Source organism: Actinomadura sp. RB99, assembly GCF_014706005.1.
In the GTDB taxonomy this organism is placed as follows: Bacteria; Actinomycetota; Actinomycetes; order Streptosporangiales; family Streptosporangiaceae; genus Spirillospora.
In genome coordinates, this window is record NZ_JABMCA010000018.1 from 1 (window position 1) to 55396 (window position 55396).

At 73.1% G+C, this 55396-nt stretch carries 58 protein-coding genes (1 of these 58 cut by a window edge); 33 read left to right on the top strand and 25 right to left on the bottom strand.

Annotated features, from left to right (window positions below; all coding sequences use genetic code 11):
• Positions 1-109: 109 nt before the first annotated feature.
• Positions 110-1060: a DUF1177 domain-containing protein gene (locus amrb99_RS18220; protein WP_190857267.1), complete on the bottom strand. Its 951-nt coding sequence runs from the start codon at positions 1058-1060 to the stop codon at positions 110-112.
• Between the two features lie 104 nt (positions 1061-1164).
• Here amrb99_RS18220 and amrb99_RS18225 point away from each other — a divergent pair, with 104 nt between their 5' ends.
• From amrb99_RS18225 to amrb99_RS18240, 4 genes are all read left to right on the top strand, one after another.
• Positions 1165-1962, top strand: coding sequence for an IclR family transcriptional regulator (locus tag amrb99_RS18225; RefSeq protein WP_190857269.1), 798 nt, complete (start codon positions 1165-1167; stop codon positions 1960-1962).
• Between the two features lie 11 nt (positions 1963-1973).
• Positions 1974-2681, top strand: a complete 708-nt coding sequence (pepE, locus tag amrb99_RS18230; RefSeq protein ID WP_190857271.1) for a dipeptidase PepE — start codon at positions 1974-1976, stop codon at positions 2679-2681.
• A gap of 63 nt (positions 2682-2744) precedes the next feature.
• On the top strand, positions 2745-3020 hold the full coding sequence (locus amrb99_RS18235) for a hypothetical protein (RefSeq protein ID WP_190857273.1): 276 nt from the start codon (positions 2745-2747) through the stop codon (positions 3018-3020).
• 46 nt (positions 3021-3066) lie between these two features.
• A complete protein-coding gene (locus amrb99_RS18240; protein WP_190857275.1) occupies positions 3067-4050 on the top strand; it encodes an ornithine cyclodeaminase family protein in 984 nt (327 codons plus the stop codon).
• 30 nt (positions 4051-4080) lie between these two features.
• Here the strand turns inward: amrb99_RS18240 and amrb99_RS18245 are convergent, their stop codons facing one another.
• Positions 4081-4803: a DUF1707 domain-containing protein gene (locus amrb99_RS18245; protein ID WP_190857277.1), complete on the bottom strand. Its 723-nt coding sequence runs from the start codon at positions 4801-4803 to the stop codon at positions 4081-4083.
• Positions 4804-4991: 188 nt separating this feature from the next.
• Here amrb99_RS18245 and amrb99_RS18250 point away from each other — a divergent pair, with 188 nt between their 5' ends.
• Positions 4992-6617 (top strand): acyl-CoA dehydrogenase family protein, encoded by a 1626-nt coding sequence (locus tag amrb99_RS18250; RefSeq protein WP_347256733.1) that lies wholly within the window; start codon positions 4992-4994, stop codon positions 6615-6617.
• Between the two features lie 165 nt (positions 6618-6782).
• Here amrb99_RS18250 and amrb99_RS18255 read toward each other — a convergent pair whose 3' ends face one another.
• Entirely contained in the window at positions 6783-8654 is a 1872-nt protein-coding gene (locus amrb99_RS18255) for a hypothetical protein (protein ID WP_190857281.1), read from the bottom strand.
• A 479-nt stretch (positions 8655-9133) separates the two neighbouring features.
• Between amrb99_RS18255 and amrb99_RS18260 the strand changes: the two genes are divergently transcribed.
• Positions 9134-9442, top strand: a complete 309-nt coding sequence (locus tag amrb99_RS18260; protein ID WP_190857283.1) for a hypothetical protein — start codon at positions 9134-9136, stop codon at positions 9440-9442.
• A 181-nt stretch (positions 9443-9623) separates the two neighbouring features.
• Complete coding sequence (locus amrb99_RS52475; protein WP_277819958.1) at positions 9624-9752, top strand: hypothetical protein; 129 nt, start codon at positions 9624-9626, stop codon at positions 9750-9752.
• On the opposite strand, the gene amrb99_RS18265 is transcribed toward amrb99_RS52475, so the two are convergent.
• Positions 9747-11132, bottom strand: coding sequence for a pyridoxal-dependent decarboxylase (locus tag amrb99_RS18265; RefSeq protein WP_190857285.1), 1386 nt, complete (start codon positions 11130-11132; stop codon positions 9747-9749). The two genes, amrb99_RS52475 and amrb99_RS18265, sit on opposite strands and share 6 nt — an antisense overlap.
• Before the next feature lie 85 nt (positions 11133-11217).
• Between amrb99_RS18265 and amrb99_RS18270 the strand changes: the two genes are divergently transcribed.
• Positions 11218-12600 (top strand): PLP-dependent aminotransferase family protein, encoded by a 1383-nt coding sequence (locus amrb99_RS18270; RefSeq protein WP_206699996.1) that lies wholly within the window; start codon positions 11218-11220, stop codon positions 12598-12600.
• A 15-nt stretch (positions 12601-12615) separates the two neighbouring features.
• On the opposite strand, the gene amrb99_RS18275 is transcribed toward amrb99_RS18270, so the two are convergent.
• Positions 12616-13236, bottom strand: a complete 621-nt coding sequence (locus amrb99_RS18275; RefSeq protein ID WP_190857288.1) for a LysE family transporter — start codon at positions 13234-13236, stop codon at positions 12616-12618.
• Positions 13237-13381: 145 nt separating this feature from the next.
• On the opposite strand from amrb99_RS18275, the gene amrb99_RS18280 reads away from it, so the two are divergent.
• Together amrb99_RS18280 and amrb99_RS18285 are read left to right on the top strand one after the other, a co-directional pair.
• Complete coding sequence (locus tag amrb99_RS18280; RefSeq protein ID WP_190857290.1) at positions 13382-13882, top strand: GNAT family N-acetyltransferase; 501 nt, start codon at positions 13382-13384, stop codon at positions 13880-13882.
• Complete coding sequence (locus amrb99_RS18285) at positions 13870-14439, top strand: helix-turn-helix domain-containing protein (RefSeq protein ID WP_206699997.1); 570 nt, start codon at positions 13870-13872, stop codon at positions 14437-14439. The genes amrb99_RS18280 and amrb99_RS18285 overlap by 13 nt, the downstream gene beginning before the upstream one ends.
• Before the next feature lie 152 nt (positions 14440-14591).
• Here the strand turns inward: amrb99_RS18285 and amrb99_RS18290 are convergent, their stop codons facing one another.
• Positions 14592-15536, bottom strand: coding sequence for an SDR family oxidoreductase (locus amrb99_RS18290; protein WP_190857292.1), 945 nt, complete (start codon positions 15534-15536; stop codon positions 14592-14594).
• 134 nt (positions 15537-15670) lie between these two features.
• Here amrb99_RS18290 and amrb99_RS18295 point away from each other — a divergent pair, with 134 nt between their 5' ends.
• Positions 15671-16516: a helix-turn-helix domain-containing protein gene (locus tag amrb99_RS18295; RefSeq protein WP_190857566.1), complete on the top strand. Its 846-nt coding sequence runs from the start codon at positions 15671-15673 to the stop codon at positions 16514-16516.
• A gap of 282 nt (positions 16517-16798) precedes the next feature.
• On the opposite strand, the gene amrb99_RS18300 is transcribed toward amrb99_RS18295, so the two are convergent.
• Positions 16799-17557: a DeoR/GlpR family DNA-binding transcription regulator gene (locus tag amrb99_RS18300; RefSeq protein ID WP_190857295.1), complete on the bottom strand. Its 759-nt coding sequence runs from the start codon at positions 17555-17557 to the stop codon at positions 16799-16801.
• Positions 17558-17630: 73 nt separating this feature from the next.
• On the opposite strand from amrb99_RS18300, the gene amrb99_RS18305 reads away from it, so the two are divergent.
• On the top strand, positions 17631-18845 hold the full coding sequence (locus amrb99_RS18305) for an MFS transporter (RefSeq protein ID WP_190857297.1): 1215 nt from the start codon (positions 17631-17633) through the stop codon (positions 18843-18845).
• Here the strand turns inward: amrb99_RS18305 and amrb99_RS18310 are convergent.
• From amrb99_RS18310 to amrb99_RS18320, 3 genes are all read right to left on the bottom strand, one after another.
• Positions 18842-19732 carry a hypothetical protein gene (locus amrb99_RS18310; RefSeq protein ID WP_190857300.1) on the bottom strand — a complete coding sequence of 297 codons (891 nt, stop codon included), beginning with the start codon at positions 19730-19732 and terminating at the stop codon, positions 18842-18844. The genes amrb99_RS18305 and amrb99_RS18310 overlap by 4 nt on opposite strands.
• A gap of 171 nt (positions 19733-19903) precedes the next feature.
• Positions 19904-20866: a CU044_5270 family protein gene (locus amrb99_RS18315; RefSeq protein ID WP_190857302.1), complete on the bottom strand. Its 963-nt coding sequence runs from the start codon at positions 20864-20866 to the stop codon at positions 19904-19906.
• Positions 20859-21551, bottom strand: coding sequence for an RNA polymerase sigma factor (locus amrb99_RS18320; protein ID WP_190857305.1), 693 nt, complete (start codon positions 21549-21551; stop codon positions 20859-20861). The genes amrb99_RS18315 and amrb99_RS18320 overlap by 8 nt, the downstream gene beginning before the upstream one ends.
• 143 nt (positions 21552-21694) lie before the next feature.
• Between amrb99_RS18320 and amrb99_RS18325 the strand changes: the two genes are divergently transcribed.
• A complete protein-coding gene (locus tag amrb99_RS18325) occupies positions 21695-22390 on the top strand; it encodes a phosphatase PAP2 family protein (protein WP_190857307.1) in 696 nt (231 codons plus the stop codon).
• On the opposite strand, the gene amrb99_RS18330 is transcribed toward amrb99_RS18325, so the two are convergent.
• Entirely contained in the window at positions 22344-23624 is a 1281-nt protein-coding gene (locus amrb99_RS18330; RefSeq protein ID WP_190857309.1) for an ArsB/NhaD family transporter, read from the bottom strand. The two genes, amrb99_RS18325 and amrb99_RS18330, sit on opposite strands and share 47 nt — an antisense overlap.
• Before the next feature lie 181 nt (positions 23625-23805).
• Here amrb99_RS18330 and amrb99_RS53195 point away from each other — a divergent pair, with 181 nt between their 5' ends.
• Positions 23806-24267, top strand: a complete 462-nt coding sequence (locus amrb99_RS53195) for a CBS domain-containing protein (protein WP_190857311.1) — start codon at positions 23806-23808, stop codon at positions 24265-24267.
• A 61-nt stretch (positions 24268-24328) separates the two neighbouring features.
• On the opposite strand, the gene tatA is transcribed toward amrb99_RS53195, so the two are convergent.
• Together tatA and amrb99_RS18345 are read right to left on the bottom strand one after the other, a co-directional pair.
• A complete protein-coding gene (tatA, locus tag amrb99_RS18340) occupies positions 24329-24682 on the bottom strand; it encodes a Sec-independent protein translocase subunit TatA (protein WP_241755666.1) in 354 nt (117 codons plus the stop codon).
• Between the two features lie 304 nt (positions 24683-24986).
• On the bottom strand, positions 24987-25310 hold the full coding sequence (locus tag amrb99_RS18345) for an Lsr2 family protein (protein WP_190857313.1): 324 nt from the start codon (positions 25308-25310) through the stop codon (positions 24987-24989).
• Between the two features lie 325 nt (positions 25311-25635).
• On the opposite strand from amrb99_RS18345, the gene amrb99_RS18350 reads away from it, so the two are divergent.
• The 4 genes from amrb99_RS18350 (at position 25636) to glgX (ending at position 30867) form a co-directional block, all read left to right on the top strand.
• Complete coding sequence (locus tag amrb99_RS18350; RefSeq protein WP_190857315.1) at positions 25636-27384, top strand: CocE/NonD family hydrolase; 1749 nt, start codon at positions 25636-25638, stop codon at positions 27382-27384.
• A 75-nt stretch (positions 27385-27459) separates the two neighbouring features.
• Positions 27460-28023: a DUF4262 domain-containing protein gene (locus tag amrb99_RS18355; RefSeq protein ID WP_190857317.1), complete on the top strand. Its 564-nt coding sequence runs from the start codon at positions 27460-27462 to the stop codon at positions 28021-28023.
• Between the two features lie 115 nt (positions 28024-28138).
• Positions 28139-28669 (top strand): GNAT family N-acetyltransferase, encoded by a 531-nt coding sequence (locus tag amrb99_RS18360; protein WP_190857319.1) that lies wholly within the window; start codon positions 28139-28141, stop codon positions 28667-28669.
• A gap of 107 nt (positions 28670-28776) precedes the next feature.
• Entirely contained in the window at positions 28777-30867 is a 2091-nt protein-coding gene (glgX, locus tag amrb99_RS18365) for a glycogen debranching protein GlgX (protein WP_190857321.1), read from the top strand.
• A 65-nt stretch (positions 30868-30932) separates the two neighbouring features.
• Here the strand turns inward: glgX and amrb99_RS18370 are convergent, their stop codons facing one another.
• The gene (locus amrb99_RS18370) at positions 30933-31334 is read right to left on the bottom strand and encodes a hypothetical protein (RefSeq protein ID WP_190857323.1); all 402 of its coding nucleotides are present in this window, start codon (positions 31332-31334) and stop codon (positions 30933-30935) included.
• 154 nt (positions 31335-31488) lie between these two features.
• Here amrb99_RS18370 and amrb99_RS18375 point away from each other — a divergent pair, with 154 nt between their 5' ends.
• Positions 31489-32211, top strand: a complete 723-nt coding sequence (locus amrb99_RS18375) for a pyrimidine reductase family protein (RefSeq protein WP_190857329.1) — start codon at positions 31489-31491, stop codon at positions 32209-32211.
• Here the strand turns inward: amrb99_RS18375 and amrb99_RS18380 are convergent.
• Complete coding sequence (locus amrb99_RS18380; protein ID WP_190857331.1) at positions 32193-32894, bottom strand: dihydrofolate reductase family protein; 702 nt, start codon at positions 32892-32894, stop codon at positions 32193-32195. The genes amrb99_RS18375 and amrb99_RS18380 overlap by 19 nt on opposite strands.
• A gap of 64 nt (positions 32895-32958) precedes the next feature.
• Between amrb99_RS18380 and amrb99_RS18385 the strand changes: the two genes are divergently transcribed.
• Together amrb99_RS18385 and amrb99_RS18395 are read left to right on the top strand one after the other, a co-directional pair.
• Positions 32959-34050, top strand: coding sequence for an ATP-dependent DNA ligase (locus amrb99_RS18385; protein WP_190857334.1), 1092 nt, complete (start codon positions 32959-32961; stop codon positions 34048-34050).
• A gap of 1713 nt (positions 34051-35763) precedes the next feature.
• The gene (locus amrb99_RS18395; protein ID WP_190857336.1) at positions 35764-38163 is read left to right on the top strand and encodes a helicase; all 2400 of its coding nucleotides are present in this window, start codon (positions 35764-35766) and stop codon (positions 38161-38163) included.
• On the opposite strand, the gene amrb99_RS18400 is transcribed toward amrb99_RS18395, so the two are convergent.
• Positions 38138-38833 (bottom strand): FCD domain-containing protein, encoded by a 696-nt coding sequence (locus tag amrb99_RS18400; RefSeq protein ID WP_190857338.1) that lies wholly within the window; start codon positions 38831-38833, stop codon positions 38138-38140. The genes amrb99_RS18395 and amrb99_RS18400 overlap by 26 nt on opposite strands.
• Positions 38834-39138: 305 nt before the next feature.
• Here amrb99_RS18400 and leuA point away from each other — a divergent pair, with 305 nt between their 5' ends.
• Positions 39139-40824 carry a 2-isopropylmalate synthase gene (gene leuA, locus amrb99_RS18405; RefSeq protein WP_190857571.1) on the top strand — a complete coding sequence of 562 codons (1686 nt, stop codon included), beginning with the start codon at positions 39139-39141 and terminating at the stop codon, positions 40822-40824.
• On the opposite strand, the gene amrb99_RS53200 is transcribed toward leuA, so the two are convergent.
• Positions 40821-41213 carry a DUF4236 domain-containing protein gene (locus amrb99_RS53200; protein ID WP_347256734.1) on the bottom strand — a complete coding sequence of 131 codons (393 nt, stop codon included), beginning with the start codon at positions 41211-41213 and terminating at the stop codon, positions 40821-40823. The two genes, leuA and amrb99_RS53200, sit on opposite strands and share 4 nt — an antisense overlap.
• A 21-nt stretch (positions 41214-41234) precedes the next feature.
• Here amrb99_RS53200 and amrb99_RS18415 point away from each other — a divergent pair, with 21 nt between their 5' ends.
• Positions 41235-43208, top strand: a complete 1974-nt coding sequence (locus tag amrb99_RS18415) for a Xaa-Pro dipeptidyl-peptidase (RefSeq protein WP_241755667.1) — start codon at positions 41235-41237, stop codon at positions 43206-43208.
• An 82-nt stretch (positions 43209-43290) separates the two neighbouring features.
• On the opposite strand, the gene amrb99_RS18420 is transcribed toward amrb99_RS18415, so the two are convergent.
• Positions 43291-45216, bottom strand: a complete 1926-nt coding sequence (locus tag amrb99_RS18420) for a histidine kinase (protein WP_190857342.1) — start codon at positions 45214-45216, stop codon at positions 43291-43293.
• A 44-nt stretch (positions 45217-45260) separates the two neighbouring features.
• A complete protein-coding gene (locus amrb99_RS18425; protein WP_190857344.1) occupies positions 45261-46025 on the bottom strand; it encodes an MBL fold metallo-hydrolase in 765 nt (254 codons plus the stop codon).
• A 304-nt stretch (positions 46026-46329) separates the two neighbouring features.
• Between amrb99_RS18425 and amrb99_RS18430 the strand changes: the two genes are divergently transcribed.
• The 8 genes from amrb99_RS18430 (at position 46330) to amrb99_RS18465 (ending at position 50941) form a co-directional block, all read left to right on the top strand.
• On the top strand, positions 46330-46482 hold the full coding sequence (locus tag amrb99_RS18430; RefSeq protein WP_190857346.1) for a hypothetical protein: 153 nt from the start codon (positions 46330-46332) through the stop codon (positions 46480-46482).
• Complete coding sequence (locus tag amrb99_RS18435; protein ID WP_190857348.1) at positions 46482-46817, top strand: hypothetical protein; 336 nt, start codon at positions 46482-46484, stop codon at positions 46815-46817. Before amrb99_RS18430 ends, amrb99_RS18435 begins: the two co-directional genes overlap by 1 nt.
• On the top strand, positions 46814-47146 hold the full coding sequence (locus amrb99_RS18440; protein ID WP_190857350.1) for a hypothetical protein: 333 nt from the start codon (positions 46814-46816) through the stop codon (positions 47144-47146). Before amrb99_RS18435 ends, amrb99_RS18440 begins: the two co-directional genes overlap by 4 nt.
• Positions 47143-48003, top strand: a complete 861-nt coding sequence (locus amrb99_RS18445; protein WP_190857352.1) for a DUF2637 domain-containing protein — start codon at positions 47143-47145, stop codon at positions 48001-48003. Before amrb99_RS18440 ends, amrb99_RS18445 begins: the two co-directional genes overlap by 4 nt.
• Before the next feature lie 145 nt (positions 48004-48148).
• Positions 48149-48334 carry a hypothetical protein gene (locus amrb99_RS18450; protein WP_190857355.1) on the top strand — a complete coding sequence of 62 codons (186 nt, stop codon included), beginning with the start codon at positions 48149-48151 and terminating at the stop codon, positions 48332-48334.
• Positions 48331-48618 (top strand): hypothetical protein, encoded by a 288-nt coding sequence (locus tag amrb99_RS18455; RefSeq protein ID WP_190857357.1) that lies wholly within the window; start codon positions 48331-48333, stop codon positions 48616-48618. The genes amrb99_RS18450 and amrb99_RS18455 overlap by 4 nt, the downstream gene beginning before the upstream one ends.
• A complete protein-coding gene (locus amrb99_RS18460; protein ID WP_190857359.1) occupies positions 48615-48974 on the top strand; it encodes a hypothetical protein in 360 nt (119 codons plus the stop codon). The genes amrb99_RS18455 and amrb99_RS18460 overlap by 4 nt, the downstream gene beginning before the upstream one ends.
• Before the next feature lie 2 nt (positions 48975-48976).
• Positions 48977-50941: a hypothetical protein gene (locus amrb99_RS18465; RefSeq protein WP_190857361.1), complete on the top strand. Its 1965-nt coding sequence runs from the start codon at positions 48977-48979 to the stop codon at positions 50939-50941.
• A 201-nt stretch (positions 50942-51142) separates the two neighbouring features.
• Here amrb99_RS18465 and amrb99_RS18470 read toward each other — a convergent pair whose 3' ends face one another.
• Positions 51143-51634, bottom strand: a complete 492-nt coding sequence (locus tag amrb99_RS18470; protein ID WP_190857364.1) for an NUDIX domain-containing protein — start codon at positions 51632-51634, stop codon at positions 51143-51145.
• Positions 51631-52365 carry a helix-turn-helix domain-containing protein gene (locus amrb99_RS18475; protein WP_206699999.1) on the bottom strand — a complete coding sequence of 245 codons (735 nt, stop codon included), beginning with the start codon at positions 52363-52365 and terminating at the stop codon, positions 51631-51633. The genes amrb99_RS18470 and amrb99_RS18475 overlap by 4 nt, the downstream gene beginning before the upstream one ends.
• Before the next feature lie 114 nt (positions 52366-52479).
• On the opposite strand from amrb99_RS18475, the gene amrb99_RS18480 reads away from it, so the two are divergent.
• Positions 52480-52698: a hypothetical protein gene (locus amrb99_RS18480; protein ID WP_190857366.1), complete on the top strand. Its 219-nt coding sequence runs from the start codon at positions 52480-52482 to the stop codon at positions 52696-52698.
• A gap of 74 nt (positions 52699-52772) precedes the next feature.
• On the top strand, positions 52773-52955 hold the full coding sequence (locus amrb99_RS18485; RefSeq protein WP_190857369.1) for a hypothetical protein: 183 nt from the start codon (positions 52773-52775) through the stop codon (positions 52953-52955).
• 674 nt (positions 52956-53629) lie between these two features.
• Here amrb99_RS18485 and amrb99_RS18490 read toward each other — a convergent pair.
• From amrb99_RS18490 to amrb99_RS18505, 4 genes are all read right to left on the bottom strand, one after another.
• Positions 53630-54013: a terminase gene (locus amrb99_RS18490; RefSeq protein WP_190857371.1), complete on the bottom strand. Its 384-nt coding sequence runs from the start codon at positions 54011-54013 to the stop codon at positions 53630-53632.
• Between the two features lie 537 nt (positions 54014-54550).
• Positions 54551-54751, bottom strand: a complete 201-nt coding sequence (locus tag amrb99_RS18495; protein ID WP_190857373.1) for a hypothetical protein — start codon at positions 54749-54751, stop codon at positions 54551-54553.
• Positions 54748-55200, bottom strand: coding sequence for an AAA family ATPase (locus tag amrb99_RS18500; RefSeq protein ID WP_190857376.1), 453 nt, complete (start codon positions 55198-55200; stop codon positions 54748-54750). Before amrb99_RS18500 ends, amrb99_RS18495 begins: the two co-directional genes overlap by 4 nt.
• Positions 55201-55347: 147 nt before the next feature.
• On the bottom strand, positions 55348-55396 hold the end of the coding sequence (locus tag amrb99_RS18505; RefSeq protein ID WP_190857379.1) for a hypothetical protein. It continues 692 nt past the right edge of the window; only the last 49 of its 741 coding nucleotides appear in the window; its start codon lies beyond the right edge, outside the window; the stop codon is at positions 55348-55350.

The window sequence follows — 55396 nt, forward strand, 5'->3', positions numbered from 1 at the left end:
CCGTACTGGCCCTGGCCCGCCGACGAGTGAACGTTCTGTGGGCACTTCTGCGTGACGGACGGTGCTATCAGCTCACACCACCGGTCACCGCTGCGGCTTGACAACAGCATTAGGAAGCGTCTCCCGCCCCGAGGGTCTGCAGGTGGGCCAGCGAGCCGTAGCGGGCGACGAGCGCCTCGTACTCGGCCTGGTCGTGGAAGGTCAGCGCGCCCGCCCCGAAGCCCTTGGCGGCCTCGACGGCGAAGCGCGCGGCGGCGGCGATGTCGGTCTCGTGGCTGGCGCCGGTGGCGCAGCCCGGAACCGGCGCCGCCGCGGTGATGGCGAGGCCGACGACCGGCGCCCGCGTGGCGGTGGCTGGCTGCAGGATCGAGTTCAGGTGGTGGACGCCGTTGCCGTAGGGCGTGATGTCCTGGGTGGTGACGGGGAACGTCACGGCGGGCTCGCCGGTCACGACCGCGAGCAGTCCCGCGAGCTGCTCGCTGACGCGTAGCACGTAGCCCTGCCTGACCGTCGGCGACAGCGCCAGCCCGCGGTGGTTGATGAACGTGTTGCCCTTGGTCGTGTCGATGGACAGCACGGCGTCCATGTCCGGGGTGATCTCGTGCTCGTTCATCGTCGCGATGTCGACCGGGGAGTCCATGAACGGCACCGGGTCGTGCGGCTGGGTGGGGGCGTCCGGGCAGACGTGGGTGGCGATGACCACGTCGCCGTCCAGCACGTCGCCGCGCGAGCGCATCTCCAGCAGCTTGGCCGCCGCGGCGAGCGCCGCCGCCGCGCCGTCGCCGTCGGAGGTGAAGCCGAGGATCTCGGGGCGGGCGCCGATCCCGCCCAGCCGGCCGACGATCCCGAGGGTGGGCGCGTCGCCGCCGCGGGCGCGGCCGCGGCGGCCGGGGACGCGCACGCGCACGAAGTCGGTGGAGCCCTTGTCGCCGTGAACGGTGACGACCTCGGCCCCGGAGCCCTCCGGCCCGGCCGCCCGGTCGAGGAGCTCGGCGACGGACTTGCCGCTCGCCGCGGGATCGTCGAGCCGGTCGATCACGTCGAGTACGTGCTTGAGCATGGACACTACCTCTGCCAACGGGTGAAGAGCGGGGTGTATGCCCAGGTTGCAGCGCTATTATCGAAATAAGCAACTTTGTCCCGCTATTTGCAACGGAGGCCACGGTGCCCGGATGGGGTTTCGGTGCCGACCGCAGCACGCCCAAGGGGCTGCTGCAGACCGCGGACCGGGCGCTGCTCGTCCTGCTCGGATTCGACCGCAACCGCGGGGACTGGGGGGTGACCGAGGTCGCCGAGGAGTTCGGCTGGGACAAGTCCGCCGCGCAGCGCATCCTCGCGACCCTCGCCCACCGCGGGTTCCTCGTCGCCGACCCCGACACCCGCCGCTACCGCGTCGGCCCCGCGGCCCTGCACCTCGGCCGCAGCTGGGAGCGGTCGGGCTCGCTGCGGATGCTCGTCACGCCCGTCCTCACCGACCTCAGCATGCGCACCGGCGACACCGCGCTGCTGTCGGTCCCCGACGGCTTCCACATCCGCTGCGTCGCGGCCGTGGACGGCGCGGCCGGGCCGCTGCGCTACTACCCCCTGGTCGACGAGCTGTACCCGGCGCACGCGGGCGCCACCGCCCAGGCCTACTACGCCTTCGTCCCCGAGGACGAGCGGCTGAGGCTGTTCCGCGACCGGCCGATGGCCCGGTTCACCGAGCGGACGCTCACCGACGTCGGCGAGCTGGAGGCCCGCTTCCGGCAGGTGCGCGAGCGCGGATACGCCTTCACCGCCGGCGAGTACGACGCGCACGTCGCGACGCTCGCCGTCCCCGTGCGGCTGCACGGCGAGCCCTTCGGAAGCCTCAGCCTCGGCGGGCACGAGGACCGCTTCGCCGCCCCGCTCGACCGGCTGCCCGCGCTCCAGCGCGCCGCCGAGCAGGTCGAACGCCTCCTCACCGGATCCCGGCGCTCCTGAAAGGACCCCTTGTGGAACTGCTCCTGCTGTCCAACTCCACCGCCCATGGCCGCTCCTACCTGGAGCACGCCATGGAGGCGGTGACCGCGTTCCTCCCGGCGGGCGGGACGCTCGCGTTCGTCCCGTACGCGCTGGCCGACCACGACGGGTACACCGACACGGTCCGCAAGGCGCTCGAACCCAGGGGCGTCACCGTGCGGGGCGTGCACACCACCGGCGACCTCGACGGCGCGGACGCGGTCTTCGTCGGCGGCGGCAACTCCTTCCGCCTGCTGCGGGACCTGTACTGGACCGGCCTGCGCGACGCGCTGCGCGAGGCCGTCCCCGGCGGGCTCCCCTACATGGGGGCGAGCGCGGGCACGAACATGGCCTGCCCGACGCTGCGCACCACCAACGACATGCCGATCGTGCAGCCGCCGAGCTTCGCGGCCCTCGGCTTCGTCCCCTTCCAGATCAACCCGCACTACCTGGACCCGCAGCCCGGCAGCACCCACATGAGCGAGACCCGCGAGCAGCGCCTCACCGAGTTCCTGGAGTGCAACGACGTGCCGGTGCTGGGGCTGCGGGAGGGCACCTGGCTGCGGGTGTCGGACGGGACGGCCACGCTGGGCGGGAAGCTGGACGCCCGGCTGTTCCGGCGGGGCGAGGAGCCCCGCGAGCTGCCCGCCGGCTCGGACGCGTCCTGGCTGCTGTCGGCCCCGGCGGCGTTCGACGCCTGACCCGGCCGCGCGGGCGTCCGCCGCGTCACGTTCGGCGCGCCCGGCTCCGGGTATGCGGCCCGCATGGACGAGCGTGAGGATTCCGGACACGAGCCCGAGACGACGCACGACCGCGACTTCGCGCCGGTGAACCAGGGGTCGGACGCCCGCGGCCGCACCGTTCCCGGCGCCTCCGTCCCGGCGCGCGTGCCGGGCGAGGACCCCGCGGAGCGGGACGCCCGCCGGGAGGACGAGATCAGCGGCACCGGCACGCCCGGCGTGGGCACCGGCCACCCCGACGCGCTGCCGGCCGACGAGGAGGGCGTCCGCGAGGCCGAGCGCGGCGACGACTCCCGCTGACCCGCGGCGACGGCGTTCTGTCCGAGGCGGCCGCTAGGGTCCCGCCGTGCTCGTTCTCTCCCGGCGGGACGTCGAGGAACTGCTCGACGTCGACGCGCTCATCGACTCCCTCGCCCCCGCGATGGCCGACCTCAGCGCCGGCCGCGCGCACGTCCCCGAACGGACCGCCGCGGCCGTCCCGGAGCGGGACGCGCTCCTGCTCGACATGCCGGGCCACGCGCCGTCGGCGGGCGCGCTGGCCAGCAAGCTCGTGTCGGTGTTCCCCGGGAACGCCGGGACGGGGCTGCCCGTGCGGCAGGCGGTGATCGTCGCGTTCGACCCGGCCACCGGGGAGCCCGCCGCGCTGCTCGACGGCACCCACATCACCGCGGTCCGGACCGCCGCGTGCGCGGCGCTGTCCGCGCGGCTGCTGGCCCGCGACGACGCCTCGGTGGTCGCGGTGCTCGGCACCGGCGTCCAGGCGCGGGCGCACGCGATCGCGGTCCCGCGCGTCCGGGACGTCCGGGAGGTCCGCATCGCCGGGCGCGACCACGCCAAGGCCGCGGCGCTCGCGGAGGAGCTGTCGGGCGCCGTGGACGCCGACGTGCGCGCCGTCGCGGGCTACGCGGAGGCCGTCGCGGGCGCCGGGATCGTCAGCGCGGCCACCTACGCGGTGGAGCCGGTCGTCCGGCGGGAGTGGCTGGCGCCGGGGACGCACGTCACCTCGATCGGCTACAACCCGCGCGGCCGGGAGGTCGACGACGCGACGATCGCCGACGCCGCGCTGTTCGTGGAGTCCCGCGCGGCGGCCCTGGCGGCCGTCCCGCCGAACCTCGACCTCGCCGAGCCGCTGGAGCGCGGCGTCATCACGCCCGCGCACGTCCGGGCCGAGCTGGGCGAGGTGGTCGAGGGCACCCGCCCGGGCCGCGCGTCGGAGGAGGAGATCACGCTGTACAAGTCGGTCGGCGTGGTCGTCCAGGACCTCGCCGCCACCGCGCTGGTGCTGCGGGAGGCGCGGCGGCGCGGCGCCGGGACGGAGGTGCGCCTCTGAGCGGACGCCCGGGGTGCGCGGCGTCGCCGGTCAGGCGTCGGGGCGGCGGTCGCGCCACCACGACGCGACGGCCCGGCGGATCGGCGCGTGGTGCTCGTCGTCCACGATCTTCACATCGCCCATGAAGGCGTTCGCGGTGACCCGGACGATGGGGATGCGCTCCCCCGGGCAGGGCTCGCGCACCTGGACGCGGCGGTCGCCGAGGAAGGCGTGGCCCATCAGCTCGACCGCCACCCCGTCCGGCACGATGATCTTCACGTCGCCCATCACGGCGGTGGCCGAGATGTGCACCTCGCCGGTCGGGACCTGCGCGCCGCGCAGGTCCAGCTCGACGTCGCCCATCACCGACACCGCCTCCAGCGGGCCGTCGATGCGCCCGACGATGCGCTCCTTGCAGTCCCCCATGACGGCGCTGAACCGCCGCTTCACCTGCGGCGGCGCCGGGTTCGCGCCGGGCGCGCCCATGCCGGGCAGGTCGGCGGTGATGTGCTCCAGGTCGGCGCGGGTGACGGCCGCGTAGGCGGCCTCGGTCCGCTCGGTCAGCTCCTCGAAGGTCAGCCGCCCCTCCACCGAGGCGACCCGCAGCCGCTCGACCACGGCCTCGCGCTCGGCGTCGGAGGCCCGGACCGCCCCGTGAACGGGGGTCGTCCCGGCGGGATCCTCCCCCGGCCCCGCGGGGTGGAGGTCCTCCCGCCGCCGCCGCGGGCGGCTCGGGCACGGCGGCCGCCCCTGCTGCGGACTGGACTGACTCATGGTTCCGAAGTTATGCCCCCGCGCCGCATGGACAATCCGCCGCGCGGACGAGATCGCCCCACCACCTGAGGAGGATGCCCCGGCAGGCGGGGCGGAGGCATGATCGTCCGACCGGCCGAACGCGGTTCTGTATCCTGCGTCTGGGGACGTCCCCCGCGAACCGGCCTCCGCAGCACAGGAGCAGCGCAGTGACCCACGAGGTGTTCAACCAGGTTCCCCCGCTCGCCGGCCACGACCTCGCCGACGACCCCGCCCTGCTGGACGGGCTGGAGCGCGAGGGCGCCGGCTGGGCCGCCCCGGAGGTGCACGAGCTGGGCCTCCTGGCGGGCACCGAGCGCGCCCAGGACTGGGGCCGCCTCGCCAACGAGAACCCGCCCGTCCTGCGCACCCACGACCGCTACGGGCACCGCGTCGACGAGGTGGAGTTCCACCCGGCGTGGCACGAGCTGATGACCGTCGCGGTGACCCATGGCCTGCACGGCTCCGCCTGGGCGGACCCGCGCGAGGGCGCGCACGTCGCCCGCGCCGCCAAGTTCTACACCTGGCGGGTGGACGCCGGGCACGGCTGCCCGATCTCGATGACGTACGCCGCCGTCCCCGCCCTGCGCCAGGCCCCGGAACTGGCCGCGCGATACGAGCCGCTGCTCGCCAAGCCCGAGTACGACTTCGGCCTGCGCGCCCCGCTCACCAAGAACGCGCTGCTCGCGGGCATGTCGATGACGGAGAAGCAGGGCGGCTCGGACGTCCGCGCCAACACCACGCGGGCGACGCCCCAGCCGGACGGGACGTACCGGCTCGTCGGCCACAAGTGGTTCACCAGCGCCCCGATGTGCGACGTGTTCCTCACCCTGGCCCAGGCGCCGGAGGGCCTGACCTGCTTCCTCGTCCCCCGCGTCCTGCCCGACGGCGCGCTCAACCCGCTGCGGCTGATGCGGCTGAAGGACAAGCTCGGCAACAAGTCGAACGCCTCGTCCGAGGTCGAGTACGAGAACGCGGTCGCGTGGCGGGTCGGCGACGAGGGGCGCGGCGTCCGGACCATCATCGAGATGGTCAACATGACCCGGCTGGACTGCGTGATCGGCGCGGCCGCCGGCATGCGGCAGGGCGTCACGACCGCGGTGCACCACGCCGCGCACCGCAAGGCGTTCGGCGCGTACCTCATCGACCAGCCGCTGATGCGCAACGTCCTCGCCGACCTCGCGGTCGAGTCGGAGGCCGCCACGGTCCTGATGACGCGGCTCGCCGGCGCGACGGACCGCTCGGTGCGCGGCGACGCGTCCGAGGCGGCGTTCAAGCGGCTCGGCCTGGCGGTCAGCAAGTACTGGGTCTGCAAGCGGTGGCCGGCGCACGCCGCCGAGTCCCTCGAATGCCTCGGCGGCAACGGCTACGTCGAGGAGTCGGGGATGCCGCGCCTGTTCCGCGAGTCCCCGCTGAACTCGATCTGGGAGGGCTCGGGCAACGTCGCCGCGCTCGATCTCCTCCGTGCGACGCTACGCGAACCGCAGACGCTGGAGGCGTTCTTCGGCGAGGTCGAGCTCGCCCGCGGCGCCGACCCGCGCCTCGACGCCGCCGTCCAGGAGGCCAAGGACGCCTTCGCCGACACCGCCACGATCGAGTACCGCGCCCGCCGCGTCGCCGAGCGCCTCGCACTCGTCCTCCAGGCATCACTGCTGGTCAGGCACGGTCACCCGGCCGTAGCCGACGCCTTCTGCGCCACCCGCCTGTCCGGCGACTGGGGCGCCGCCTTCGGCACCCTCCCGCCCGGCCTCGACCTAGCCCCGATCATCGACCGCGCCACCCCGAAAGTCGGCTGAAGCCGTTCTTCACGCCACAGGCGTTCGCAGCAAGCCGGCGCAAGCTCGGCGTGATCGCGCCGTCCACCAAGACGATCGCGGCGCGGCCTGCGAGCGGGTCCCGCTGCCGGTGCGGCAGGCGGCGCAGCGCCGACCGCGCTGCGAGGCGAGCCGCGACTCCGTGGCTCAGGGGAAGGCGACCGGGTCGTAACCGGTCGGGTCGGGGCAGTGGTCCTCGAACCAGCGGCAGACCCTCCAATTCCACTCCCACAGGCGGTGGGGGTCGGTGCAGAAGAGGGCGTAGGTCTCGGCGATCAGTTCCGCGTCGGACCGCTCGGCATAGCGGGTGATGGGCGTGAAGCCGAACCGGCGGGCCATGTCGCCGAAGTCCCGGGCCAGCCTCGACTTCCTGAGGATGTCGGGGACGGGACCGGTGAGCGCGTTGGTGAGCGCCTCGGTGAGCGTTCCGGCCTGCGCGCACTCGGGGAGGGCGTCGCAGCCGGTCACCGCCGTCGCCGCCGTCATGAGCCCGTCCCTGGTCTGCCGCATGGCCGTCTGCGCCGTCGCGAGCCCCTGCTTCGCAGTGACGATCGCGCCGGCGTCGCAGGTCTCCAGTGCGACGCACAAGAGCTCGACGGCGCGGGCATACGCCTGCTCGCCGGAGGGGTAGACCTGGATCGCCTCCGTCCATGGCCTCAACGGCCTCCGGTAGGAGAGCTTCGAGGTGTAGACGTCCTTCAGCTTCCGCGCGAGGGCGGAGGCGTCGCGGTAGGCCGCGGCGCGGCCGGCCTCCCACGACTTCCTGGCCAGGTGCGGGGGCCGCTGCCCGATCGCGTGCCCCATCTCGTGCAGCACCTCGAACTCGCAGACCGGCCCGGCGTCGCCCGGCGCGCCGCAGCAGCTGAGCCCCTGATGGTCGAAGATCGGCTGGTAGACGTGCAGGTGCGGCGGGTCGGGCAGGGGGCGCTCCTGGACCGGGTCGTACGTCCTGTTGAGCCCCGCGTGGTAGGCCCCCACGTGCAGTAGCGAGGCGCCGACCGGCCTCGGCGGCACCGCACCACGGATCAGCGCCGTCCCCGCGAGCTGGCCGCGGCCGTGCGCCGGGAGCCGCGACAGCGCGCCCGCCGTCAGCGCGATCTCGACGGGCCTCCACTCGGCGCCCCCCTGCCCCTCGATCCCGGTGAGCCCGTAGGCGGTGATCAGCTCGGCCTTCATCGCGTCCGCTCCCCGCGCGGAGACGAACTGGGCCGGGTTGCGGTCGGTCCCTGCTCCGAGCCGTTCGGCGCGGACCACCCGATCGCCGTCGACCGAGATCTCGTAGTGGACCGAGCCGCCGGCGCAGGCGACGGTGGCCTGCCAGGTCCAGCCGGTCGGCGACCAGGTGGGGTCGTCGTCGAAGGCGGCGTAGCACAGCCGGAGCATGTCGTTCAGCACCTCCCGCTGCTCGTCCTCGGGGACGAAGTCGAGCACGGCCGTGTAGCCGCTCACCGCCAGCGTTTCGACCGGGTCGGACCTGGGCTCCAGCGCCGGCAGCGTCGCCTTGAACAGCTTGCCCTGCGTGCTCCCGCCTTCGGTGAGGGCGTGGACGGCCCTTCGCCGCAGCGAGTTCAGCGGCCTGCTCTGGAACTCGTCGGTGTCGGTGAGCGCTCGCACCCGCACGACGCCTAGAGCGTCGGGGCCGACGGTGACCGCGCACCGCCTGATGCCGCGCAGGATCCGCGGCCGCTGCGTGGACGGCGGATATTTGACCATCAGCCCGAGGTACCGGGCGTACAGCTCCGACCACAGCAGGGTCAGCTCCGCCGCCTCGTCCTCGCTCGGCGTCACGCCCGCCAGCTCCGCCGACGTGATGGGGCACAGCTCGATCCAGTCGGCCGCGAAAGCCCCCAGCGCGGCCGGGTCGCTCTTCTGCCCCTGCGCGGTGATGACCTGGCCGAGCAGGCCCTTCGCCGTCCGCAGCCGCTCCATCCGCGCCACGTGCGCGCGCGGTCTCCGCGCCTGCCGCCGCACCTGCTCCACCTCGACGGCCAGGTCATGTACGGGCGACGACGGATACATGGATCTCCTCGGCCTACGACGACCCTGCGGCCCTTACGACGCTAGGTCACTTCACCGCCCCTCGCCAGCACAGGGACGACCGAAACCCCGCCGAAGGCCGAGGCCGCGCTGGTCCGGCCGGCGCCAGGCACTCCCGTTGACGCCCCGCCGGGCATGATGGCGAGCGCCGCGACCATGGCGATCAGTAGCGCCCCGACGCCGACGGCGCACGGCACATGGGGGGCTGCACCGGGCGGTGAGCCTCACACGCGGTCACGGGTGGCCCGCCCCGCGCTGCGCAGAGACGAGAACCACGCCCCCGGCCTCTCCGTCCCGTCCGGCCACCGAGACCTGCCGCGCAAGGTGCGGCCGGTCTCATCAAGGTACGAAAGCCGCCGTACTACGCCCGACCGGCGGCCGGTACGAGCTCCGGTTCACGTACTGCGGCATCAGCGGCGTGCCGGGCTTCTTCCCTGAGCGGCGGGACCGGCGGCCAGAGCGTGGCGGATCAGGTGGCGAAGGTCCTCGCCCACCAGGGCGCGATGCGGGCGGTGCTCGCGCTGGACGTGCTGACCCTGCTGGTCGCGCCGGCCATGCTCGCCGTCGCTCGGCTGGCCCGGCAAGGCGCGCCGCGGCTCGCGCTGGCCGGCGGCTGGATCGCCGGCGCGGGATGGCTGGCGGGAGTGGTCGGGCTCCTGCCGCTGGACGCCGTGCTGTACGAGGCGGCGGTGTGCTGCTCGGCGCCGCGCTGTGGCGGTCCCGCGCCGTCCCCCGGTCCGCGGGGCTGCTCGTCGGGATCACTCCGCTGATCCACCTGGCTCGCGACGCCGGCCTGGGCAACCCGCCGCCGCCCTGATCACATCCCCGCCACCGCCCTCGACATCGTCCTCGTCCCGCATCCGCCATTGATGACGGCCTGGTCGCCCCGCAGGCCGGCACGAACCTGAAGATCGCCGCGGACCAGGTCGCCGACACCCGGGCATGGTGAAGGTGGCGAAGCCGCAGTTCGACCTGGCCGGTGACGCGGCCGTCGCCCCCGTCACCCCGGCCACCGCGCCGATCCCCTACCTGCTGACCGTGGTCGGGCTCGCATCGACCTCCGCTCGGGAGTCCCTATGACGGAGTGTCCAGGCGGTCCTTCAGAGCCTTCGTGATCCGGTCGACGTCGGGTCGGGTGGTCCGCCAATTGCTGAAGGCGGCTCGAAGCGCGGGCACCCCGGCATAGGTGGTCGGGGTGAGGAAGGCGTCCTCCGCCAGTTCGGCGGCGAGGTCGGCGAGCCGCTCGGCGGTGGGCTCCTCAGCCAGGGTGAAGCAGACGACGTTCAGGCGAACCGGTGCCAGCAGGCGCAGCCCGGGGATCGCCTTGATCGCCTCGCCGAGAGCGTGTGCGCAGGCGATGTTCCGCTGAACGATCTCACGGTGCCCGGCCCGCCCGTAGGCCCGCAGCGTGAACCAGGCGGCGAGGGCGCGCAGGCGCCGCGAATTCTCCGGCGTGAGGTGGACGTGGTCAGGGGTCTCGCCGAGCGGGCCGAGATAGGCGGCGGCGTTCTGGAACACCCGCACCTGGAGATCCGGGCGGCGGGTGAACTGCACGGCGCTGTCGTAGGGGACGTTCAGCCATTTGTGGAGGTCGATGCAGATGGAGTCGGCGGCGTCGAGCCCGGCGACCAGGTCCGCGTGGTCCGGCGACAGCGTCGCGAAACCTCCGAAGGCGGCGTCCACGTGCAGCCAGAAGTCGTGGCGTTCCCGCAGCGCGGCGATGGCGCGGAGGTCGTCGAAGTCGACGGTGTTGACCGTGCCGGCGTTGGCGACGACGACACAGGGGCCGTCCACCTGCGTCAACGCCTGCTCCAGCGCGGCGAGGTCGACTGCCTCCCGATCGTGGACGGTCGGCACGGGGATCAGCGCGGTGCGGCCCAGGCCGAGCATGGACAGGCCCTTGGCGATGCTCGAATGCGGGCTACCGGACAGGACCGAGACTCGTCCCAATGCCGACGCGCCCTCTTCCGCCACGCTGACGCCCGCTCGGTCGCCCAGCCATTCGCGGGCGATGGCCAGGCCCACCGTGTTGGACATGGTCGCGCCGCTGACGAACGTGCCGTGATGCGCGCTGCCGAGGCCGAACAGGTCGCGCAGCCAGTCGATGGTGCGGCGTTCGAGTTCGGGCGCCGCGCCGTCGAGCGCCGAGGTGGGGTTCTGGTCGGCGGCCGCGGTCAGCCAGTCGCCCGCCAACGCGGCCGGCGTGGCGCCACCGGTGACGAAGCCCAGGTAGCGCGGGCCTGAGCTCGCCGAGAACAGCGGGGCCCAGGTGCGGGTGAACTCCTCGAGCGCCGCCGTCAGCCCGGCTCCCTCCTCGGGGAGCGGTTCTGGGGCGGGCGGACGAAGCGGCGGGACGACCGGCTGCTCGTCCAGGCGGCCGAGGATCCCGGTCGCCTGGACGCGAGTCGCCTCCAGTAGGGCAGGCAGTTCTGCGAGATCGGCGGCGAGGCGTGGGTGCATGGGAGGCTCCGATTTCCGTGGTTCCAGGTGGACGGTATCCAGAGCGGGGTGCCAAACACTGGTCCAATAAGAGCAAACTGGACCAGTGCACATCACGGACAACCAGCTGGCCGCCGCGCTGGGCGCATGGCGCAGACCAGGTGCCGCCCTGGCCCGAGCGCTGGCCGACGCGGTCGGCGACGCGGCTCTGGACGGACGGCTGCGGGTCGGCTCCCGGCTGCCCGCCGAGCGCCGTGCCGCCGCGGCGCTCGGCGTCAGCCGCGGCACGGTGATCGCGGCGCTGGGCATCCTGCGCGACGAGGGATGGGTCGACACCCGTCGCGGCAGCGCGAGCATGTTGCGGCTTCCGCCGGCGGCCACGACGCGCATCGCGCCGTCGTCGGCCGTCGGCGAGCACGGCGCGATCGACCTGCGCAGGGCGGTTCCGGCGGCACCGCACGCGCCCTATCAGCGGGCCGTACTGAGAGCGGCCGAGCGCTCCGGCCCGGTCCTGGCCGAAAGCGGGGAGACCGGCCCCGGGCTGCCCGAGCTGCGATCACAGCTCGCGGACCGCCACACGGCGGAGGGGCTCGCCACCCGGCCCGAACAGATACTGATCACCTCGGGAGCGCGCTCGGCCCTGGCGCTGCTGTCGGCGCACCTGCGTCCCCGGGTCGTGGCCGTGGAGATCCCGACCTATGTCGATCCGCTGGCCGGCTTCCGGGCCTCCGGCAGACGCCTGGTCGGCTGCCGGGTGACCGCGGACGGCTGGGACCTGGACCAGCTCGACGGCGCGTTCCGCACCGCGGCGGGCGGGATGGCCTACCTCGTCCCCGACTTCCAGAACCCGACCGGCGCGCTCATGCCGAAAGCCGACCGGCAGGCCGTGGCCCGGCTGGCCGAACGGCACGGAGTGACCGTGGTGGCCGATGAGACCATGCGCGATCTCGACCTGCGCGACACCCCCGCGCCGGTCCAGCGGATACCCGGCTCCCTCCTCATCGGGTCGGCGGCCAAGACGATCTGGGCCGGCCTGCGGGTCGGCTGGATCCGCGGGCCGGCCGCGCTCATCGGCGAGCTGGCCCACCATCCCCTGTGCGAACCGCTGTCGGCGGCGCCGACCCAGCAACTGGTCGCCGCCGAACTCCTGCGCGACCTGGAACCGCTGCTGCGTGACCGGCGGGCCGCCCTGCGCCGGCAGCGCGACCACCTGAGCGGGCTGCTGGCCGGAGACGACCGCTGGCGGTTCACGGTCCCTCCAGGGGGCCTCGCGCTCTGGTTGCGCCTGACCACCGAGCGAGCCGATCTCGTCACGACACGCGCCCGCGCCCACGGACTCGAACTGTCTCCAGGTCCGTCGTTCGCCGCCGACGCGACCCACTCCCACCACCTCCGCCTGCCTTACACCCCGCCGGTCAGCACGCTGGACCGCGTCGCCACCGTCCTGGATCTCGCATGCGGCCATCAAGGCCCGCGAGGAGCCGGATGAGCTGTGCCCGGCCCGCTACCCGACGAACGTCCGCACGGCCAGCGCGGCGATGAGCGTCCCGGCGACCACTCCCGTCACCAGCCGTCCCCGGTACCCGGTGAGCAGGCGGCCCAACGCCGCCCCGGCGAGGACCACCGCCATCTGCCAGACGGCGGACGCCGTGAACGCGCCGACGACGAAGGCGGACCGATCGACGGCGTCGAAGGCCTCGAAGCGGCTGCCGATGACGATGGCGGCGAAGTACAGGACCGTGCCCGGGTTCATCACCGTGATCCCGATGAGCCGCAGGTAGGCCCGTCCAGGTGAGGACGCTCCCGAGGCGTCGAGTGGGCCGGACGGTCCGCCGTCCTCGCGGACCGCGTCGATCACGACCCGCACGGCGATCCACAACAGCACGGCGGCGGCGACCCAGCGGAGGGAGCCGACGACCGGTCCGACCACGCGGCTCACCACCCCTCCCACCGCGACCGCGACGGCGCTGTAGAGACCGTCCACCGTCGCGACGCCCAGGGCAGCGGCGGCACCGACCCGCACGGGCGCCATCGAGCTGAGCAGGAGCAGGTAGACGGCGACGGCTCCGACCTGCATGGCGATCCCGAGGCCCGCGACGGCTCCGGTGGCGAGCGCCGTCGTCATGGGCCGAGCACCGGTCGCATCCACCGTCGGGCCGAGGCGGCGGCCGGCATCGCGAGGTGTTCATATAGTAGATACATGTCCACTATGATAGAAATCTCCCATCGTTGACCGCACCGTATTTTGAGCGGGTGAGACAGGAGTCCGGATGACGCTGCGTTTCGAGCTCGACGACCTGACCCGGCCCGAGGTCCATGGACTCTTGGAAGAGCATCTGGCCGACATGCACGCCACCTCGCCCGCGGAGTCGGTCCATGCGCTGGATCTGCACGAGTTGCGCGCCGCGGGGGTCGAGTTTTGGTCAGTCTGGGAAGGCCCGGAGCTACGCGGCTGCGGCGCGCTCAAGGACCTCGGCGGCGGCGACGCCGAACTGAAGTCCATGCGGACGGCGCGGTCAGCGCGGGGACGGGGCGTCGGAACGGTCATGCTCCGGCACCTGCTGAAGGTCGCCGCCGAGCGCGGCTACCGGCGGGTGCTGCTGGAGACAGGGAGCCAGGACTTCTTCGCACCGGCCCGGCGGCTCTACACGCGGCACGGGTTCGCCCTCTGCGAGCCGTTCGCCGACTACGTCCGGGATCCCAACAGCGTCTTCATGAAGCTGTGCCTGGACGGCGGCGCCGTTCCCGCGGTGAAGCCGTGTCCACTTTGATGGACAGCCCGGACGGCCTCGGACGGCGGATCAAGGCGGAACGGGTCAGGCGCGGCTGGTCGCTGGCCCGGCTCGCGGACGCCTCCGGGGTGTCCCGGGCGATGATCAGCAAGATCGAGCGGGGCGAGAGCAACCCGACCGCCCTCGTCGTCGGCAAGCTCTCCGCCGCGCTGGAACTGACCATGACCGCGCTGCTGTCGCCGGCCGAGGGAGGCGCCGACGGGGTGCGGCGCGCCGCCGACACCCCCCACTGGACGGACCCCGACACCGGCTACCTCCGGCGCCAGATATCGACGCCGGGCTTTCCCGCCGACGTCACCGAGATCGTGCTGCCCGCGGGGGCCCGGGTGTCGATGCCGGCCGGGACGTACGCGTTCATCGCCCAGCTCGTCTGGGTCCTGGACGGCGAGCTGACTCTGGCCGAGGGACCGACCTCACACCGTCTCACCAGCGGAGACACGTTCGAGTTCGGCGAGCCCCAAGCCCGCGAGTTCATCAACGACACGACCGACGAGTGCCGCTACGTCGTGGTCGTCACCCGCAAGGCCACGCCCTGACCTTCTGCTCCTCGTCGCCTTGGAGGTGCTGCGCGGCCGTCCCGGAATGCACGGCGTCCTTCCCGACGAGCCGCACGTGGTGACGGCCCATCGCCTGGACACTCCGGAGACGGAGGGTGCCGCTTGGCTGGACCCGCGAGACCGGCCCGCTCTCAAGGGCCGGGGATGGTCACTCGCGTCAGTTCTTCGGAGACCCGCCAGACGCGCTGGGCCTCCTCGTCGCTGCGCAGGGGGCCGTAAAGCTTCTGCTCAGCGGGAGGGCCGCCCAGGTGCCCGAGTCCGCGCGGTCCGTGGAACGCGCCGCCTTCGGCGTGAGGCGAGGTGGCTGCGTAGAGGGCCGGGAGCTTCGCGGTCTCGACGGTCCCGAGGAAGATGCCCCGTCCGGACAGGGCGCGGATGACTCTGCGGCCCGCGGTCTCCTCGTCGCGGCCGAGTTCGGGGCGCGCGGCGAGGAGGTTGGTCGGCGCGACCCCCGGATGGGAGAGGTTGCTCGTGACGCCCCAGCCGCCCGCCCGGCTGCGCCGGTCGAGTTCGAGGCCGAACAGCCCGAGCGCGATCTTGGACTGCCGGTAGGCGCGCATGCCGTCGTAGGAGCGTTCCCAGTCCAGGTCGTCCCAGTTGACGGCGCCGCGGCTCGCCGCCACGCTGACCTGCGAGGTCACCCGCGCGCGGCCGGCGCGCAGCAGCGGCAGCAGATGTCCGACGAGGGCGAAGTGCCCCAGGTGGTTGGTGCCGAACTGCAACTCGAACCCGTCGGCGGTCGTCCGTCGGCCGGGCGGTGTCATGACGCCGGCGTTGTTGACAAGGATGCGGATGGGGCGGTCCTCGTCCAGCAGGGTCTTGCCCAGCGCGGCGACGGAGTCGAGCGAGGAGAGGTCCAGCTCGCGCAGCGACACCGTCGCGCCCGGGGCCTGCCTGCGGATCGCGGCGACCGCCGCCTCGCCCTTGCGCGTGTCGCGGACGGGCATGACGACCTCGGCTCCGGCGGCGGCGAGCCTGGCGGCGATGCCCAGTCCGATGCCGTCGCTCGCTCCGGTGACGACGGCGCGTCCGCCGGACAGGTCCGGAACGGTGATGTCGATTCGCTTTCGTGGCACGGTTCACTCCCAGAGGTCTTGTCGCCCACCCCACGGTCACCGAGGCGGCCGCCGCCATCCAGGACCTGTCGATCCGTGGTTGCCGTACCAGGCGGCCGCTAGAAAGGAAGCAGCACCACGGGAGGACGAGCATGGTGATCGATCGGCCGGGACTGGCGGAGTTCCTGCGGCGCCGCCGCGAGTCGCTGCAGCCCGAGGACGTCGGCCTTCCGCGCGGGCGGCGCCGCAGGACCAGCGGCCTGCGGCGCGAGGAGGTGGCCGCCCTCTGCCACATGTCGACCGACTACTACGCCCGGCTGGAGCGCGAGCGCGGCCCGCAGCCGTCCGAGCAGATGATCGCCTCGATCGCGCAGGGCCTCTACCTCTCCCTCGACGAGCGCGACCACCTGTTCCGCCTCGCCGGCCACAACCCGCCCGCGCGGGGCGCCGACGGCGAGCATGTCGGGCCCGGCCTGCTGCGCATCCTCGACCGCCTGCACGACACCCCCGCCGAGATCGTCACCGAACTCGGCGAGACCCTGCGGCAGACCCCGGTCGGCGTCGCGCTGACCGGCGACACGACCCGGTACACCGGTCCCGCGCGCAGCCTCGGGTACCGCTGGTTCACCGATCCCGCCGCCCGGCGGCTGTACGCGCCCGAAGACCACCGCTTCCTCTCCCGGATGTTCGCCTCCGGCCTGCGCGAGATCGCCACGCTGCGGGGCCCGAAGTCCCGCGCGGCGCGCTACGCGGACCTGCTCCTCGCCCAGAGCGAGGAGTTCCGGGACGTGTGGAACGGCCACGAGGTCGGCATCCGTCCCCACGAGGTCAAGCGCTTCGTCCACCCCGAGGTCGGCGCGTTGGAGCTGAACTGCCAGACGCTGCTCGACCCGCACCAGTCGCACCACCTGCTCGTCTACACCGCGACCCCGGGCAGCGAAAGCCACGAGAAGCTGCAACTGCTCTCCGTCATCGGCGCGCAGCCGCTCGGCACCGCTTGAGACAGGCTCTGCCTCGGTCGCCCGCCGTCACTCGTGGGTATTCGGCCTGGTGGGCCGGGCTGCTTGCGGGCTGAGGCGCGCGAGACCGAGGGGCTTCCCCTTCCGGAGCGGCGGCGGCCGTCGCTCCGCGTCGTCGCGGCAGACCGCGACGGAGAGGGTGGCGGCGTAGATGGTGAGCCGTCGTCACGGGGTCAGTGACGGCGACCGCCGCCGCTGCCGGGGCTTCTGAGCGCGGGCCGGACGGTGCGGGCTCGGACGGTGCGGGCTCAGACGGTGCGGGGGTCAGACGGTGCGGACGGTCACGCCTGCGGCGGCCAGTTCCGCGACCCGGTCGCGGGGGGCGGAGCCGTCGGTGACGACCGCGTCCAGGTCGGACGCGGGGCCGACGAACGCGAGCGCGGTGCGGGAGAGCTTGGCGGCCTCGGTGACGGCGACGACGCGGTGGGCGGAGGCGATCGCGGCGCGCTTGACGGCGGCGTCCTCCAGGTCGTGGGCGGTGAGGCCGTCCGCCGCGGTCAGCCCGCAGCAGCCGATGATCGCGGTGTCGAAGCGCAGCGCGGCCAGCGACGCCTCGGCGAGCGGGCCGGTGAGCGCCAGCTCGCCGGGGCGCGGCCGGCCGCCGGGCACCAGCAGGGTCAGCCGCGGCGCGCCCGCCAGCGCGTTGATCGCGTGCAGCGACAGCGGCATCACGGTCAGCCGCCGGTGCTCCAGCGCGCGGGCCACCTCCAGGCAGGTGGTGCCGCTGTCCAGCACGACGGACTCGCCGTCGGCGATGAGCGCGGCGGCCTCGGCGGCGATGCGGCGCTTGGCCTCGACCTCCTCGTGGACGCGCACCGCGAACGGCGGCTCCTCGCCGCGCAGCAGCAGGGTCCTCGCGCCGCCCCGGTAACGTTCGAGGACGCCCTGGGCGGCGAGGTGGTCGAGGTCGCGCCGGATGGTCATCTCCGACGCGCCGGTGAGGCCGGCCAGCTCCGCGACGCCGATGCTGCCGGCGTCGCGCACCGCCTCGGTGATCCGCCGCAGCCGCTCCGTGTCCGCCATACCCGCGATCGAACACCATCCTTGTTCGGAATGCAAGGTTTCGATGCAGGAGGATGTTCGTTATGTTCACTATATGGAGCGAACGCTACGGGCGGGCCGGATGGCCACCTTCGTCTACTTCGGCCTGTCCGGGTTCATCCTCGGCATGTGGGTGGTGCACATCCCCAGCATCGAGCATCGGACGGGGATCGACCACGCCGAGCTGGGCCGGCTCCTGCTGCTGCTCGGGGCGGGCTCCTTCGCGGGCATGCAGGCCATCGGGCCGCTCACCGACCGCTTCGGCGCGCGCAGGGTCGTCCCGATCGGCGCCGCCCTGAGCGGCGTCGCGGTCGTCGGACCGGGTCTGGCCACGAACGCCTGGACGCTCGGGGCCGCGCTGGCGGTGCTCGGCGCCTGCAACGGCGGCGGCCTGAACGTGGGCATGAACGCGCACGCCGTCCAGGTCGAACGGGGGTACGGGCGGCCCGTCATGTCGGCGTTCCACGCGACGTACTCCATCGGCGGTGTGCTCGCGTCGCTCGTGGGCGCCGCCACGCTCGGCGCGGGGGTCCGCCCGGCCGTCACGCTCACCGCCGTCGCGGTCGTCTGCGTGGCCGTCGCCGTGGCGGCGGCGCCCGCGCTGCTGCGGCCGGAGCCCGCCCGCGCGACGGCCGGCGCGGCGGCGCGGCGGCGGACGCCCTGGCGGATCTGGGCGCTGGCGGCGCTCGCCCTGGTGATCATGCTGTGCGAGGGCGTGGCCAACGACTGGAGCGCGCTGCACCTGCGCCGCGTCCTGCACGCGCCCGCCGCCACCGCCGCCCTCGCCTACGGCGCCTTCGCCACCACCATGACGATCGGGCGGCTGCTCGCCGACCGTGCGGCGGCCCGGCTGGGCGCGGTCGCCGTCCTGCGCTACGGGGCGTCCGCCGCCGCGCTCGGGATGGCCGCCGCCGCCCTGTCCCCGTGGATCCCGCTGGCGCTGGCCGGATGGGCGGTGTTCGGAGCGGGGCTGTCCGGCTGCGTTCCGCAGCTGTTCAGCGCCGCCGGGCACGCCGACCGCGACGCCGCCGGCGTCAACGTCTCCCGGGTCGCCGGCATCGGCTACCTCGGGATGCTCGCCGGGCCCGCCGCCATCGGGGCGCTGACCGGCGTCATGCCGCTCAACCTCACGTTCTTCCTGCCCGTCGCGTGCTGCGTCGCCGCCGCGGCTGCGGCGGGGGTCCTCCGTCCGCGCGCGGGCACCGCCGGCTCCGTCCCGGAACCGGCCGTCGACGCGGCGGGCGGCCGCGCCGAAGGGCGGTGCGGCTAGAGCCAGCCGCCGATGCTGCGGTTCTGGGAGACGGCGGTGTCGAACGCGAGCGGGCAGGCGAGGACGAGCGTCCGCATCGGCTCCTGCAAGGGCGCGTGCATCCGGAGCACGTAGCGGTCCGCGCCGGTGAACATCTGCGACAGCAGCTCGCCCATGCCCTCGAACCCGCGCTGGATGCGGGCGATCTCCTGCTGCTGCCAGTCGGTGATCCGGCCGCTGAGCAGCTCGTAGTAGCCGAGCTGCTGCTCCTGCGCGCCGAGGATCTCCCAGCCCCGCATCGCGCGCTTGCGCAGGTGCCCGATGAGGCCGCCCTGCGCGGTGAGCACCTGCATCTTCGGCGTGCCCATGAACCCGTACGGCTTGTAGAAGTGGAAGTACGGCATGCCGTCCGGGCGGAAGATCGTCAGCTTCCGCTCGGCCTTCGTCTGGCTCCCCTGGTTGACGACGCGCAGGGCCTTCTTCGCCCCGCTGACCCCCTGCTCCCGGACGTGCGCCGCGGGCTGCCCCTGCGGGCTCCAGATCGTGTAGTTGGCCTCCGTCGAGAAGAACTGCGCCGGCTGGTCGTAGACGAGGATCGGCGAGCCGTACAGGTCGGCGGGGGCCGTGCCGTACTGGCCGGGAGGCTGCTGCTGCGGGTAGCCGCCCTGCTGCGGGTAGCCGCCTTGCTGCGGCGCGGGGTACCCGCCCTGCTGCGGCGCCGGATAGGCGGGCTGCGGCGGCGGGTACCCGGCGGGCGCGTACCCGTTCGGCGGGTAGGCGGGCTGCGCCGGCGCGTACGGCGGAGCGGGCGGCCCGCCGGGCGCCGGGGCTCCGTAGCCCCCCGGCCCGTAACCGGGGTGGTGCGGGCCGCCGGGGCCGGGCTGGGCGGGAGGCGGGGGGTAGCCCATGAAGGCTCCTGTGCGAGGCGTGGCAGCGCGATGGTCAGGCGACACGATAGCGCCGCCATCTCGCATTCTTCGCGCCTTTCCGGACGAACCGCCCCGCCTCTCGGACGGCGCGGCCCGCACCCGGGTGCCCGCCCGTCCGGGGACGGGCGCCGGGCGCGGGCCGCGTCCCGTTCAGCAGTTGGAGATTTCCGCCCCCGGAACGGGCTCCGGGACCTTGTCGACGATCTCGGTCCGCACCACCGCGCTGGCGAACAGGGTCGACCCGCGCTTCCCGAGCTGGTCGCTGGAGCGGGTGACGACGTTCCGGGTCCCCAGGTACCGGTGGGTCACGGGGTCGAAGACGAGCTCCTCCCGCATCCCGTCCCGCGTGCGGGTGACCGCGACGCCGTGCCGCCCGACCGCGTCGACCGAGTCGCTCGCCAGCCGCACCCCGGAGATGCGGGCGATGGCGCGGAACAGCGCCGCGCGCACGGCGGGCGGCGCCGGCCGGTCGATCAGGTCGATGACGGCCTCCCACTGCCGCTCGGCCCGCGTGCCGTCGCCGCTGGTCGCCAGCAGCCGGAGCAGGGCGTCCGGGTCGGCGGGGACGTCGCCGAGGTAGGGCCGCTCGATCGGCGGCACCTGCCCGCAGGGCTTGAGGACGCTGTCGCCGTCCGGCGGGACCCCCTCGTCCGGCCGGGGCCGGATCCAGTTCTTCAGGCGGACGAGTCCGGTCCGGGACCCGTCGACCGAGATCCACGACTGGTTGCGGTCCTTGTACCAGCGCCCCGTGTTCATGACCCGGCGCAGTTCGATCGTGTCCTGGTAGACGAACTGGTCGGGCCGCGGGACCGGATCGGTGCCGGCGCGGTCGGCGGCCTGGTCGAGCAACGCCCCGACGGCGGCGGGCGGCGGGGGCGGCTCCGCCGGCCGGTACGTCGCCACGACGGTCGCCCCCACGGTCGCGCAGGCCGCCGCGGCGACCCCGGACAGCAGCAGCGGCCTGCGGGGCCGGCGCCTCCGCGCGGGGGCGTCCGCGCCGCCGGCCGTGCCGGCGGCCAGGGCCCGGTCGCGCCAGCGGCGCTCGGCGCCGGAAACGTCCGGGTCCTCGGGGATCTCGGAGCGCAGGCGCTCCACCAGCGTCAGTTCATCCATCGTGGGCCTCCCGGTGGGGGTCGGCGGCGTCGCCGAGCGCGCCGCGGAGCTTGCGGCGGATCCGGTTCATCCGGGACCGGACGGTCCCGGACGGGACGCCGAGCGCCTCGGCGACCTCGTCGTAGGTCAGCCCGGCCCACGTCACCAGCAGCAGGACCTCGCGCTGCGCGGCGGGCAGCGCGGCGATCGCGCCGGCGAGGGCCTGGGAGCTGGCGCCGGCGTGCACCCGGTCCTCGACGGCGTCGGTGAAGGGCTCGGTGACCGGGTCCGTGCCGCCGCGGGCGAGCGCCCGCAGCGCGCGCACCTCGGCGCGGCGGTGCCGCCGGATCAGGTTGGTGGCGATCCCGTAGAGCCACGGGCGCGCGTCCGGGCGCTCCGCGTCGTAGGCGGCGCGGCGGCGGAACGCGACCAGGAAGGTCTCGGCGACGATGTCCTCGGCCGGGTCCTGGCCGAGGCGCCGCACCGTGTACCGCATGATCGCCGGGGCGTGCCGGCGGAACAGCGCGGCGAACCGCTCGGGATCGGACCGGGACGCGGCGATCAGCGCCGCGTCGGTCGGCTCCCCGGACGGCTCCGCGGCGGGGTCCCGGACGGCTCGGGCGGCCTCTCCGGCGGGCGGCCGGGCGGGCTCCGCGGCCGGCGCCGGGAGGGGACGGACCGGTGACGACCGGCTTGTCGGGGGCATGGGCGGGCCTCTCGGGTCGAGGACTGATCATCCTTTGTTGCCCGGCCGCGCGCCCTTGGGTCCCCCGGGATCGAACACGTCCGCTCCCCAGAGCGTCTACAGTTCTGTAGACGTTCATGTGCGACCGAACAGGATGACCCCGGATGACCGCCGCCCCGGCACCCCTGGCCTTCGACGGCTCCCGCGTCGACGGCCCGCTCTTCACCGCCGTCACGCATCTCGCCCGCGACACCCGGTGGCTCAACGGCCCCCTGGAGTGGTGGACCAACGCCGGCCTCGCCGTCTTCGCCGTGCTGATGCTGGCCGCCTGGTGGCGGGCGCGGCACCGGGACGCGGCGGCGATGGCCCTCGCGCTGGCCGCCCCCGTCGCCGTCGGCGTCGCGTTCGCCGCCGCCGAGGTCGTCAAGAAGATCGTCGAGGAGCCGCGCCCGTGCCGGGCGATGCCGCACGCGTTCATCGTCGAGGCGTGCCCGGCGCCGTCCGACTACGCCTTCCCCAGCGGGCACACCACGGCCGCCGCCGCGGCGGCCGCCGCCCTGTTCCTGCTCGACCGGCGGCTGGCCGCCATCGCCGCGGTCTTCGCCGCCTTCGAGGCGTTCACCCGCGTCTACGTCGGCGGCCACTACCCCCACGACGTGGTCGGCTCGGTCGTCCTCGCGGTGCCGGTCGCCTGCCTCGCCGCCCTGCTGCTGCGCCGCGTCGCGACGCCGCTCGTCGGACGGCTGCGGCACGGCCCGCTGTCCCCGCTGCTGGCCGCCCGGCCCGCCGCCGGACCGGCGGGCGCGCGGCCGGTCACAGGTAGCGCAGCCACAGGTAGGGGACGCACAGGGCCACGGTGACGGCCGTGACGACCAGCCCGTAGCGGGTGAACCGCCAGAAGCCGATCGGGGTGCCGTTGCGGGCGGCGATGCCCAGCACGACGACGTTGGCGCTCGCGCCGATCGCGGTCGCGTTGCCGCCGAGGTCGGAGCCGAGCGCCAGCGCCCACCACAGCACGTGCCCGCCGGTCCCGGGGTGCTGCTGGACGAGGTCGGAGACGATCGGGCTCATCGTCGCGACGTAGGGGATGTTGTCCACGATCGCCGACAGCAGCCCCGACGCCCACAGCAGCAGCATCGACGCGGCGCCGAGGTCCCCGCCGGTCACGTCGGCCGCCGCCCGCGCCACGTGCGCGATGACGCCCGTCTCGACCAGCCCGCCGACCATCACGAACAGCCCCGCGAAGAACACCAGCGTCGGCCACTCCACCTCCGCCAGCGCCTGCTCGGTGGTGACCTTCGTCGCGGCGACCAGCAGCCCCGCCCCCAGCAGCGCCACCACCGACGGCTCGTAGTCCAGGACGGGGTGCAGGACGAACGCCAGGATCACCGCGGCGAGCACCGCCAGTCCCTGCCACAGCAGCAGCCGGTCGGTGATGGCCTCCCGCTCGCGCAGCGCCATCACCTCCGCCGCCCGGTCGGCGTCGTAGACGAACGCAGACCGGAACAGCCACCGGCACAGCAGGCAGAACACCGCGATCAGCCCGACCACCAGGGGCGCCAGGTTGACGAGGAAGTCGTTGAACGTCAGGCCGCCGCGGCTGGCGATGATGATGTTGGGCGGGTCCCCGACGAGCGTCGCGGTGCCGCCGATGTTGGACGCCATCACCTCGGCGATCAGGTACGGGACGACGTCCAGGCCGAGCCGCTCGCACACCAGGAAGGTGACCGGCACGACCAGCAGCACGGTGGTGACGTTGTCCAGCAGCGCCGACGCGCCCGCGGTGATCAGCACCAGCATCACCATCAGCCGGTAGGGCCTGCCGCGCGCCCGCTTCGCCGCCCAGATCGCGACGTACTCGAACACCCCGGTCTGCCGCAGCACCGAGACGATCACCATCATGCCGAGCAGCAGGAAGACGACGTTCCAGTCGATGCCGGTCCGCTCGGAGAAGAACGCGGCGCGGGCGTCGGTGACGTGCAGCAGCAGCATCAGCCCGGCGCCGCCGAGCGCCACCGCCGTCCGGGGGATCCTCTCCGACGCGATCAGCACGTACGCGACGACGAAGATCGTGACTGCGGCTACGGCGGCCAAGGCGGCTCCTGGGAGTCTTTCGGGGTCGGCTGTACGACGCCGACCAGACTTCCCGGCACACCGTTCACCGACCCTAACGGGATTCCGGGGCGTTTTCCACGCGGGAGCGCCGCGACCGCCCGTCCGACCGGCGGTGACGTCGGCGGTGCCGGCCGGCCGCGCCCCTGCTACGGTCGGGGTTGTGCGCGCCGGAGAACTCGCCGTGGACCATCCCACCGTCACCGCCGACACGAGCGCGACGGACGCGGCCCGGCTGCTGGCCGAGCACCGGCTGCTCGGGCTGATCGTGGTGGACGAGCGGCACCGCCCGAAGGCCGTCCTTCCCGGCTCCCAGCTGCTCGGCGCGCTCATCCCGCAGTACGTGCGCGACGACCCGGCGCTGGCCCGCGCCTACGACGAGGGGCACGCCGACCGGCTGTGCGAGCGGCTCGCCGGCAAGCGCGTCGCCGACCTGCTGCCCGCGAACCGGACGCCGCCGCCCGTGGTGGACGCCGACGCGACCGTCATGGAGATCGCCAGCGTGATGGCCGCCGCGCGCAGCCCGGTCGTCGCGGTCTCCGGCGATCCGCGCAGCACCGACGCGCCCATGATCGGCGCGATCACGGTCGCCGACCTGCTCACCCGCGTCCTGCCGCCCGCCTGAGCGGCGCTCACCGCGCCGGCGCCCCGGGGCGGGGCGCAGGTGGAGCGGAGGGCGGCGCAGGTCAGGTGGTCTTGGCGGTCGGGGCGGCGCTCTCGATGCGGGCGGCCTCCTCGCGGAGGCGGGCGGCGAGGTCGCGCTTGTCCTGGGCGGTGTCCGGCTCGGCGCGCTGGATCGCGTCCGGCACGAAGGCGTCCGGGGCCGTGTCCGCGGCGGGGGCCGTGTCGTCGCGCAGGCCCTGCGTCTCGGACTTGAGGATGCGCATCGACCTGCCGAGCGCCCTGGCCGCGTCCGGCAGCCTCTTGGAGCCGAAGAGCAGCACCACCACGATGCCGACGATCAGCCAGTGCGACGGCGAGAACTCGCCCATCAGCGCCTCCCCTTTGTCCCGGTGCGCGTCCAGCGTACTCTCACCCATTCGCGCAACCGCGCAACGATCACCGGGCGGCCGCGCTCGGACGCGGGCGCACCGGCCCGCGCGCTGCGGGCCCGTGCCGGGCGGGCGGGTCGCCCGCTCATGCCGCCGCCGTATTGTTCGCCCCGATGGCCGGCGGACCGGCCCTTCGGCGGGCAATGCGGCGGTCGTCACTTGCCGGGTCGAGGGAGTGCGCGGCGGCACTTCCTAAGACGGCCGGCCATCCAGGGAAACCGTTCCGGGACAGGGTCGCCGGAAAGGCGTCGGGACCGTCTCCGGCCGGCTGTCCGGCGGCCGGGAAGAGTGCTCAGTGAGCGGCCTCGTACTGCTGGACGACGTTCGCCGGGATGCGGCCTCGGTCGTTGACCGGGATACCCGCCGACCTGGCCCAGTCGCGGATCTCCGCGCTGCGCTCGCGGGTGCTCGCGGTGCGCGTCGCGGTCTTGCGGCCGGCCGGGCGGACCTTGCGGGCGCTGTCCCGGTAGGGCGCGATGACCTTGCGCAACTTCGCCGCGTTCTTCTTGTTCAGGTCGATCTCGTACGCCCTGCCGTCAAGGGCGAAGGACACCGTTTCCACCGCCGCGCCGCCATCGAGGTCGTCCACCAGTGAGACCTGGACCTTCTGCGCCATGAGCCATCTCCGTTCCGTTTATTGCTCAGTTCGAAGAATAGTAGATGCTCGGCGGCCGCGGTATTGGCGGAACCCCGATTAATGTATTTCCTCAACGGGTGAGGATTTCGTCATGCGCGCGCATGGCCGGGGCGCCGAATCCGTCGTCCAGGTCAGCGGGACACCAAGCGCGCCTGACCCTCGGGACGCGGCCGAGAGCCGCCGCGCCCCCGGACGCCGCCCCCCGGGACGCGTCCGAAGAAAGTTCACGTTCGTATCTGGACAGCTGCCTTACCAGACGGTAGTAAAGATCAGCCCCCTGTTCCCCCGGTCCCGGAGCCGCCCCATGCCGCGCCGTCGCGCCCTCCTGTCCACCTCCGCCGCCGCGCTCATCGCGGCGGGCGGCGTGAGCGCCCTCCCGGCCCACGCGGCCGATGCCTACACGGTGAGGACACTGCATTTCGACGTCGCGGTCGGGCCGAAGCACGACCAGCACTGCGACGTGGTCGGCGACCTGTACCTGCCGTCCGGGGCGTCCGCCGCGCACCGGGTGCCCGCCATCCTCACGACCAACGGATTCGGCGGGTCCAAGGACGACCAGGCCGGGCTCGGCAAGACCTACGCGCAGCGCGGATACGCGGTCCTGTCCTATTCCGGACTCGGATTCGGCGGCAGCGGCTGCCGCATCACGCTCGACCACCCCGACTGGGACGGCGCCGCGGCGAGCCAACTCGTCGACTATCTGGCCGGGAAGAAGGCCGCCAAGGACGGGACGCGGCTCGACGCCGTCCGGCTGGACCGGGCCGGCGACCCGCGCGTCGGCATGGTCGGCGGCTCCTACGGCGGCCAGATCCAGTTCGCCGCGGCCGGCGTCGACCGCCGGATCGACACCATCGTCCCGATGATCACCTGGCGCGACCTGCGCTACTCGCTCGCCCCGAACAACCAGGTCGTCGACGGGAGGCCGAGCACCGACCCCGGCGTCACCAAGCTGGTCTGGGCGCTCGGGTTCTTCGGCGAGGGCGTGTCCGCCGGGCTCACCAACGGCAAGGCCGACCCCGGACGGCTGCTCGGCTGCCCGAACTTCCCGACGATCCTGTGCCAGGCCGTCGGCGAGAGCCTGGTCTTCGGCGTGCCGCAGCAGGCGAGCATGGCGTACATGAAGGCCGCGTCCGTCGCGTCCTACATGCCGAAGATCAAGGTGCCGACGCTGATCGTCCAGGGCGAGACCGACAGCCTCTTCGACCTCCAGGAGGCCACGGCCACCTACGAGCAGCTCACCGCGCAGCGCACCCCGGTGAAGATGATCTGGCAGTCGTCCGGGCACAGCGGCGGCAAGGTCCCCGGCGACGGCGACCTCGCCGACGTCACCGGCAGCTACACCGGGCAGCGCGTCGCCGCCTGGTTCGACCACTACCTCATGGGCCGCCCCACCGGCACCGGCCCGGCGTTCACCTACTTCCGCCCCTGGGTGAACTACCAGGGCAACGCCGCGCCCGCCTACGGCACCGCGGCCGCGCGGAACCGGACGCTCTACCTCTCCGGCAAGGACAGGCTCGTCACCGACCGCAAGGCCGTCGCCGAGGGCGCCGCCAGCTACGCCAACCTGCCCTGGATCCCGACGTCGTTCTCCGAGGTCTCCGCCGTGCAGGGCGCGCTCGGCCTGGACGACGTCCCGCCCGCCGACGCCCCCGGCACCGCCGTCGCCTGGACCGGCGCCCCGCTCGCCGCCGACACCGACGTCGTCGGCTCCCCCGCCCTCACGGTCCGGCTGGACTCCCCCGCCGCCGTGCGGTCGCAGAAGTCCGGCGTCAACGGGCGCCTCATCCTGTTCGCCAAGCTGTACGACGTCGCGCCGGACGGCTCCGTCTCGCTCGTCCACCGGCTCGTCTCCCCCGTGCGGGTCGCCGACGTCCGCAAGCCGCTGACGGTCGCGCTGCCGTCGATCGTGCACCGGTTCGCCAAGGGCCACCGGCTGCGCGTCGCGATCGCCTCCAGCGACCTGTCCTACCTGGGCAACCGCGGCGTCCTGCCGGTCACCGTCCGGACCGGGCCCGCCGACCCCGGCGTGCTCACCCTGCCCACGCTGCGGTGAGCGCGTAGCGGGGACCGTCGCCGGTCCGTTCCCGCGGGGGCGGACCGGCGGCCGAAATGATCGTAAGCTGACGGCATGTCCGACGGTCGCCCCTCATGCACCTGCGTGATCTGCCGCGACTACGGGGACCGCGACCGCCTGGACAACTTCCAGCTCCGCACCATCGTGCACATCACCCAGTACGGGTGGAGCGTCGTCCTCGTCCACCCCGACGCCGACGGCCCCGGCTGGGCGTACACCATCGGGCTGTGGCACAGCCACCGCGCGCCCGAGCTGGCGATGTTCGGCGGCGACGTGTACGAGACCGAGGAGGTGCTCAACGCCCTCGGACGGGAGGCGGCGGAGGGCCGGGCGCCCGCCGACGGCGAGCGCCGCGAGGGCGCCGTCCGCGGCCAGACCGCCGCGTTCCGCGCCGTCGACCCGCGCTGGTACGAGGGCCTGTTCCGCGGCGCGGTCGCCTTCTACCGCCGGCCGCCGCTGCCGTTCCTCCAGGTCGTCTGGCCCAACGCCGAGGGCCTGTTCCCCTGGCAGCCCGGCACCGACCTGCCGTTCCGGCACTCCCAGCCGTGGCTGTGGCTCGCCCCCACCCAGCATCCCGCCGGAGCCTGGACGCGCCGCCACACCGCCGGCCACGGCTGACCGGCCGCGCCGGGCAGTGCGGCACCACGGGCAGTGCGGCACCACGGGAAGGGCGCACGACGAGCAGTGCCCGCGACGAGCGGTGCGCAGGGCGGGCAGGGCATACGATCGGCGGGTGTACGGGCCGATCGCCGAGACCATCCGGACCCAGCGCCTCGTCCTGGAGCCGCTGGCGGTCCACCACGCCGACGAGATGGCCCCCGTCCTGGACGACCCGCGCCTGCACGCCTACATCGGCGGCGAGCCCCTCAGCCTCGACGAGCTCCGCGCCCGCTACGAGCACCTCGTCGCCGGGCCCGCCCCCTTCCACCAGGAGTACTGGCTCAACTGGATCGTCCGCCGCGCCCGCGACGGGCAGGCCGTCGGCTACGTCCAGGCGACCGTCACGCCCGCGCCCGGCGGGCCGCAGGCCGCGCTCGCCTGGGTGATCGGCATGCCCTACCAGGGGTTCGGCTTCGCCACCGAGGCCGCCCGCGCGCTGGCCGGCTGGCTCACCGGGCACGGCATCGCGGTGCTCACCGCCGCGATCCACCCCGCCAACCGGGCCTCGGCGTCCGTCGCGTCCCGCCTCGGGCTGCGCCCCACCGGCGAGACCGCCGACGGCGAGACGATCTGGCGCCTTCCCCGCGCGGACCCGCCTCCGTGACACTCTGATATCGCGCCGTGGCGGGCGGGCAAGGCGGGAGTAGTCCAGAATCGACGGGGAACGCGCTGCGGGGCAGGCGGCATCGGTCGGTCGACGAGAGGGAGCACATGCGGGAGGTCTGGCCCGGGGATCCGTACCCGCTGGGCGCCACCTGGGACGGCACCGGCACGAACTTCGCGCTGTTCTCGGAGGTGGCCCGGCGGGTCGAGCTGTGCCTGTTCGACGCCGACGGGACCGAGACCCGGCGCGACCTGCCCGAGGTGGACGGGTTCGTCTGGCACGGGTACCTGCCCGGCGTCGGCCCCGGGCAGCGCTACGGCTACCGGGTGCACGGCCCGTTCAGCCCCCGTGACGGGGACCGCTGCAATCCCGCGAAGCTGCTGCTCGACCCGTACGGCAAGGCCGTCGAGGGCGGCGTCCGCTGGCACGAGTCGCTGTTCTCCTACCGGTTCGACGACCCCGACGCGCTGAACGAGGACGACAGCGCCCCGTACATGCCGAAGAACGTCGTCGTGAACCCGTTCTTCGACTGGGGGGACGACCGGCCGCCGCGCGTCCCGTACCACGAGAGCGTGATCTACGAGGCGCACGTCAAGGGGTTGACGAAGCTGCACCCGGGCGTCCCGGAGGAGCAGCGCGGCACCTACGCGGGCCTCGGGCACCCGGTGATGATCGACCACCTGGTCGACCTCGGCGTGACGGCCGTCGAGCTGATGCCGGTGCACCAGTCGATCCCCGAGCACGCGCTCGTGGCGCGCGGACTGGACAACTACTGGGGCTACAACACGATCGGGTTCTTCGCCCCGCACAACTCCTACAGCTCGTCCGGGCAGGCCGGCGAGCAGGTGCTGGAGTTCAAGGCGATGGTCCGCGCCCTGCACGAGGCGGGCATCGAGGTCATCCTGGACGTCGTCTACAACCACACCGCGGAGGGCGACCACCTCGGTCCGACGCTGTCGTTCCGCGGCATCGACAACGCGTCCTACTACCGGCTCCGCGACGACGACAAGCGCTACCACCTCGACTACACCGGCTGCGGCAACTCCCTCAACGTCCGCAACCCGCACGCGCTGCAGCTCATCATGGACTCGCTGCGCTACTGGATCCTGGAGATGCACGTCGACGGGTTCCGGTTCGACCTCGCCTCCGCGCTCGCCCGCGAGCTGCACGACGTCGACCGGCTCGCCGCGTTCTTCGACCTCGTCCAGCAGGACCCCGTCGTCTCCCAGGTCAAGCTGATCGCCGAGCCGTGGGACGTCGGCGAGGGCGGCTACCAGGTCGGCAACTTCCCGCCGCTGTGGACGGAGTGGAACGGCAAGTACCGCGACACCGTCCGCGACTTCTGGCGCGGCTCGTACGCGACGATGCCGGAGTTCGCGTCCCGGCTGACCGGGTCGTCGGACCTGTACGAGCACAGCGCGCGGCGGCCGTTCGCGTCCATCAACTTCGTGACCTGCCACGACGGGTTCACGCTGACCGACCTCGTCTCCTACGACCACAAGCACAACGAGGCCAACGGCGAGTCCAACCGCGACGGCACCGACGACAACCGGTCCTGGAACTGCGGGCAAGAGGGCCCGACCCGCGACCCCGGCGTGCTGGACCTGCGGGCCCGCCAGCGCCGCAACTTCCTCGCCACGCTGTTCCTGTCGCAGGGCGTCCCGATGCTGCTGCACGGCGACGAACTGGGCCGCACCCAGCGGGGCAACAACAACGCCTACTGCCAGGACAACGAGCTGGCGTGGGTGCACTGGGACGAGCCCGGCGACATGGAGTTCATCCGGATCGTGTCGCGGCTCCGCCACGACCATCCGGTGTTCCGGCGCCGCCGCTTCTTCACCGGCACCGGGACGGGCGCCGCCGCCGACATCGCCTGGCTGACGCCCGCCGGCGAGAGCATGACCGACGAGGACTGGAACGTCGGCTTCGCCAAGTCGCTGGGCGTGTTCCTCAACGGCGACGCCATCACCGAGCCCGACCCGCGGGGCCGCCGCGTCCGCGACGACTCGTTCCTGCTGCTGGTCAACGCCGGGTCCGACGCCGTCGAGTTCACCCTGCCCGGCGCGGAGTACGGCGAGCGCTGGGAGTTCGTCCTCGACACCGCCGACCCGGCCGGGGCCGGGGAGCGGCCCCGCGTCAAGGCCCGCGACGAGGTCTCCGTCCCGGACCGCTCCCTCACGGTACTGCGCAGGGGCTGACACTCCGCGGGCGCGCCCGTGAGGGTCGGGTCCGGTTCCGCTGCCTCAGGTTCGGTTCCGCTGCCTCAGGTTCGACTCACCTCCATGGCGGTGAGGAAGACCAGGACGAACGTGGTGACCGCGATCAGGCCGTGGAAGGCGACGGCGGCGGCCGGGAACGTCTGGTCGCGGCCGCGCGCGTGCCGGCCGCCGCCCCCGACGAGCCAGCGCGTCAGCAGCATGAACCCCTGGAGGATCACGACCAGCAGCGCGGCGAACGCGACCCAGGCGAACGCGGCGCGGCCGGTCGCCAGGTAGCCGATCCAGACGCAGAGACCGACGACGGCGGCCAGCGGATGCCCGATGACCACCAGGACCGGGAACCGGGTGACCTTCGTGCCCCGGCCCCCGCTCGTCAGCCATTTGATCAGCAGGTAGCCGCCGGCCGTGGCGGCGAGGACCCACGCGACGAGTGCGGCGAACTCCACCCCCCGCTCCTTTCGGTGCAGTTCTACGGTGTCCCCGCACCAAGTGTCGCGTGCCGATCGCCGCGCCATGACGGATTCGTGCATATTGCCGTACGCTGAGTGAGCAGAACGGTCAGATCGGCCTGTCCTGCGGGTGCAGTAACTTGTGACTTCTATGCGCACCCTGACGCCGTCCTCCGAGCCCGTCGACCTCATCGAGCGCTACGCCTACCCGCCGGGCGGCGGGACGTGGCTGCGCGCCAACATGGTCGCCAGCCTGGACGGGGCGGCGCAGCGCGACGAGCGCAGCGGCGGCCTCGGCAACGCCGCCGACCAGGAGCTGTTCCTGCTGCTGCGCGGGCTCGCCGACGCCGTGATCGTGGGCGCCGGGACGGTCCGCGCCGAGGGGTACGGGCCGGTCAAGGCCCGCGAGAGCTGGGGCGCGGTGCGCGACGGCCGGCCGCCGGTGCCGCCGCTCGCGGTCGTCTCCCGCACCCTCGACCTGGACTTCGACGCGCCCCTGTTCACCGAGGCGGCCGTCCCGACGATCGTGCTCACCGCCGCGGCCGCCGACCCGGCGCGGCTGCGGGCGGCGAAGGAGCGCGCGGACGTCATCGTCGCCGGCGACGAAGCGCTCGACTTCACGGTCGCCGTCCGCGAGCTGGCGGCGCGCGGGTTCCACCGGCTGCTGTGCGAGGGCGGCCCCTGGGTGCTGGCGCAGGTCGTGGAGGCCGGGCTGCTGGACGAGCTGTGCCTGACGCTCAGCCCGATGCTGCTCGCCGGGCACCCGGCGCGGATCCTGAACGGCCCGCCGTTCCCCGTCCCTGCGGAGTTCCGGCTCGGGCACGCGCTGGAGGAGGACGACTTCCTGTTCCTGCGCTACGCGCGCAGCCGGTAGCGGACGAACAGGACGCCCTCGTCCAGGTGGACGGCCACCGGCTCGACGGGGACCTCGGCGTCGAGGACCCCGAGGAGGCGCGTGTGGCGCGGGCTGCCGAGGAGCGCGGGCGCGATGTTGAGGCACAGCTCGTCCACCAGCGACGCCCGGATGAGCGCGGTGGCCAGTGCCGGACCGCCCTCGCAGAGCAGGTGCTCGTGGCCGAGGTCCTCGCGCAGGACGCGCAGGGCCTCGGGGAGGTCGACATCGTCGTCCCCTGCCGCAACCACCGGGATCCCGGACGGGACGGCGTCCCGCGCGCGCTCTGTCGTCACCACGATCGTCGGTGTCTCCGCTTCGGTGAACAGCGGGAGCGTCCAGTCGAGATCGAGGGAGCGGCTCACCACGGCGATGGGCGCGGGCGCCCCGCCCCGGCGCGCGCGCAGGTCCGGGCGTAGGCGGGCGGGGCCGAGCCGCCCGGTGCGGGCGGTGGCGGCACCTACGAGGATCGCGCCGGCGAGCGCCCGGAGCGTCCGGAACACCCGGAAGTCGGCGGCGCCGCCGAGGCCGTCGGTCCAGCCCTCGGCGTCGGTGACCGATCCGTCGGCGCTCATCACCATGCCGAGCCGCAGCGCGGGGGCGTCGCCGTACGCCTCGTACGGGTCGATGTCCTCGGCGGTGGGTCCGGGCAGCAGACGGCGCATGACCTGCAGGTTACCGAGCCCCCGATGCTCCGTTCTGTCGGTGCCGGGGCGCAAGATGGGGGGCATGGACCTGCCGATCAGCCCGCCGCTGCCGCCGATGCTGGCCAAGGCCGTCAAGACCATGCCCCAGGGCGACCTGCTCTACGAGCCGAAATGGGACGGCTTCCGCTGCATCGTCTTCCGCGACGGCGACGAGGTGGAGCTGTCGAGCCGCGGCGAGAAGCCGCTGACCCGGTACTTCCCCGAGGTGGTCGAGGCGGTGAAGCGGGAGCTGCCCGAGCGGTGCGTGGTGGACGGCGAGATCGTCGTGCCGCGCGGCACCCGCCTCGACTTCGACACCCTGCAGCAGCGCATCCATCCGGCCGCGTCGCGGATCAAGCTGCTGTCGGAGGAGACGCCCGCCTCGTTCATCGCGTTCGACCTGCTGGCCCTCGGCGACGAGTCGCTGATGGAGACGCCGCTCGGCGAGCGCCGCCGGCGGCTGGTCGAGACCCTGGCGGGGGCGAAGGCGCCGATCCACGTGACGCCCGCGTCCGACTCCTACGAGCTGGCGCTGCGCTGGTTCGAGGAGTTCGAGGGCGCCGGGCTCGACGGCGTGATCGCCAAGCCGCGCGACACCGAGTACCAGCCCGACAAGCGGGTGCTGTTCAAGGTCAAGCACGAGCGCACGTGCGACTGCGTGGTGGCCGGCTTCCGCTGGCACAAGTCCGGGCCGATCGTCGGGTCGCTGCTGCTCGGCCTGTACAACTCCGAGGGCAACCTGCAGCACGTCGGCGTGGCGGCCTCGTTCACCATGAAGCGCCGCGCCGAGCTGGTCGAGGAGCTCCAGCCCTACCGGATGGAGGACCTCGCCGGCCATCCGTGGGCGGAGTGGGCGCGGCAGGACGAGGCGACCGCCGACCGCATGCCCGGCGCCGTCTCCCGCTGGACCGGCAAGAAGGACCTGAGCTGGGTGGCGCTGCGTCCGGAGCTGGTGGTCGAGGTGGCGTACGAGGCGATGGAGGGCAGCCGGTTCCGGCACACGGCCCGGTTCCGCAACTGGCGCCCCGACCGTACCCCCCGGTCCTGCACTTATGAGCAGCTCGAGGTGCCAGTGGCCTACGACCTCGACGACATCCTCAGCGGCCCCGCCACCAGCCCCCGCGCCGATCGGTGACGCGGGGGCGGGGCGGGTTCCGGGTCAGGGGCAGGTTCCGGGTCAGGGCTGGGTCTCGTTGCGGATGGTCTGGTCGGTGATGGCCGAACTTTCGTGAGCACATATATCCGCGCTGGTTGTTTTGGCATCCTCCCCGTCATATCGGCGGGGATTTCAGGCTGACCCGGCGGGTCTGGCTGAGGTTCACGGTTCATCGCCCCGCCCAACGGCTGGAGGGCTCCCCGCACTGCCACCGCATTGCCCTGCGGCGATGACGCATATGTTGCGCGCCGCGTTCACGTCGGCGTTGTCGGTGTACCCACAGGATCTGCACCGGAAGCGCGCTTGGCTCTCGCGGGATCTTCGGTCCACGGTCCTGCACTCCGAACAACGCTGACTGGTGAACCCGGGACTGACTCGTACAACACGCCCGGCTGCCTTTTGTTCCAGCCGCCGAGCGAAGGCACCCCACATACTGTTTCGGATGGCCTTGTTAAGGCCTGACTTCTGACTCACGTTGCGCCCCGGGGCTGCGCGGGTGCCACGCGCCGAGCGCGTCATGGCCATCACATTGAGGTCTTCCAAGGCGATCCGGTCGAACCGTCGCGCCAGATCGGTGGTCACCTGCTCCACCCAGTCCCGACGGCGATCAGCCGCCCGCGCCTCAAGGCGGGCGATTTGAGCTTTCAACTTGGTACGACGCCTCGAGCCGGACCTCGACCGGGCGAGTCGTCGTTGGAGTCGTAACAGCCTCTCCGCCTCTTTGCGAGAGAGACGTGGAGCGCAGAGCAACTCAGCAGTGCAGAGAGCTGCCGATACGGTAACGCCGCGGTCGACACCCACGCTCGAACCGTCCGCCGGTCCGCGGACCGGATCAGGAATGTGCGCGAAGGCAAGGTGCCAACGTCCCGCTCGGTCGCAGGTCACACGGAACGATCTGGCTCCCTCAGGCACCGCTCGCGACCAGCAGAAGCGAACCCACCCGACCTTCGGAATCTTCACCTCACCAGTACGCCGTGACAAGCGCCGCACATCGTCGGGCTTGACTCCGACGATGCGAAAACCCTCATGCCGCCCAGCCTTGCGCCAGGTGGGGCGACCGTGAGTGCCGTTGAAAAAATTCGCCAGCGACCGCGAAAAATCCCTCAGCGCCTGTTGTTGGACCACTGCCGAGCCGGAACGCAGCCAGGGAAATTCTGCGCGCGCCTCGGAAAGCTGGCGGCATTGCTCAATGAACGCCGGCGCGGCGCGTCGGCCGGGCCTCCAGTGCCCGTGCTGCTCGACCGCCAGGTTCCACACGAACCGGGCATGGCGACATTGCTCCAGCATGACGTTCACTTGAGCGGAGGTGGGCCGCAAGCGGTAACGAGACACGCACGGGAGGTTACACAGGGGCACCGACAAAACTGTGAGCGCAGCCGGGGGGCGGCCTGGGCGATGCCGGGGGCGGCGAGGACGCCGGCCGTCAGGCCGCCGGCGACGAGGAAGGATCTCCTGCTCAGGGGGCGTGCGAGTTCGGCCATGGGGGGCGGTGACCTTTCGGAGGTTGTCCGGGGTGATCGCCGGAAAGCCTCATCGCGGCCGATGACCGTGGGGCACCGCGCGGATGACGTCCACCGCAACAGAGATGATCTTTTACGTCCCGCGGGCGAGCGCGGGCAGGCGGTGCTACGCTGGCGACTTACGAACTGCGCACAACAAACCGCATCCTATGAATAGGAGTGTAGCCGAGGCATGGGACTCCGTCAAGCCGAATCTGTCAAGCCCGCCGGCGCGGAAGCCGCCCGGCAGGCCGCCGTGCGCACCGAGCAGGAGTACGTGAACCGCCTGTACGGGCGGCTGGACGAGGAGCGGAGCCGGGCCGAGGCGGCGCTGCGGCAGGGCCCGGCGGCGGGCGGCGGGAGCGTGCTGCAGGCCCGGGTGGAGAGCGCCGTCGTGACCGAGGAGGCCGCGCGGCGGCTGGCCCGGCTGAACGGGGTCGAGGAGGGGCTCTGCTTCGGCCGCGTCGACCACGTCGCCGATGCCGACGGCCCCGGCGACACCTTCTACATCGGCCGGATCGGGCTGCGCGACGCCGAGCACGAGCCGATGCTGATCGACTGGCGCGCGGCGGCGGCGCGCCCGTTCTACACCGCGTCCCCGGGGGCGCCCGGGACGGTCGCGCGCCGCCGCCACCTGCACCTGCGGCACCGCGAGGTCGTCCGGCTGGACGACGAGGTGTTCGACCTGGAGGGGCTGGACGAGGCCGAGCGCCGCGGCCTCGTCGGCGAGGCGGCGCTGCTGGCCACCCTCCGCCGCGGCCGCACGGGCCGGATGAGCGACGTCGTCGCGACCATCCAGGAGGAGCAGGACCAGGTCATCCGGTCGGCGCTGCAGGGCGTGCTCGTCGTGCAGGGCGGGCCCGGCACAGGCAAGACCGTCGCCGCGCTGCACCGCGCCGCCTACCTCCTCTACACGCACCGCGACGTGCTGGAACGGCGCGGCGTGCTCATCGTCGGCCCGAACGCGACGTTCCTGCGCTACATCGAGCAGGTCCTCCCCGGGCTCGGCGAGACGGACGTCGTCCTCGCCACGGTCGGCGAGCTGCACCCGGGGCTGAAGGCGACCGCGGCGGACGAGCCCGCCGTCGCCGTCGTGAAGGGCTCCGAGCGGATGGTCCGGTTCGTCGAGGCCGCCGTCGCCGACCGGCAGTGCGCCCCGCCGGACGGCCTGCGCGTCGAGTACGACGGCCTGACCCTGCGCGTGGACGCGGCGAAGTGCGCGGCCGTCCGGGACGCCGCCCGCGGGCTGCGGCTGCCGCACAACGTGCAGCGGCGGCGGTTCGTCCACGACCTGCTGGAGGCCCTCGCCTACGACCGGGCCGAGCAGTACGACCGGATCATGGACGAGCCGCTCGACGAGCTGACCAGGTCCGGCCAGCTGCCCGGCTGGCTCCAGGAGCTGATCGACGAGTCCGCCGACGAGCCGCTGCTGGACGAGACGGACCTGCGCCTGGCCAAGGAGGCGCTCTGGCACGACCCCGCCGTCCGCGGGGCGATCGACGCGCTGTGGCCGGAGCTGACCCCCGAGCGGCTCCTGTCCGACCTGTACTCCGACCCGGAGCGCCTCGGCCGCGCCGCCGCCGCGGCCGGCCTGGACCCCGCCGAAGCGGCCCTCCTGCGCCGCCCCGCCGGCGCGCCCTGGACGGTCTCGGACGTCCCGCTCCTCGACGAGGCCGCCGAGCTGCTCGGCAAGGACGACTCCGCCGAGCGCGCCCGCCGCCGCGCCGCCGACGCGGCCCGCGCCGAGGAGGCCCGCTACGCCGCGGAGGTCATGCAGACGACCGGCGGCACCGACATGATCCCCATCGAGGACCTGATCTCCGCGAGCGAGCTGGCCGAACGCCACGGCGACGGCGGCCCGCCCCTCACCACCGCGCAGCGCGCCATGGCCGACCGCCAGTGGGCCTACGGCCACGTCATCGTCGACGAGGCGCAGGAGCTGTCGGAGATGGCCTGGCGGACGGTGATGCGCCGCGTCCCGACCCGTTCCCTGACCGTCGTCGGCGACATCGCGCAGACCGGCAGCGCGGCGGGCGCCGCGTCCTGGGGGCAGATGCTCGACCGGTACGTCCCGGGCCGCTGGCGGGAGCAGCCGCTGATGGTGAACTACCGCACGCCCGCCGCCATCATGCGGGTCGCGTCCGAGGTCCTGGCGGCCGTCGCCCCGGGCCAGACGCCGCCCGAGTCCGTCCGCGACGACGGGCCGCCGCCCCGCGCGGTCGAGCTGCCCGTCGACGGGCTGCCCGGGCTCGTCGCCGAGGAGCTGGCCGCGTTCGGCGACGGCGCGGAGGGCCGCCTCGCGGTGATCACGTCGGCGGCCCGGCACGCGCGGGTCCGCGCCGTCCTGCCGGACGCCGCGGTCGGCGCCACGCCCGAGGCCCTCGACTCCCCCTCGGTCGTGCTGACCGCCGAGGAGGCCAAGGGCCTGGAGTTCGACTCGGTCATCGTCGTCGACCCGGCGGGGATCCTCGCCGAGTCCCCGAAGGGCGGCCAGGACCTCTACGTGGCCCTCACCCGCCCGACCCGCCGCCTGACGATCGTGCACGACGGCGACCTGCCGCCGCTGCTCAGCGGGAGCCTCGCAGCCGGGTGAGGGTCTCGGTCAGCTCGGCGGTGATGACGCGGCCGGCGGCGGCGGGGTCGCCGGCGCGGATCGCCTCGACGAGGGCGGCGTGCGCGGCGCGGCCGTGCGCCTCGTCGGACGCCCGGACGTCGACCAGGGCGACCAGGTCGAGGAGGCCGGCGCGCAGCACCGGGACGAACTCGGCGTGCAGGTCGACCAGGACGGGGTTGTGCGCGGCGGCGATCACGGCGGCGTGCAGGGCGATGTCGGCGTCCAGGAAGTCCTCCAGGGACGGGCCGGCGAACGCCTCGTCGCGGGCGGCGAGGGCGGCGTCGAGCGCGGCGAGGTCGGCGTCGGTGCGGCGCTCGGCGGCCAGCTCGGCGGCGCGGACCTCGATCATCATCCGGATCTCGTAGACGTCGGTGACGGAGGCGCGGCGGAGCCGGGCGGCGAAGTCCTCGTCCGGTTCGGTGGCGGTGACGAAGACGCCGGCGCCCTGCCGGGCCTGGACGAGGCCGGCGCCGGCGAGGGCGCGCAGCGCCTCGCGGACGGTGGAGCGGCCGACGCCGAGCTCCCTGGCGAGCGTGGTCTCGCCGGGGAGCCGGGTGCCGACCGGCCAGGAGCCGTCGGTGATCTGGTCGCGGAGCCGCTGGGCGGCCTGCTCGACGAGCGGGCTGCGGCGGAGCGGGCCGAGCGGCATGCGGTGGTGTCCTTTCCGGGCGGGCATCCTACGCTAGCGCCTCCCGCGTACCGCTCAGCTTGTCTGAGGAGCTGAGGTGTGGCTAGAGTGGCCGGCATGGCGTGGCAGGCCCTCCTTCTCGGCCGCCGCGGCGGGGCCTGATCCGACCGGCACCCCGCCGCGGGGTCAGGTGCTGCCGGTCGTCCGGCAACGGCGAGGAGACCGCCATGAACGAGCCCACCAGGACCGCCTTCCCCACGCTGCGCACCCCGTCCGGCCCCCTGGCCGACGGCGCGCCCTTCTGGAACCCGCAGCGCGGCAGCGCCATGCCGTCGCACCGGTACCGGTCCGTCCACGACCGGGTGCCGTCGCCCGTGCCCGAGATCGAGCGGACCTGGCCGTCGCGGCGGATCGAGCAGGCGCCGCTGTGGGTGCCGGTCGACCTGCGCGACGGCAACCAGGCGCTGGCCGAGCCGATGGACCCGGCCCGCAAGCGCCGCATGTTCGACCTCTTCGTGACGATGGGGTTCAAGGAGATCGAGGTCGGCTACCCGTCGGCGAGCCGGACCGACTTCGACTTCGTCCGGCACCTGGCGACGTCGGGCGCCGTCCCCGACGACGTGACGCCCGTGGTGTTCACGCCCGCGCGCCGCGACCTGATCGAGCGGACGTTCGCGTCCATCGAGGGCATGCCGCGCGCGGTCGTCCACCTGTACACCGCCACCGGGCCGGCGTGGCGCGACGTGGTGCTGCGGCAGGACCGCGACGGAGTCCGCGGGCTGATCCTGGACGGGGCGGCGGACGTCGCGCGGCTCGCCGGGGACCGCCCGGGCGTGCGGTTCGAGTTCTCGCCCGAGACGTTCAACTTCACCGAGCCGGAGTACGCGCTGGAGGTGTGCGACGCGGTCACGGAGCTGTGGGACGCCTCCCCGGACCGCCCGGTCGTGCTGAACCTGCCGGCGACCGTGGAGATCGCGACGCCGAACGTGTACGCCGACCAGATCGAGTTCATGCACCGGAACGTGGCCCGGCGGGACGCGGTGATCCTGTCGGTGCACCCGCACAACGACCGCGGGACGGGCGTGGCGTGCGCGGAGCTGGCGGTGCTGGCCGGCGCGCAGCGGGTCGAGGGCTGCCTGTTCGGCAACGGCGAGCGGACCGGGAACGTCGACCTGGTCACGCTCGCGCTGAACCTGCACGCGCAGGGCGTCGACCCCCGCGTGGACTTCGCCGACATCGACGAGATCCGGCGCACGGTGGAGCACTGCAACCGGCTGCCCGTCCACGAGCGGCACCCGTACGGCGGCGACCTCGTGTACACCGCGTTCTCCGGCACCCACCAGGACGCGATCTCCAAGGGGATGGCGCACCACGCCGCGCGGGCGGCGGAGCTGGGCGTCCCGGCGGAGGAGGCGCCGTGGGAGGTGCCGTACCTGCCGATCGACCCGGCCGACGTGGGGCGCGGCTACGAGGCGGTCATCCGGGTGAACAGCCAGTCGGGCAAGGGCGGCATCGCGTACCTGCTGCGCACCGGGTACGGCCTGGAGCTGCCGCGCCGCCTGCAGATCGAGTTCTCGCGGGTCGTCCAGCAGGCGACGGACGGCAGCGGCGAGGAGATCACCGCCGCCGAGCTGTGGGAGCTGTTCCGCGCCGAGTACGTCGACCGGGCGGGCCCGGTCGCGCTCACCGGATGGCGGACGTCCCACACCGGCCCCGGCCGGCACGACTTCACCGGCGTGCTGCGCGTGGACGGCCGCGAGGAGGAGTACACCGGGTCCGGAAACGGCCCCCTGGCGGCGCTCGCCGACGCGCTGGCGGCCGCGGGCGTGAAGGTGGACGTGCTGCAGTACACCGAGCACGCGACCGAATCAGGCCACGACTCCCCCGCGGTCGCCTACGCCGAGTGCCGCGTCGACGGCGTGGCGAGCTGGGGTGCCGGGCGCGACACGTCCGTCCTCACCGCGTCCGTGCGGGCGGTGCTGTCGGCCGTGAACCGCGCCAAGGCCGGCTAGTCGCGGCGCCGGAGCGGGCGCCGCCAGGACAGGCCCGTCCCGGGGATGCGGAACGTCATCTCGCGGCGCCCGTCGGCCGACCGGCTGTATCGGGCGCCGCGAACCCCGACACTGTGCCCGACGCCCCTCTTCGAGAAGTTGAGGCGGAAAGGCCCCTTGCGTAGCGATTTCCGGTAACTCCAACCCATGATCGGCAGGATGCCCGGCCGGTGGGCCGGAAACGTCCGGCCCCTGTCCGGACGGTCCGGGATCCGCATTAGGGACGGTCCCTCTCGTCCGGCTCCCGGGACGCAAGAGCAATTCGTGCCCAAATCCGGCCGGAGTTCGCCGGAGCGGCGCCCTTTACGCGGCGCCGCTCCGCGAGGAGCCTGTGCCCCCGTAGAGATCATCCGCTCATACGGAGGTGCGGGTTGGCCAGGCGATCCCTGAGACGGACCCGGCGGACGGCGGCGCTCGCCGTGCTCACCGGCGCGGCGGTCGCCGTCGCCGGCGGCGGCGCGACGGCCATGGCCCGGACCGTCCCCAAGATCGTGGTGAAGGACGGCGTCACGCAGCCGGTCTTCTCCTACAAGGACGCGATCCGCGAGCACGTGTACGTGCAGTCGAGCGTCGACAGCGACCGGGACGGCAAGCCGGACCGCATCAATGTCGACATCATCCGGCCCAAGGAGACCGAGCAGGGCCTCAAGGTGCCGGTCATCATGGACGAGAGCCCGTACTACGACAACGTCGGGCGCGGCAACGAGAGCGAGAAGAAGACCTACGACGCCAACGGGAACCCGGTGAAGTTCCCGCTGTTCTACGACAACTACTTCGTCCCGCGCGGCTACGCGTTCCTCGCGGTGGACATGGACGGGACGACCCGCTCGGACGGCTGCCCGGTCAGCGGCGGCCCGTCCGACGTCCTCGGCGGCAAGGCCGTCGTCGACTGGCTCAACGGCCGCGCCAAGGCGTTCAAGGCGGACGGCACCCCGGTCAAGGCGACCTGGACGACCGGCCACACCGGCATGATCGGCAAGTCGTACGACGGGACGCTCGCCAACGGCGTCGCCGCGACGGGCGTGCGGGGGCTCGACACGATCGTCCCGATCTCCGCGATCAGCAGCTGGTACGACTACAGCCGCATGAACGGCGTGAAGTACTGGACGGACGAGCAGCCCGGCCTCGCCGACGTCGTCGACACCGACCCGCCCGAGAAGTGCGCCGCGGTCAACGCCGGTCTCGACGAGGGCGAGGACGACGCGACCGGGAACTACAACGCCTACTGGAAGACGACGAACTACCTGCGCGGGACCGTCACGCACGTCGGCGCCGTGCACGCGAGCATCTTCGCCGTCCACGGCGTCAACGACCTCAACGTCAAGGACAACCAGTTCGCGCAGTGGTGGCAGGCGCTCGCGCAGCGCGGCGTCACCCGGAAGGTGTGGCTGCACCAGCGCGGCCACGTCGACCCGTTCGACATCCGCCGCGACGACTGGGTGAACACGCTGCACAAGTGGTTCGACCACGAGCTGATGAAGATCCCCAACGACGTGCTGAAGCAGCCGCGCGCCGACATCGAGGTGGGCCCGGACCAGTGGATCACCCAGTCGGACTGGCCGGCGAAGGGCGCGCGGACCACCGTCCTGCGGCCCGGCGCGGACGGCTCGCTCGGTGACCGCCGCGCCGCGACGGGCACGACCGCGTCGTTCACCGACGCCGCCGGCCCGCAGGACCTCGGCTACACCGAGGGCGACATGGTCTCGGACCCGACGACCGCGAAGCCGTTCCGGCTCGCGTTCACGTCGGGCCCGCTGCAGCAGACGGGACGGCTGTCCGGCACCCCGGACGTGCGGCTGTCGGTCAAGCTCGACAAGCCGACCTCGAACGTGACCGCGCTCCTCGTCGACTACGGCACCGACACCCGCGTCGACTACCTCGGCGACGGCTCGGGCATCACGACCCTGACCACCGAGGACTGCCACGGCGAGAGCGCACCGGGCGACGACGCCTGTTACAAGCAGACCAAGGTCGCCACGGTCACCTCGGACGTGAACGTGGTCGGGCGCGGCTGGCTGGACGTGCAGAACGCCTCGTCCCTGAGCGACCCGAAGCCGGTCACGCCCGGCAGGTACTACGGCATCCGCTGGCAGACGCTCAGCCAGGAGTACATGCTCAAGAAGGGCCACCGCCTCGCGCTGGTGCTGGCCGGGACCGACGCCGACAACAACACCGAGACGCCGACCGGCGCGACGGTCACGGTCGACCTGTCGGCCAGCTCGATCCGCTTCCCGGTCGTCGCCGGGCAGGACGGGGCGAGCGCGCTGGACATCCCCGCGCCGAAGACCGCCTGGCACGGGCCGTCCAACGTGACCCTGCCGCGCCAGGACCGCACGCTGTACTGATCCGCCCCATCTCCGGACCGGTGAGGCCGCCGCACCCGCACCTCGGGCGCGGCGGCCTCGCCACATCCCGCGCCCGGCGGGTTCAGCGGGGCGCGGCCTCGGCCGGGCGTTCCACGGGCAGGGGCGCCTCCACGCTGAGGACGAAGCCGTCGCCGGTCCGCTCCGCCGTCAGCACCCCGCCCCGCGCCGCGACGCGCTCGCCGAGGCTGGGCAGGCCGATGCCGCCCGGCCCCGCCCGTTCCACCGCGGGGACGGCGGGCGGCCCGTCCACCCCGTCGTTGGTGAGCCGCAGCCGCGCGACGCCGTCGATGACGGCCGCCTCGATCGAGCAGCGGGTGGCGCGGCTGTGCCGCAGGATGTTGGTGACCCCCTCGCGCAGGACGGTCGCGAGGACGGTGTCGAGGTCGGCCGGCAGGTCCGCGACGTCCACCGCGTGCGCGACCTCGATGCCCACCGCGGCGAGCGTCGCCCGCGCCTCCCCCGCCTCCGCCGCGACCGACATGTCCCGGTAGCCGCTGGTCACGCCGGTCATGTCGGCGAGCGCCAGGCGGGACATGCCGAGGGCCTCCGCGAGCTGGCGGCGGGCCTCGTTCGGCCTGGCGGCCGTGAGGCGGGCGGCCACCTCGTTCTTCACCACGACCGTGGACAGGCTGTATCCGAGCAGGTCGTGCAGGTCCCGGGAGAACCGCAGCCGCTCCTGTGCGACCGCCGCGGCGGCCATCTCCTCGCGCGCGTCCTGCAGCGTCGCGGTGAACCCGGCCATCCGCGCCAGGCCGTACACCAGGGCCGCGCGTTCGGCCGTCCAGACCACGAAGTAGACGGTGCCCCAGTGCGCGGTGCCCCAGATGCCGAACGGGACGTCCTGGCAGACCAGCAGGGCGGCGACCGGCCACCGCAGCCGGCGCCCCAGCAGCACCGCCGCCGCGCCCGGCAGGAACGGCAGGACGGCCCAGGTCGTCGGCCCGTAGAACGGCATCGGCGCGAACGTCAGGACGACCAGCCCGCCGAGGACCCCGTACCGCCGCACGGCGCCCAGCGGACGCCCGTACGCCCGCAGGCACCCGTACACGTACAGCGCGGCGTAGGCGGCGAGCAGCAGCACGAACAGCGCCGACGACCATGCGGAGTGCCCGCCGCGCGCCAGGAACCGCAGCGGATACGGGACGATCATCAGTCCGAGCGTCGCGGCGCCCAGCCCCGCGACCGTCCGGGCCGTGAGGTCCCCGGCGACGGTCCGCGCCCGCGCCGGCTCGGCCGGGCCGTCCAGCCGGGCGAGGTACTCGTGGGCGACCCGGCGGGTCGTGGCGAGGGCCGTGCGGGCCCCGCGCACCCCGTCGTCCAGCAGGTCGCGCGCCTCGTCCGGTCGCTCCCCGATCAGCGTGAGCGCGTGCTCGCCCCGCTCGATCGTCCCGGCCAGCGCGACGCCGATGTTCTCCTGGAGCCGCCGTGTGAACGCCAGCCGCTCCCGGGCGACCCGCGCCGCGGGCAGCGCCCGAAGGGTCTCCTCCAGCGCGGCCACCAGGTCGGCCAGCCGCGCCATGCCGTAGACGGCGACGCCGACGAACGCGGCCTGCCCGACGAGGAAGTACAGGGCCTCGGCGACCGTGGGGCGCTCGGCCAGCGACAGCGGCAGGTCCGCGGCGAGCACCGCGCCGAACCCGGCCCACGCGAGCCGTCCGGGACGGACGAGCAGCAGGACCGCCCCGCACAGGAACCCGACGTTTCCGTACCAGGTCGACGAGTACCAGATCATCGGGACGGACGTGAGGACGGCCTGCGCGGCCAGCGTCCACCGCCAGCCGGCGGGCCTGCCGCCGTCCAGCCGCCGCACGCAGTTGCGCAGGTGCAGCGCGAGCAGCGCGGCGAGCAGCACCAGCGGCACGACACGCCGGGACGGCGGCATGCCGGACGTCATGATCCCGACGAACCCGCCGAAGAAGAACCCGATCGTCACGATCGCGATGACGGCCTGCGCCACCCGCGGGACGACGGCCGCCACACGCTGCATGGCGGAAATCTACCCTTACCTTGGGCAATGTCCGGGTTTGATCGCTATAGGGTGACCCGCTGCCCCGGGTCGAGCAGGTGGAACCCGCCGGCGAACCCGGCGAAGGCCGCCGCCAGGGTGTCGCGCCCCTGCGAGAAGTGCGCCCAGCCCTCGAAGTGCAGCGGGACGACCCGCCGGGCGCCGAGGATCGCGGCGGCCTCGGCCGCCCCGGCGCTGCCCAGCGTCAGCTCGCCGTCCAGCAGCGGCGTGCGGGCGGCCCCGGCGAACAGCAGCGCCACGTCGAACGGCGCGAACCGCGCCGCGATCTCCCGCACCACGTCCAGGGACGCGTTGTCGCCGCTCACGTAGGTGGTGGGCAGCCCGTCGCCGGTCAGCACGAACCCGGTGACCGGGCCGGTCAGGTGCTCGGTGCCGTCCGGACCGTGCAGCGCGGGCACCGCGGTGATCCGCAGGACTCCCCCGCCGGGGCGCGCCAGCTCGGCGTCCTCCCAGGTAGGCAGCGCGCGGACGGTGCCGCCGAGCCGGTCCGCGGCCGCCTGCGTGGACAGCGTCAGCGGCGCCCGCGCCACGTAGGCGCGCCCCCCGTCGTCCAGGTTGTCGGGGTGCTGGTCGTGCGAGAGCAGCACCGCGTCGACCGGCCCGACCTCGTCCGGCCCGGCGACCGCGTCCATCGTCTTGGTCAGCGCCCGGTCGCCGACCGGATGCTCGCCGGCCGCGTCGAACGTCGGGTCGACCAGCAGCCGCAGGCCGCCGGTCTCCAGGACCGCCGTCGGCCCGCCCAGATACCGGACCGTCAGGGACTCGGTCATCGCCCTCACCTCATGATCGTCGTCGGCACGCGTCCGATCATGAAAGCCGGCGGGCGCGCCGGGAATTCCCGGGTCAGGACCGGTTCCCGGTGTCCTTGCTGGGCTGCACCCGCTTCGGCTCGCCCGGCATCTTCGGGGTGCCGTTGCCGTGAACGCTGTGCTCACCAGGGAAGACGCAGGTGACTTGCGAGCGACACGAAGCGGGTTATCTGGCGGGTTTGGCTCTACCGCGGAAGCGGCCCCATCCGGTGCTACCAACACCGGACGGGGCCTAGGAGCAACGCCTACACAGGAGGCGCGCCCCATGGGCACACATCGTTTCATGTCCGCCTGCCGGCTGCAGATCACGATCTGCGCGACCGAGGACCGGAGCGCCACGGACGGGAAGTCGTCGACGTGGCCGAACGGCGAGCCGAAGTCCGTCAGGGACGCGGCCGACCGCAAGGGCGGTAAGTGATGAACCGCCCGGAGCTGCACGACGAGACCGTGAAGTTGATCCTCGCGGTCCTCGAGGGAATCGCGATCCCGTACGCGTCGACCGTCGCGCACGACGAGACCCGCACCCGCGTTCTGCACGACCGGCTCATCCACGTCCAGGTGATGCTTGAGAGCCTGCTCGGGTCGGCGTGCCCGAACGTCGACGACGCCGTTTCGCACCTCAACGAGAAGCTCGCCGAGCACCCGCCGGTCGGTTACATCTCGCAGAAGCAGGCGCACCGGCGCATCAAGGCGGGCGCCACGTGGTCGGAAGCCGTCTCCCTCGACTACCGGGACCAGGAGGGCGACCGATGACCGCCGTCATGCCGGAGCGGCCGGCGGCCCCGACGCTGCAGGAGCGGATCAATGCCGCGCTCGAGCCGTTCTTCCGTGAGGCCGCGTTCCACGCGAAGTTCAGCGACAAGCTGTGGAACGCGCTGGTGTCGCCCCAGGAGACGACCACCGACCTGACCATCCGCGGCGTCCCCGTGACGCTCACCGCGGCGCCCGGACCGATGGACCGGGAGTGCATGGTCCGGACGAAGGACCGGCTGTACTCGCTCCGTCTGTGGGCGGGCGCCCGCATCCACGTCGATGCCTCCGGCCGTGTCGACGTCGACCCCCAGTTGGAAGGTGCCGCATGAACCGCACGACGACGATCGCTCACCGCGCGTCGGTGGCTCTCATGGGGCTCGGGGTCCTGGTCGCGACGCTGGACGGTTTTCTCCAGTCGTACGCGGGCCTGCGGCACTGGGCCCGGGAGCAGCACCTCCACGGCTGGAAGGAGAACACCTTCCCCTTGCTGGTCGACCTGTTCGTGCTCGTCGGCGAGATCGGGCTGCTGGTCCTGTCGCTGGAAGGGTTCCGCCTGACCCGCAAGGGCCTGGCATGGCTGGACATGGCGCTCCCGTTCGGTCTCGCGGCCGGCGGGTGGGGCGTGTCCCTGGCGTTCAACGTCGGCGCGGTTCACGGGACCAGCGAGCAGATCACGGCGGCGGTCGCACCCGTCGCGAGCATGCTGGGCCTGCTCGTCCTGCTGCGGACGGTGCACCGGCTCATCCTGCGCACCGAGCAGGACCAGGCGCGCGTGCGGGCATCGGTCGGCGCTCCCGTCGACGACGAGGGCGCAGCGAACGGCTACGCGCTGTGGGAGACGCTCGAGGACGCTCCCGCGCTGGACGGCGGCCCGGTCGTGACGCCGGACCCGCTCGAGGACTGGTACGACGAACCGGCGAAGTGGGAGCGGTGGCCGCTGCCGGAGCTCCCCGCCGGCGACGACCAGGCCCACGACGACGGCGACCAGGACGAGCCGGAGAGCGACGACGAGCCGCCCGTACCCGACGTACCCGCCGATGTACTCGCGCGGGCGCGTCAGGAGTTCTCCGAGCACCTGCAGAGCGGGCGCGTCCCGGGTGTGCGGCCGATCCGTGAGGCCCTGGGCTGCGGTCAGGCCCGCGCCCAGCAGGTACGGGACTACCTCGCCGTACTCGTCACCCAGTAACCCCCGTGACCAGGCCCCGGGCCAGCTTTGGACGGCCCGGACCCGGGGCCTGGTCCTCCCTCACACAGGAGGAACAACCATCATGTCTCAGCGCAGGGGTACCCGGCGAGGTACCCGTACCCGGCGGACGCGCAGGCGCGCGACCGTGCTGGATCTGCTCATGGTCGCGGGCATCGTCGGCGGCGGGGTGTACCTGCTGCTGACGTACCTGCTCGCCGTGCCCGTACCCGTCGCGACGGGCGCCGGGCTGATCGGCGCCGGCTTCTACGTCGGGACCACCGTGCGGACGCCGCGGTTCCGGTCCCCGATCACCTGGAGGCGGGGCCGGTGACGATCTCGACGACTCCCCGCCCGATCCGCCGTGACCCGTCGCTGTGGCGGCGCCTGGTCGCCGTGCTGCGCGGCCTGGTCGGCGTCCTGGTCGCGGTCCTGCGGGTCACCGTGGCGGCGCCGGCGGCGCTGCTGTCCGCGCTGTTCGGCACCCCGCCCGGGTGGCTGCGCAGGTTCGGCCGCCGCATCGCCGACCGGTACCGGCTCGGCTACTACGACGCCGAGGACGTGACCGTCGTCGACGCCAAGGACGCGCCCGTCATCGACCCCGAGGAGGCCCGGTGAGCAAGGACCGGATCCCCGAGCTCGCGAACATCCCGTTCACGGGTTCCAAGTCCATCACCGAGTACTCGCAGGCGGGCCGGTCGATCTGCCGGGACCTGACCATCGAGTTCGAGCTCGCGTCCGAGGAGGTGTACGCGGCGCTGGTCGGGTCGCAGAAGGGGAACCCGCTGCTGTTCGGGGTGGACGTGCGGCTCCGGGCGCGGCGGGTGAAGAAGCGTCTGCAGCGGGCCGGGGAGCACACCAAGGCCGCGGGCGCGGAGATGGTCCGGTTCCACGCGCAGTTCCGCAAGGAGTTCGCGGACGTGCTGAATCCGCCGCGCAAGCCGACCCGTAACTTCGACTTCAAGGACGACTGACCATGTCGACGAAGCAGATCGCGCTCACCGAGGAATCGTCGTGGGAGCGGGTGAAGGCCGCGCAGGCGTCCAAGCTGATGACGCTGGCTCCGCCGTGGCTGCTGTGGCCGCTGATCGCCGGAGTCGGGACGGCGCTGCACGCGCTGTTCGGGCGCGGCTCGGCGGTGGCCTGGTCGGCGATCGGGCTCACGCTCGGGTCGGTGTTGCTGACCGGCGTGACGTGGCTGGTCGCGCACGAGCGCGGGTTCCTGGGGCGCGGGTCGGCGACCGCGACCACTGCGGCGGTGTCGATGTGGGTCACGGCGTGCTCGGTCGCCGGGTTCACTCAGCCGGTGATCCTGTGGTTCTGGGTCGCCGGCGGGCTCGTCACGGCCGCGGCGTGGAACATCCGCACGGTGATCCGCTCGAGGCAGGGCGCCCAGGGTGTCAATGACGCGCTGGCGTTCCTGTTCGATGCCAACAAGGACAAGGCCAACCTCGACGGCGCCCGCATGGCGACGGTGAAGGCCGGCGACCGCAAGATCGAGGCGGCGATGGCGCTGCCCGCCGGTGAGAAGGTCGTCGCCGACATCCAGAAGAAGACCGAGCACATCGAGGGCGCGATGGGCCTGCCTCCGGGCACGATGACGGTCGCGCCGAACATGGACCGGGCGGACCTCGCGCACGTCACGCTCTCGGACCCGCGGCTCATGCGGGAGCCGATCGGGTGGCCGGGTCCGTCCCGGCCGGGCGGGTCGATCGCCGAGCCGCTGCGGCCGGCGGTGTGGCAGGACGGCGAGGACGTCGAGCACATCCTCATCGGGCACCACCTGCAGGCGATGGGCAAGACCGGCGCCGGCAAGTCGATCGGCGCGGCGTGGAACTACATCGCGGAGATCGTCACCCGCCATGACGCCGCGGTGTTCGCAGCCGACATCACCAAGGGAGAGCAGAGCTTGGGGCCGCTGCGTCCCGCGCTGCACCGGTTCGAGACGACCAAGGGCGGGGTGCGGTCGCTGATCAACGACATGCACGCCCAGCTCAAGCCGCGTACCGACTGGCTGTCGGCGCGGGGGTTCGCCAACTGGGAGCCGGGCTGCGGCCTGACCTACCAGATCGGATGGTTCGAGGAGGTCCCGGACATCTTCGATGCCCTGGGCGACAAGGGGACCGAGACGTTCCTCAAGCTGCTTAAGGCGATCCGGTCCGCCGGCGGGTCCATCATCCTGTCCCTGCAGCGCTCCGACTGGAGCCAGATGCCGACGGTTGCGAGAGGGCAGTTGGCGCACCTCACGTTCGGGGTCGCCAACTCCCAGGACGCGGCGTTCGGGCTGTCGGAGGCTCAGGACGACGCAGGCGCCCGCCCGGAGCTGTGGGGGTCCTCTCAGCCCGGCATGGCCTACCTGGACGCTCCCAGCATCGACAGGGCCCGTATCGCGATGCCGCTGCGCACGTTCGCATGGTTGAAGCCGGACGGCGTCACGCCCGACACCGACGCGCTCAGGGCGCACGCCGAGCAGTGGCCGGCGGCGGCCAAGACCATCGACGAGTTCACCGCGGCCATCGCGTCGTCGCGGGTATCACCTCCCACTGTGAAGGACAGCGACGACGACCCCGACGACATCGACCGCGACGACTGGACGCCGACCGTCGACACCGAGGACCCCGACCCGGAGGTGACCGGCGACATCGACGACCCGATCACCGACGACCCCGAGGACCAGGAATTCACGTTCTCGCGGCCCGCCGAGCGGCTCAGCGCGGCGGAGCTGCGGACGGCGGTACTGAGCCAGTGCTCGACGTGGCTCGACGAGGGACGCGAGGACTTCGCCACCAAGGACCTCGCGCCGGTCTGGACGGCGGCCGGCGCGTCCCGTCAGACGGTGCAGCGGCTTCTGCGCAAGCTCCGCGAGGAGGGCGTGCTCGGATACGACGACGAGGCGCAGCGGCACACCCTGTTGCGGCGCCCGGCGCCCATACCCGCCTAGCGCGCACGGCTGCGCGTGGGCTCCGCGCGCACCCATGTTGATCATGCTGCAACACGGGTGCCCACGCGGGTGCAACACGGGGGTGCACGCCCTGGTGCAACACAGGGTGCGCACCCCCGTTGACCTGTATATCCCTCCCCCAGCCCCCGCCCGGGTGCAACACCACCCAAACGGGATCCACCCCATGCCACCCGGGGACCGTCAATCGACGTGTGGCGCCTCGCCGCTCAACCCGTGGTCGATACGGCGCCGCAACGCCGGATGGATCTCGTACTCGCCGAGCTCGTCCGGGTCGACCCACCGCACCGCGGACGCCTCATCGGTCGTCGTCAGCTCCCCGCCGATCGGGCGGGCGTGAAGACACACGTTCACCGGCTGCCGGACCTCATCGACCCGCCCACCCTTGATGTACTCGATGACGTGATCAGGTGTGGTGAACACACCGACCAGGCCCGTGACCTCAATGACGATCCCGGTCTCTTCCTGGCACTCCCGGATCCCGCACTCGGTGATCGTCTCGCCCTTCTTCAACCCGCCGGTCGGGATCGTCCACAGCCCGTTATCGGGACGCTGCAGCATCAGCACCCGCCCGGCGCCGTCGCGGACGAGCACCGACGCGGACGGCTTGCGGCTGGTCGGCTCCGGCGCGTCCGGGTCCTGCCAGTGGTCGACGCGCTTGGTTCGCTTGCTCACCGGTCCTCGCCTCCGTCCAGCGGCCTCGCCGACGCCCACACCCGCTCGAACGACTCCAGGTAGGTACCGAAGTACGCGCCATCCACACGGCGGATATGCATCGTCGGGGTGTACGCAGCGAGGATCCCGTAGACGTGGCTGTTGACGATGGCCTCGTCATCGAACCGGTAGATCGAGTTGTAGAGCGGGGTGTCATGGAGCCGGATCTCCGCGACCCCGGCAAGGGGCCGGTAGTACGACAGGACCGCGGCGACCCGCCCGGCGACGCCCCCGCCGATCTGCTTCTCACCGTCCCGCGCCCTGAGTTGTTCCCCCTCCGGGTCGCCGAGCAGAAGCCGCACCCGGGCGCCGGCGGCGGCACGCTCACGAAGCAGCGGGATCCAGTCGGGATGCTCCTCCGTCAGGAACAGGCCCGCGTACGCGAGGTAGTCCACGTTCCGTTCAGCCTGGCGAAGCAGCTCCGTCCACAGATGCTTCGGGACGTCCTGACGGCGCGGCCACGTCGACACCAGCTCCGCACCCGTCAGCGACGCCTTGTCGACGGCGTTCGGCCACAGGTACGACTCATCCTCTTGGAGGATCGCCGACACCCGGTAGCGGGTCCGCGGGTACGGGACGACCTCGCCGCGGATCCACCGCTCAACGCTCTTGACGCTCACCTCGGCCGCGCCGGCGAGGCTCTCCATGTCCAGTCCTCGCCGCAGCATCGCGCGCCGGAGTCGCTCGTTCATCTGGCGATACTGACACCAGCGGACATCTGGCGGCATACCCGTGGCCGCAAGATGTCGGTAGATGTCTTGCGGTGTCATCGCCCTGGGTGTGGCTCGCAAAGCAGTGTGTGACCCATGGCACAGACCATGCCGACCGGCGACGCTGAGGGGATCCGGGCGCAGCTCCGGGAGGAGTTCCCCGAGTGGTCGTTCATCATCTCCACGAAGAACCGGTGGTGGGCGTCCCACACCGTCACCAGTGAGACGCTCGGCCGCGACGCGCTCGAGGCGGACTCTCCGGAGGAGCTCCGGGAGCTGCTCCTCGCCAAGACCAGGCGGGGCGGCGCACGATGAGCGGGGGGAGGGTCAGCGGCGGTCCCGGCGTGCCAGGCCCCGCGGTCGCTGACCCAAACTCCCGCCTGATCGACGTGGAAGGCGGCGCCGGCGTCTACACCGGCAGCGTCCGCGGCACCGGCGAGATCATCGCCGTCGTCTACCAGACCGGCCAGCCCGGATGGTGGCGCGGCATCGTCCGCAAGAACCGCGTGAGGGAGCTCTACCTCCCCACGCTCACCGACCCAACCGCGGTGGTGGAACGGTTCCTCACCTGAGACAGCCGCGACCCCTGGGGCGGTCTGAACCCCCGAGCCCCAGGGGTCGCGGTGCCAGACCCCCGGACCAGCGGCCCAGGTTCGGGGGTCGCTTCATGGAAGGGGTACACGCTGTCGTGTACCCCTTGGCGGGCCTGGCGAGGTATCCCCACACCCCGCCAGCTTGAGCCCGGCGAGGTGTCGGTGCGGCCCCTCCGTACGGGTCTGGGGGATCGTCAGTCGACACCGCAAGCGGCGTACCACTCGTCCAGCGGAGTGCGCGCCCCAGTGTCCGCCAGCCGCTCGAGAGGCGGCGGTGCCGGGAAGCCGAGCAACCGGGCGAGCTCCTGCAGCCGCTCATACGACCGGGCCGCGCCGCGGTCCCCTAGCCGGTGCTGCCACCCAGCAACCGGCGCCGTCATGACGAGCTCGTCAACCAGCGCACCGCGGTCCGCTGTCTCGCCCCTACGCCGCATCCCGCCCCCTGCACAACTCGTCCATCTCCCTCGCCGACAGCCCACGCTCCGCAGCCCACGCCCGTTTCGCAGCGCAGTACCGGCCCCACAGCCGCCCGCCGAGCACCGCCCACTCCTCACCCGGCAGGACGTCACCAGGACGCAGCCAATCGGCCGTTCGGAACCGTCTCAACGGCTCTGGAGGCCGCTTTCCGGCGTCTTCCGGGGCGTTCCGGCGCCTCATGACACCGGCCTCATCCGGTACGGGCCGCGGACACCGACACGGCGCTGTGGGCGACGGGGCCGCGCGGTCTGCTGCTCGTCTCCCTCCTCGCCGGCCGGGAGCCGCAACGCAGCCGACAGCCGCGCCAAAGCGATGCGGGTCTGCCTCGCCTCCACCGCAGCCGGATGCACACGGCGCCCGCCACCTGCGGTTTCAACCATCAGCCCGTCCTTGCGGACCTGCGCGTCAAGGTCGTCCAACAGGTCGACCGTCCGGACCATCTCCCGCAGCAGAGCGAGCTCATGCTCCTCGAGCTCGTACTCGCCGAGCACCTCAGACCACAGCCGCCGGCCGGACGAACCGGTCCCGGACGGTGCCCGCGGCACCTTCCCATCAGCCATGACCGGCACCTCCGTTCGTTTCAGGGTCCAGCGAGGGGCGGGCGTAATACCCTGCCGGGCTCGTCTTTGGAACGGCGCGGGGGTTGGCCCCAGGTGGGTTAGAGGAGCCCCGGGTGCTGCTCTGGTGGCCGCTTGCGGGGTCGGCGCTTGGCGTTGCGGGCTGCGGCTCCCTGCTGTGCTGTGCGGCGCCTGTGGTGCGTTCTGCAGAGGGCTCTGAGGTTGGGTAGGGAGTGGTCGGTGGGGTCGCCGATGTGGTCGCACTCGAGGTCGTTGGGGTTGCCGCAGACGTCGCCGGCGGCGCTGATCGGCCACTGGCAGACGCGGTCGCGGTTGAGTACGGCCTCGACTCTGGCGGGCCAGTCGACGGGTCGTGGTGCGCTGCGCCACTGGCCTGCGGCCTCGACGCGGTCGCGTGGGTTGTCTTGGATGCGTCGTCCCATGCCATGCCCTCCGAGGTGGCGGTGATGGGGCCGACCGTGCACCTGGTGGTGAGCGGTCCGACCGACCATGCGGTGTACGGTGCGCCGGCGGTGATGGTCACGGCTGCTCCTGCTGCTTGGCTTGAAGTGCCTCGAACTCTGCGCGCCACATGCCGTGGTCGTTGGCCCATCGGTCCTGTGCCATGCGCTGCAACTCCCGGGCCCTGAGTCCGCGGTAGGTGACGCTGTCCTCGACCAGGTGGAGCCAGTCCTCATCGCGGTAGACGAGTAGGTGAGGTGGGATCGCAGGCTCGGTCACGTCGTCTCCGCTGGCTGGTCGAACGACTCGGCGGGTACGTCGATGTCGGCAGGCTGGTAGCGGTCCCACCACGACGTGATGGCTTCCTGAGTCCAGCCCGGTCGGCTGTCCGCGGCGGCGCGTGCGAGTGCTTCCTCCGCAGGGGTGGCCAGCACCACGACCCGCGCGCCGAGACGCTCGGCGACCGCGGCCCGCTTGTCCGGCTCGGCGAGTGACCGGATCACCCATGTGCGGCGCGGCATCGCGGCGGCCCGGTCCTCCAGCGCGCGGCGTACGTCCTTGGCCATGGCGCGGACGTGGCGCGGGTGGTCGTGGTGGGAGTGGGAGCCGAGCGTCCGACAGATCTGGTCGAAGTCGAGTATCTGATCACCGGGCCGCGCGTGCTGCTTGACCCACGTCGACTTCCCGGCGGCCGGTGGGCCGCACACGAGGATCACGTCACCGGGCATCGCTGCCCCCTGCTGTGGTGGGGACGGCCGGGCCCCGTGGCCCTGAGAGCCGGCCGTCCCCACGCCTGGTGACCGCGACACGGTGAGGGGAAAGGAGGTCGAAACCCTCGCCGTGTCCGCCTCCTCTCGGGGGCCTAATCCGAGCGGTCATGCCCCGTAGGTGCCGTTCTGCGCTTCGCGGGTCATCTCGGCGAAC

Bases quoted from the DNA above. Each gene is read 5' to 3' on its own strand.
- amrb99_RS18220 (WP_190857267.1), bottom strand. From the start codon at position 1,060: ATGCTCAAGCACGTACTCGACGTGATCGACCGGCTCGACGATCCCGCG.
- amrb99_RS18235 (WP_190857273.1), top strand. From the start codon at position 2,745: ATGGACGAGCGTGAGGATTCCGGACACGAGCCCGAGACGACGCACGAC.
- amrb99_RS18245 (WP_190857277.1), bottom strand. From the start codon at position 4,803: ATGAGTCAGTCCAGTCCGCAGCAGGGGCGGCCGCCGTGCCCGAGCCGC.
- amrb99_RS18255 (WP_190857281.1), bottom strand. From the start codon at position 8,654: ATGTATCCGTCGTCGCCCGTACATGACCTGGCCGTCGAGGTGGAGCAG.
- amrb99_RS18265 (WP_190857285.1), bottom strand. From the start codon at position 11,132: ATGCACCCACGCCTCGCCGCCGATCTCGCAGAACTGCCTGCCCTACTG.
- amrb99_RS18275 (WP_190857288.1), bottom strand. From the start codon at position 13,236: ATGACGACGGCGCTCGCCACCGGAGCCGTCGCGGGCCTCGGGATCGCC.
- amrb99_RS18280 (WP_190857290.1), top strand. From the start codon at position 13,382: ATGACGCTGCGTTTCGAGCTCGACGACCTGACCCGGCCCGAGGTCCAT.
- amrb99_RS18300 (WP_190857295.1), bottom strand. From the start codon at position 17,557: ATGGCGGACACGGAGCGGCTGCGGCGGATCACCGAGGCGGTGCGCGAC.
- amrb99_RS18305 (WP_190857297.1), top strand. From the start codon at position 17,631: ATGGAGCGAACGCTACGGGCGGGCCGGATGGCCACCTTCGTCTACTTC.
- amrb99_RS18310 (WP_190857300.1), bottom strand. From the start codon at position 19,732: ATGGGCTACCCCCCGCCTCCCGCCCAGCCCGGCCCCGGCGGCCCGCAC.
- amrb99_RS18315 (WP_190857302.1), bottom strand. From the start codon at position 20,866: ATGGATGAACTGACGCTGGTGGAGCGCCTGCGCTCCGAGATCCCCGAG.
- amrb99_RS18320 (WP_190857305.1), bottom strand. From the start codon at position 21,551: ATGCCCCCGACAAGCCGGTCGTCACCGGTCCGTCCCCTCCCGGCGCCG.
- amrb99_RS18325 (WP_190857307.1), top strand. From the start codon at position 21,695: ATGACCGCCGCCCCGGCACCCCTGGCCTTCGACGGCTCCCGCGTCGAC.
- tatA (WP_241755666.1), bottom strand. From the start codon at position 24,682: ATGGGTGAGAGTACGCTGGACGCGCACCGGGACAAAGGGGAGGCGCTG.
- amrb99_RS18345 (WP_190857313.1), bottom strand. From the start codon at position 25,310: ATGGCGCAGAAGGTCCAGGTCTCACTGGTGGACGACCTCGATGGCGGC.
- amrb99_RS18350 (WP_190857315.1), top strand. From the start codon at position 25,636: ATGCCGCGCCGTCGCGCCCTCCTGTCCACCTCCGCCGCCGCGCTCATC.
- amrb99_RS18355 (WP_190857317.1), top strand. From the start codon at position 27,460: ATGTCCGACGGTCGCCCCTCATGCACCTGCGTGATCTGCCGCGACTAC.
- glgX (WP_190857321.1), top strand. From the start codon at position 28,777: ATGCGGGAGGTCTGGCCCGGGGATCCGTACCCGCTGGGCGCCACCTGG.
- amrb99_RS18375 (WP_190857329.1), top strand. From the start codon at position 31,489: ATGCGCACCCTGACGCCGTCCTCCGAGCCCGTCGACCTCATCGAGCGC.
- amrb99_RS18380 (WP_190857331.1), bottom strand. From the start codon at position 32,894: ATGCGCCGTCTGCTGCCCGGACCCACCGCCGAGGACATCGACCCGTAC.
- amrb99_RS18385 (WP_190857334.1), top strand. From the start codon at position 32,959: ATGGACCTGCCGATCAGCCCGCCGCTGCCGCCGATGCTGGCCAAGGCC.
- amrb99_RS18395 (WP_190857336.1), top strand. From the start codon at position 35,764: ATGGGACTCCGTCAAGCCGAATCTGTCAAGCCCGCCGGCGCGGAAGCC.
- amrb99_RS18400 (WP_190857338.1), bottom strand. From the start codon at position 38,833: ATGCCGCTCGGCCCGCTCCGCCGCAGCCCGCTCGTCGAGCAGGCCGCC.
- leuA (WP_190857571.1), top strand. From the start codon at position 39,139: ATGCCGTCGCACCGGTACCGGTCCGTCCACGACCGGGTGCCGTCGCCC.
- amrb99_RS53200 (WP_347256734.1), bottom strand. From the start codon at position 41,213: ATGATCTCTACGGGGGCACAGGCTCCTCGCGGAGCGGCGCCGCGTAAA.
- amrb99_RS18420 (WP_190857342.1), bottom strand. From the start codon at position 45,216: ATGCAGCGTGTGGCGGCCGTCGTCCCGCGGGTGGCGCAGGCCGTCATC.
- amrb99_RS18425 (WP_190857344.1), bottom strand. From the start codon at position 46,025: ATGACCGAGTCCCTGACGGTCCGGTATCTGGGCGGGCCGACGGCGGTC.
- amrb99_RS18430 (WP_190857346.1), top strand. From the start codon at position 46,330: ATGGGCACACATCGTTTCATGTCCGCCTGCCGGCTGCAGATCACGATC.
- amrb99_RS18435 (WP_190857348.1), top strand. From the start codon at position 46,482: ATGAACCGCCCGGAGCTGCACGACGAGACCGTGAAGTTGATCCTCGCG.
- amrb99_RS18440 (WP_190857350.1), top strand. From the start codon at position 46,814: ATGACCGCCGTCATGCCGGAGCGGCCGGCGGCCCCGACGCTGCAGGAG.
- amrb99_RS18445 (WP_190857352.1), top strand. From the start codon at position 47,143: ATGAACCGCACGACGACGATCGCTCACCGCGCGTCGGTGGCTCTCATG.
- amrb99_RS18465 (WP_190857361.1), top strand. From the start codon at position 48,977: ATGTCGACGAAGCAGATCGCGCTCACCGAGGAATCGTCGTGGGAGCGG.
- amrb99_RS18475 (WP_206699999.1), bottom strand. From the start codon at position 52,365: ATGAACGAGCGACTCCGGCGCGCGATGCTGCGGCGAGGACTGGACATG.
- amrb99_RS18480 (WP_190857366.1), top strand. From the start codon at position 52,480: ATGGCACAGACCATGCCGACCGGCGACGCTGAGGGGATCCGGGCGCAG.
- amrb99_RS18490 (WP_190857371.1), bottom strand. From the start codon at position 54,013: ATGGCTGATGGGAAGGTGCCGCGGGCACCGTCCGGGACCGGTTCGTCC.
- amrb99_RS18500 (WP_190857376.1), bottom strand. From the start codon at position 55,200: ATGCCCGGTGACGTGATCCTCGTGTGCGGCCCACCGGCCGCCGGGAAG.